The following is a 57,671-nucleotide window of genomic DNA, read 5'->3' as shown; positions in this document are numbered from 1 at the left end:
TCGATACCGTCGCCATTTATAGCGAAGCGGACCGCAATACCGGCCACGTTAATTACGCTGACGAGGCGTACAACGTCGGACCGGCACCTGCTAGTGAATCGTATCTCGACCAGGAAACAATTATCGAGACAGCACGACAGGCCGACGCCGATGCCATCCATCCCGGCTACGGGTTTCTCGCCGAGAACGCCGGGTTCGCTCGCCGAGTCGAAGAGACGGACGGTCTGACGTGGATCGGCCCACCCAGCGATGCCATGGAGCAACTCGGAGAGAAAACGAAGGCGCGTTCGATAATGACTGAAGCCGATGTCCCTGTCGTCCCTGGCACGAATGAACCGGTTGAGAGTGTCGAGGAGGTCCGCGAGCTCGGAGACAAGTACGGCTATCCAATCGCGATCAAGGCCGAGGGGGGCGGTGGCGGCCGTGGAATGAAGATTGTGCACAGTGAGGAGAACGTCGAAGATACACTTGAAAGTGCAAAGCGAGAGGGAGATGCGTACTTCGGGAATGACTCAGTGTACGTCGAAAAATACCTCGAAGCTCCGAAACACATCGAGGTACAGGTACTCGCAGACGAACACGGCAACGTCCGGCATCTCGGAGAACGCGAGTGCTCCCTCCAGCGTCGACACCAAAAGGTAATTGAGGAAGCACCGAGTCCCGCTCTGTCGGATGAACTCCGGGAACAGATTGGTGAAGCGGCACGCCGTGGCGTCAGCGAAGCAGAGTATACCAACGCTGGCACCGTTGAGTTCCTCGTCGAAGACGGCGAGTTCTTTTTTATGGAGGTTAATACTCGTATTCAGGTCGAACACACCGTCACAGAGGAAGTCACTGGACTCGACATCGTCCGCTGGCAAATTCTCGTTTCTGCTGGGGAGGAGTTGGCCTTCGACCAGGAAAGCGTCGAAATAGAAGGACACGCCATCGAGTACCGTATCAATGCAGAGAATCCGGCAAACGACTTTACACCGATGCCCGGATTACTGGAGACGTACAACCCCCCGAGTAGTATCGGTATCCGCCTAGACCACGCAATCAATCAGGGCGACGAGATCGGCGGCGACTACGATTCGATGATCGGTAAACTCATTGTTGACGCACCCGACCGCGAGCAGTGTCTCGAGCGCTCGAAGCGCGCACTCAAGCACTTCACAGTAGAAGGCGTCCACACGACGATTCCCTTCCACCGAATGATGCTTGACGACGACGTGTTTGTCGCCGGGGAGCACACGACAAAGTATCTCGACGAAGAACTCGACGAGGAAGACATCGCCGCAGCAGTCGAGCAGTGGGGCAGCGAACCCGGACCAGCAACGGGTAATACGGCGGCTGCCACCCACGAGATGACTGTCGAAGTCGATAGCAAAAAATTCGACGTGCTGGTCGAGGGCGACCTCAAGAGCACAGCAGCGGCGGGAACAGGTGCCGAGACCGGTTCTAGCGGCGATAGTGCCAGCCAACAGGCGGCTGGAGCCATCGCTGCCGAGATGCAAGGGACAATCCTTTCGGTCAAAGTGTCGGAAGGAGACGAAGTCGATCAGGGTGACGTCGTCTGCGTCCTCGAAGCGATGAAAATGGAAAACGACGTCGTTGCATCGACAAGCGGGACGGTTGCCGACATCCCGATTGCCGAAGGCGACTCCGTCGATATGGGTGACACCCTCATCGTCCTGGAGTGACTACCAATGAAAATCCGAGTTTCCACCGAGACGACCGAAGAGCAGGCACAGGCAATTGCACAGGCGCTGGCCGCACAGTTCGAAGATGACGTGACGGTCACAGACAAAGACGGGACCGAAGTTACCAGTGCCGACTACGAATCACCCCCGGAAGAAGCGAGTGCTGACACCTCACCTCCACAGGAAGATCTCGGTCCAACGGAGCGCGAGGAAGAACTCTGGAAGGAAATAGAAGAGATAGAACTCGGCGGGCACGAAAAGTACAAGGATCAGTTGCCTGACCAGGGAAAGAAGTTCGTTCGGGACCGCATGGACCTGTGGTTCGGTGACGACGGCCTGCTGTTCGAAGACGGGAAGTTCGCGGAGTTCGACGCCGAGGACAAGTTGCCCGCCGATGGTCTCATCACCGGCGCAGCGGAGTTCGACGGGCGCGACGTCCACTTCATGGCCAACGACTACACGGTCAAACGGGGGAGCATGGCCGCGAAAGGCGTCGAGAAGTTCCTCCGGATGCAACAGCGCGCGATGAAGACCGGCCAGCCAGTCATCTACCTGATGGACTCTTCCGGCGGGCGCATCGACCAGCAATCGGGCTTTTTCGCCAACCGTGAGGGCATCGGGAAGTACTACTACAACCACTCGCTGCTCTCGGGCCGGGTTCCGCAAATCTGTGTCCTCTACGGACCGAGCATCGCCGGGGCGGCGTACACACCCGTCTTCGCTGATTTCACCGTCATGGTCCGAAATATGTCTGCGATGGCCATCGCCAGTCCGCGAATGGTCAAGATGGTCACCGGCGAGGATATCGACATGCAGGACCTGGGTGGGCCGGACGTCCACGCCAAACACTCCGGGAGTGCCGATTTGGTGGCAGACGACGAGGAACACGCCCGCGAACTCGTCTCGAAGCTAACCAGCTACCTGCCGGACAACAGCGACGAAAAGCCGCCACAGACTGATGGAACGGCCCCTGCGAGTTCGCCAGAGGGTATCGACGGTGTGATTCCGCAGGCACCGAATCGCGGTTACGACATGACAGACATCATCGACCGGGTCGTCGACGCCGACTCCTGGTTCGAACTCCAGCCCGACTACGGGAAGGAGATTCTGACCGGATTTGCTCGCATCGACGGGCGGCCGGTGGGTATCGTCGCCAACCAGCCAGCCCAGCGTGCGGGCGCTATCTTCCCCGATTCCGCCGAAAAAGCAGCCCAGTTCGTCTGGAAGTGCGACGCCTACAACATTCCGTTGCTGTATCTGGCAGACACGCCCGGCTTCATGGCCGGCTCCAGCGTCGAGAAGGAGGCGATCTTGGAGAAGGGCAAGAAGATGATTTACGCCACGTCGTCGGCAACGGTCCCGAAACAGTGCGTGGTCGTCCGCAAAGCCTACGGCGCGGGCATCTACGCGATGTCCGGTCCTGCATACGATCCGGAATCTACGATTGGACTCCCCTCTGGTGAAATAGCCATCATGGGGCCCGAAGCCGCGATTAACGCCGTCTACGCCAGAAAGCTCAACGATATCGAAGACGAAGACGAACGTAAACAAAAAGAGCAGGAACTCCGCGAGGAGTACCGCGAGGATATCGACATCCACCGGATGGCCAGCGAAGTCGTCATCGACGATATCGTCCCACCCAGCACGCTCCGCAAGGAACTGGTGAATCGCTTTGCGTTCTACGAGGGCGTCGAGAAGGACCGCCCGGACAAGAAACACGGGACGGTTCTCTGAACGACCCCATCGCTTCCAATCAAACACTGAGAAAACCATGACTGGAAAATACTACGAGGAATTCGAAGTCGGAGAGACTATCGAACACGACAAACGCCGGACTGTATCCGAGGCGGACAACCAGGCGTTCTGTGATATGACGATGAACCAGCAGCCGCTTCATTTAGATGCGGCCTTCGCCGCCGAGACACAGTTCGGAGAGCGACTGGTCAACGGACTCTACACGATGAGTCTCGCTGTCGGGTTAACCGTTCCCGATACGACTGATGGGACGGCCGTTGCCAACCTTTCGTACGACAACGTCGAGCATCCGAACCCTGTGTTTCACGGCGATACGATTCGGGTGCAGTCGACAGTCACAGACAAACGCGAGACCAGCGACGGTGAGCGGGGAACCGTCACGATGCACGTCGAAGTGTTCAAAGTGGATGGTGATGCTTCGGACGAACCGCTGGTCTGTGAATTCGACCGGACCGCTCTCGTTGTCAATAACAACAGCAAGTCAGAGTCAGCGTAGAGTGGGCTAATAACGGCCGAACTCGTATCGCTGCCACCGTTGTTCACATCGCTTCGACAGTACATTTTTGCCAATTTTACACAGATGTGCGTCACGACGGTAAGTGAAGTAATCAGTAGTCTACCGTAAACTGATCGTGGTCGGACTGGCTCAGGAGGTCGGTACCGAAGTCTGTCAACCGGTAGGTTGTGCCCTCGCGCACGACTGCTCCCTGCCGTTCGAGTGCCTCGAGGTGAGCGTACGATTCGCCTGGGCCGTGCAATACGTGGATGCCCTCGAGAGACCCGAATAGTTCGAGACTCACGGTCCAGGTGTCACATGGCGCGTGCTTTTGTACTGCAGTGAGTACATTTATCGCGCGCTCGTGATGGTGTGCGATGATTTCGTCGGCGCGTCGTGTGGGCTGGGCTATCGGCTCCCGGTGGCCGGGATAGGCACACTCGTAGTCAGCGTCGGCAATCCGCTGTAGCGCCTGCAGATACTTCGGTAACGGTTGCTCGACGCGAACGTCTGCGCCGCCCACGTTCGGCGTGTATTCTGGCAAAAGAGCGTCACCAGAGAACACGACGGATTCGCCATCGAGAGTCATCTCGAAGATGCACAACCCGTCGGCGTGTCCCGACGTGTGGACGACGGTCATCTCATGGCTATTGAACGTGAACACGTCGCCGTCAGTGAACGTATCGACCGACGGCGGTGTCACTGCATGCTGTATCGTGTTTAGTATCTCTCGCAAGGAGTGGCGGTCGTCTGTGGGGATTCCCCAGTCCTCGAAGTAACCATCTTGCAGATTCTGGAGGGCTGTCACAGCGTCCTCGTCGCCGCGGACGAGTGGCGCATCCCGTTCGTGGACGTGGACACTGGCTCCGCTTTCTCCCTGAATATAGCCCGCAAGCCCCGTGTGGTCGCGGTGCCAGTGAGTGAGAAAGATCCTGTCGATGTCCGCAAAAGTGATCTGGTGGCTGTCGAGTTCCGCCCGCAGTTTGTCCTTCGTCGACTCGTCCCAATCTCCAGCGTCGATGAGGACCGTCTCCGGTCCGTCGTCGAAGAGGTAGACATTGTTATTACCCTCGAAGGCAGTGTTAGTAAGCGATAACCGTTCCATACTCCATCCACACCGGCGACTCAGAAAGGTGTTACTCTGATAGGACGCGCTGCCGGCATACCGGACCTGGTTGAGCTGTTCCTGACTGTATGAATATAAGAGTGATACTAGTTCGGATATGCCGAATATATATGGTTTCGATATCATTCAAAGGCCCTGGAGAGACTAGTAGACGAAGAGAGCTGAGAGTAGAAATTCAATACTGGAGGACATGCTGCGACAATTCAAATTTAATTACAGCCATATGTCCGTAATGGTCGGGAAAATGTAACACACAATAATACCAGGCAGTTCAAAATAGGCGATTTTCTCCTTGAAGCCTCGTATACATGTTCGGAATAGCCGAATTTAAGAGTTATATGGTTGAATGCTGCACTGTCACGCCTCTAAGCACGGCATGTGGGCGCCTCCGTTCAGACTTTTCAAGATCGGTGACAGCCAGTGGCACAAAAACTACCAACGAAATCAGGGCTGGGTGAAATCCGTTCGGCAATGCCAAACATTCTCAAGAATAGCTCGTGCCGACGTCTTTCGCGTTCCTGCGTCGCTCTATAGGATGGCAGTTGCTACAGTATTCCCCGCTTCCGGGCAGTCTCTCGCAGACGATCTCTTTCGTTCGGTGGTGCGAGCGAAATAAGTTTGTCAGTTCGACTGGAGACGGTCTCGCCAAACAGTATTGCGGTGTCGTGTTCGGTGACGACGTGGTCGGCATCGACCCGTGGCGTCGTCACCACTCCAGCGTCAGAAATGGACGAAACGATTTTTGACGAGCCATCAGGGACCGTACTCGTCAGAGCTACGATAGACGTTCCGCCGTCACTCCGGCGTGCGGCCCGGAGATATGCTGGTTGGCCGCCGGGAATGCTCACCTGTCGCGTTCCGATTCGCTCTGCGTTGACTTGGCCCTCAATATCGACCTGTAACGCACCGTTGATGGGCGTAAATTTCGGGTTCGTGCCGACCAGTGCCGGGTCAGACGTTCGCCGCATCGTGTCGACCGCCACGACGTGTGAGCGCTCCAGCCACTCGTAGAACGAGGAATTAGTTCCCAGTATTGCTGTGGCAAGCAATGGTCGACCGAGCGGACAGTCAGGGTCAGGTTCTGCAACCGAACTGCCACGCGTTACCATCCCCGACTCGACGAGCGATCGGACCGCAGAACTCACGAACCCACCGTGCAAACCCAGGCCGGTGCGGTCGTCCAGCGAACGCGCGACTGCTGCCGGAAGACGGCCGATTCCAATTTCGAGTGTCGCCCCCTCGGGAACGAGCCGTGCGACGTTCTCACCGACCCGCCGGGTCACTGCATCTATTTCGGGCGGGTCGATATACGGGAGGTCACACGTCGCCTCGAGATGCAGGTCGAACTGCTCCGCTCGAAACGACATTCCCGGCAACCGTGGTGCGTTCTGGTTAATCTCAGCGATGGTAATATCGGTCTTTTCCACCATCGTCGGAACGAGCAGTCCACAGGCACCAGGCGTGAGGGACCCATCACGCGGTGGTGACGTTTCGCAGGCACCGACAACACGGGTGGCCTGGTCGAGTATCATGCGGACGATATCCGTCTGGTCGGGCGAGCGCGATGGGATGTAAGCTGCTTCCCCGTCGTTCACGAGTGACCGCGCACTACCCTGTGGAGCCAGCATCTTGACCTCCGCAGTCGGCGTCGTTCGAGTGAATTGCTCGATACTTACTCCCGCATATTCGCGATCGAAGGTAGGACCTGCAACGAGTACCGTCACCGCAGCATCGCTCGCTGCGACCGCTTCGAGGGTTCGACCACAGGTATAGCCGGCCAGAAGCACCACGTCACCGTCTTGAAATTGAAGATCGTTCATGCGTTTCCTATCTGCTGCGTGACAGTCTACTCAGACTCACAGCAGTTTCCCTTGATCAATCTCGAGTATCTCCCCAGAGATGCTGGTGGTCTTTGTGAGAAACACGACTGCCTCTGCGACTTCTTCGGGCTGAATCAGTCGCCCGAGGGGATATCCCTTCTCGACGCCCTCGACCCACTCCTCCGGAAACATTTCTGTTTCCACTGCTCCGGGCGCGACGGCGTTAGTGAAAACGTTTTCTTTCGTGTAAACGCTAGCCAGCGAGCGAGTAAACGCAACCTGTCCGCCCTTCGAGGCACCGTACACTGGGTCACCGTGGCTGCCGTGCGTGCCGGCTGTCGACGATACGTTGATGATATGGCCCCGGTCGCTCTCCAGTATGACCGGGAGTGCCTCGCGGGTACACAGAATAGTCCCGACGAGATTTATCGAAATCGTCTGCTTGATGTCGCCTGGAGAGAGATCGTCGAGTCCCTGTCCCTTCATGATTCCTGCACTGTTGACGAGAATGTCGAGAGAGCCGAGTTCGTCTTCGACTGTCGAGACCATCTCCGTGACGTCGTCTTCGTCAGTGATGTTTGCCTGCACGGGCAGGACGTCAGTATCACCATCGTCGCCGAGTTCGTTGACCAGTTCCTCTGCCGCTTCCTCGTTCGAGTAGTACTGGAACGCGACGTTGTGGTCCGTGGAGAGTTCTCGAACGCATTCAGAGCCAATTCCGCCACTGCCGCCCGTTACCAGTGCTGTTCTGACCATACTCCTACTGATTCGGGGTATCATGATAAATGTGGTGCCACCGGACACACAACCGATACCTGTTTTGCTTTAGTCGATCGACACCGGCGCGGAGCCACTCGCGACGAGGATGCAAATGATCCCTCCACCGCCACCAAGAATTGCGATGAGAAGCCCAGCGAGTTGAAGTGCGGACTCAAATCCGACCACTGGCGATGCGATAGTGACGACAGCCCCAATAAACGGCGGCGTGAGCGTGGCTGTCACCCGTCCACCAGCTTCGGAGAGGCTCACTAGACCAGCCCGGAGTGATACTGGTGCCAGACCAGTGATAATGCTCCGATAGAGCGCACCGACGATACCGAAGCCGAGACCTAATATCGCGGTGCCCACAGTCGCTAAAACAATCCCGGGAGCGAATAGGACGATGACAAACCCGAAGCCCAGGCAAACGTTCGCACCAAGAAGAGGATACAGTCGGCTGTCGAAGGCTGCTGAAATACGACCGGCCTGGCTCGCCGAAAGGGCAAACGAAAAGTACACGACTGCAGTCAGAACTCCTGCCTGTATGGGAGTTCCTCCCAGGAGGCGGACGACGATGAGTGAGTTGTAGGTGATGAACCCGATGAAAACCGGTATCATCAGCGCCCGGGCAGCGACCATCGCAAGCACTCGGCGCTGCCGACTCAGTCGCCACAGTGCACGGGTGTACGATTCTGATCCGTCACCCCCAACACCACCATCCGTACTGAGAGACGAATCAGCAGTTGTCGGTTCGTCGAACCACAGAAACATGCCGATCGCAATCGGGAAGGCCACAGCGTATAGCAGGAACGGATATTGCCACGCGAAGACGACTAACAGTCCGGCAAACAACGGAAATAGCCCACCGCTGAGACCGGATGTCAACAGTCGAATCCCTTGCGCAGTCTCTTCCGTTCCACTCGTGTACAGATCACCGAGAATCGTAATAATAATAGGATTGATGCCAGCAAACCCGACTCCCTGGAGGAGACGCAAGACCAACACGAGACGAAAATCAGTCGTGAACGCGATGCCGACCCCGCTCAGTCCAAAGAGGGTTATCGAGGGCACGAGAATTGCTTTCCGATCGTACCGATCAGCAAGTATCCCTGCCAATGGAATCATCACGATCGCTGGCGCAGTAAAGACCGAAATCATCCACCCGATTGTGGCGGTGGACGCCCCAAGCGGGCCGATCAACGAGTCGAGAACTGGAGACACTAACGCTGTGCCGAGCACTGGAAGCAGCGTCGCCAATAATAAAAACTGGAAATTCGTCTCCCGGAGTATTGGCGCTTCGTCACCGAAGAGTAATGTGAGTGAAAACACTCTCTCTCCCGCTCTACTGCACCTCGCGGCGAGTAGTTATATAGGCAGATTCGACTCGCTGTATCATCAAAGAAGGGTCCTCTGCTACTCAGATATCCCCGAACTGTCCGAGGACTCGTTCGGCGTTTTCGTGGAACACTTTGTCCCGCACGTCGTCGCTGATGTCCATCTCTTCCCAGTCTTCGCGCAGTGTCTCGTAGTCGATGAGCGGGTAGTCACCCCCGAACATCACTTTTCCTTGCAGGCGGCGGCCGATGTCGTACTGGAGTTCGTCAGGATAGTACTTCGGCCGCCAGCCGTGGAGTTCGTTGCCGGCGATGTTCGATTTGTGAAGCAGTGACGCGATTGCCTCGCCCTGCCAGGGCCATCCGGGACGCCCGGCGATAATCTGCAGTTCTGGGTACTCCGAAGCCACTCTGTCGACGTATTTCGGGTGACAGTACTCGACCAGATGACCGCCGCCGCCGGGCTGGCCGGCACCGAGTCCCGAGTAGCCGATGTTGATGAGCACCGGCGCATTGTGTTCGAGGCAGAGTTCGTATATCGGGTCGTAGCGCTCGTCGTCTGCGGGCACGTTCGTCGTCGAGCCGTTGATGGTGAACCCAGTAATTCCCATGTCGAGGCTCGTGAGACACCGCTCGAACTCTTCGACGGTGTCCTCGCCCTGCCGCGGGTCGAGTTGAGCCCAGAGCCCGAGGAAGGCGTCCGGGTTCTCCTGGTACATGTCCGCGAAGTAGTCATGTTTCTCTGCCGCTTCGTCCACCGGCACGTCTGCGGTAAAGCCGAAATCGAGCATCGGCTTGACGTTCGCTTCCTGCAGGTCTTCAACCATCTCTGCTTCCGTCCGCATCTCGAAGTCCTCTCCGAACGTATCGGAGTCATCGGGATCCTGAAACACGAACCCCTCTTCGGTCGAGAAGTGCGAATGCACGTCTAGTATCTGGGTGTCTCTATCTGTCATAACTCACTCGTCTGGTTTGTCCCCCCTGCAATTATAGATTTGGGTGGCCGGAGCGACGCCCGGAACACAACGACTGCTTCGTGCGAGCCACCCAAAGATTTATTCTCGACACTGGAGTTCTTCAAAAGGCATGACACGAATAGGATTCATTGGGCTCGGTAACTTCGGGAAACCGATTGCCGAGCACCTGCTTGCCGACGGCTACGAGATGACGGTCTACGATATTCAAACAGAAGCGATGGATTCACTCGTCGAAGACGGTGCAGAGGCGGCCGACTCGCCAGCGGCTGTCGGTCGCGAGTCAGACGTTGTTTTCACCGTTCTGGTCGGTCCAGAACAGGTCGAAGCGGTCGTCACAGCGACTGACGGCCTGCTGGAAACGCTCGACCCGGGAGACACGATTATCGACGTGACGACGGGATTGCCGGATAAGACGGACGAACTCGCGGAGACGCTGGCCGACCACGACATCAATTTCCTGGGAGCCCCCGCCAGCGGCGACCAGCGGGCTGGGGAGCTGACATCCATGGTCGGCGGCCCCAGCGAAGTATTCGAGGAACACGAATCGCTCTTCGAACCGTTCAGCAGCGAAATTTTCCACGTCGGCGAGCGGCCCAGCGACGGGGTCGTCGTGAAACTCCTGAACAACTATCTGACGTACAACAATCTGTACGCGGCGTGTGAAGCGGTCGTCGCCGGCCACCAGGCAGGTCTCGACCGGGAGAAGATACTCGAAGTAATCAACCACGGTGCCGGCAGCAGCACGGCGACGCGATATATTATTCCGGTCCACGTCCTCGAAGAAGAGTACGACATCCAGGGCAGCATCGGTATCGCCGACAAGGACCTCCGCCTTGTCGACCAATTCTTTGAGGATAACAGCACGCCGGGAATGCTCGCCTCTGACGTCAGACATCTGTATCACTTTGTCGAGTCCGATTACGGCGGCCCGACAGACCTGAGTCGGGTCTACGACTTCGTCGAGGAAAAGATGGTTGACGAGGAGTAGTGCAGTCGCCTAGTCGAGGACGCCGTACTGTTTCGCTCGTTCGAGCTTCTGTTTTGCAGTCCTGAAGTGGGCCGGGTCGACCATCTCGTCGTTCCACCTGATGACACTGTTCCCCTCGTCGAACGCGTCCTCGAGTTCATCGACCATCTCCTGTAGCTCGCGCATCTCATCTTCGTCGGGCGTGAAAACATCGTTCACGATTTCGGCGTGGTCGGGGTGGATGATTTCGTATCCCGTGAATCCGAGCTGGCGGCCGAACTCCGCGTGCTCCCTGAGCCCCTCCTTGTCTTTCACATCTGTCCACACACCTGAAAGCACCTGGTCGAGACCCGCTGCCTTCGCTCCCGCGAGCACGTTCGACCTGGCGTACAGCGACTCCAGCCCCTCCTTGGTGAACTCGTAGTCGAGTGCGCGGTTGAAATCGCCATCCCTCGTAGTCGCACCGGTGATAGATTCGACGCGGTCGCTGGCTGCGCAGAGTTCGTAGGGGTTGTACAGGCCGTACGCAGACTCCGGCAGGAGAAACATGTCGATTTCGTCGTCGATGCCCTGGCGCCGTTCGACGTACGTCAGCACGTTGTCTGCGTACTCGACGTACTCCTCGGAGTCGACCTTCGGCAGAACGATGGCGTCCAGATTCGGATGGGCCACTTCCGCGACATCGTCTTCGAAGAATCCTGTCTCCGGGGAGTTCACTCTGACAGTGAGAACAGTGTCGATGTCCTCGGCATTGTCGAGAAACTCTCTGACGAGTGTCCGCGCCTCGTCTTTTTTCGACGTGTGGGTCCCATCTTCCAGGTCGAAGATGACGCCATCGGCATCCGTCTCGTAGGGTGTGTTCTGAACCCAGTCGCTATTCGCTGCTGGTAGGTACAGCATCGACCGTGCCATGTACATACTCAGACAGTCCGATTCGACCAAGTTATATTTATGGGTCAGCTGTTGGCTTGCGCCACGGTTTCATCTCGCTGGCCGAACGTTTTTTTCTGGAGCCAGTCCACTAGGTGGTATGTCACTGAACTCAGGCGACTCCGCACCGTCGATAACAGCGTCAAATCAACACGGAACCGAGCGAACCATCACGTTCAACGAACCAACAGTCGTCTATTTTTACCCAGCGGACGATACACCGGGCTGTACGACCGAAGCAGTAGAGTTCGGGAAAGAACTGCAGACCTATCGTGACGCAGGTGTGTCAGTATACGGTGTCTCCGTCGACGATGTCGACTCACACTGGGCGTTCGCGGACAAACACGACATCGAGTTCGATTTGCTCGCGGATCCGGACGGAGAGGTTGCGGAAGTGTTCGACGTCGAACGGCGCGGAAGTGGAGTGACCACGCGGACGACGTTCGTCGTCGTCAACGGAAAAATATACGATGTCTATACTGACGTGGACCCGAAAGGCCACGCCAGAGACGTACTCAGTGCGCTCCTCGAATATGGTGTCGTCAACCTGTCCGAGTGAGGTGACATGAGTTGATTCCCAGAGACGGATAGTCCGACGCAACAGTCCGGTTGTAATTACGAGTAACCTCCGTTGACGCTGATGACCTGGCCGGTAATCCACTCGGCGGCGTCGCTGGCGAGGAAGACGGCGGCGTTCGCGGAATCGGTCGGTTTTCCCAGCCTGTTTAGCGCGTACTTTTGCAGCATCTTGTCGCCGTACTTGTCAATCAACTCTTCCGTTGCGGGGGTTCGCGTGGCTGCAGGTGAGATACCGTTGACCCTGATGTCGAACTCGCCGACTTCCTTCGATAGTGCCTTCGTGAACCCGGCGACGCCGGCCTTCGAGGCGGCGTAGAGTTTGTTGTCACCGCGCTCCTGCCCCTTGTGGGCCTCGGAAATGAAGTTGACAATCGCGCCACTTTCCTGGTCCATCATGTGCTGGACTGCGACGTGAGAGGTATTGACCGGACCGCCGAAAGTCACGTCGTACTGAATCTGCCAGTCCTCGGGAGTCGTCTCGTGGAACGCCTTATTGTCGTCGTGGTCTCGCAGGCCACCAGCGGCGACGTTCACCAGGATGTCGATGCTGCCGAACTCCTCGACTACCCCATCGATTGTCTCCTCACAGTCGGCGTAATCACTCACGTCAAGTTGTCTGAAGACAGTTGTCGCCTCGTACTCGTCGTCCAGACGTTCCGCGACGTCCGTCCCGTGTTCCGTCGAGATGTCTGTGACGACAGTCGTCGCTCCCTCTTTGGCCAGTTCCTCGGCAACCGCACTTCCGATACCGCCCGCCGCTCCCGTGACGAGAGCGACATCGCTACTGAGGTCGATTTTCTCTTTCATCCTGCCAAAAGATTCGCTCCAACCGATAAATAACTTTCCCCCGTCACGTCTGAGGACCGTCGCGTCACCGACTGAAAACGCTGGAAACCGGCTGTTTAGTGGCTGACGTAGTCGCGACCAAACGTCTCCCGGGCGATGATGTGTTTCAGAATCTGAGGCGTCCCATCGGCAATGACGTTGCCCATGATGTCGGAGAACCGCTGGCCGATACCGGAGTCAGTCGAGTAACCGTAGTGGCCGTGGAGGACAGTGCACTCCTTGACGGTCTCGAAACTCACTTCGGCGGCGTACCACTTGGACATGGCGGCATGTTTTGTCTCTTCCATGTCATTTTCAATCCGCCAGGAAACCTCGTCGCACTTCAAGCGGGCGAGATCGAGTTTCGTCTCCATCTCCGCAATCTGGAACTGCGGGCCTTGCCGGGTCGCGACGGGTTCGCCGAACGTTTCCCGGTCTTTCAGGTAGTCGACTGTCTGGTCGACCGTCTTCTGTGCACAGCCGATACAGAGGTACCCAATCCACGGGCGCGTGTAGTCGAACGTTTCCATCGCAATCCTGAATGCGTTCTTCTCCGAAACCAGGTTCTCCTCGGGAACACGTACGTCGTCGTAGAACACCTGGCCCCAGCCGTCGATTGCCGTGCCGATTGCGTGGTATGGCAACACTTCGACACCATCCGCGTCGAGTGGGACGAGAATCGCTCTGAAGTCGTCCGAATCGCCCAGGCGACAGAACGCGATGTTGTAGTCGGCGTACTGTGAACACGTAATAGCGATTTTCTCCCCGTTGATAACCCACTCGTCACCGTCTTTCTCTGCGTATGTCTCGATACCCTGCGCGTCGGACCCGTGGTCTGGTTCCGTGAGTCCGAAGGAGAGCATGGTTTCACCGCGTGCGTTCTCTGCGGCGATTTCCTTGTGTTTCTCGTTTCCGTGCTCGCTCAGTGTGACGTTTCCGAGAATCTGGTTGTGGACCACGTTCGCCAGCCCGACGTCACCACGACCGAGTTCTTCCATGATGATGCCGCCGGTGTGAATACCGAATCCTTGTCCGTCAAGTTCCTCGGGAAGCAGCGTCCCGATGATTCCCATGTCGACCAGGTCCTGGTAGACATCTTCGGGGAAGTTCTCGTCCGAGTCCCAGTCCTCGGTTTCCCCGACGACATTGTCCTCGATATATTCACGGAGCTGTTCACTGACCATTTCCTGCGTTGGTGATTTGCTGAAATCCATTGTTATCGTGGGTCTACCCGAATTTTGCATCCAGAAAGACAGAATTAGCTCTGTCCTGGAATATAGTAGAAGACTCGGCTGAGACGTAATAAATATTTGGTTGAACGAGTGGTGTTCTGCCGCTGGCTCTCGATACGACTCCCCGATTCAATCGCCGACACTACTATGATGGTCTACACGGTTGCATTCAACAATGCCATCAGTCCCAGACATAGAGGCGTACACGTTCTACCAGCAGGAATGGGAGAGTTACGAGGAACTGGTCGAGTCCTTCGAACACGAGGTGCCTGAGCAGTTCAACCTCGCGACGTACCTGTGTGACCGGTGGGCCGAAGACAAGAGCAGGGTTGCACTCTTCGGCGACGGGACGGACTCCGAACCAGAGACGTACACCTACTGGCAGTTGCGCAACATCACGAACCGACTGGCGAATTACTTCCGACAGCAAGGTATCGAGCGAGGCGACCGCATCGGTATCAACATTCCTCAAAAGCCCGAGACAGCGATGGCTCACCTCGCCGCCTGGAAGCTCGGTGCGATTTCAATTCCGCTCAGTTCGCTGTTCGGGCCAGATGCGCTCGGCTACCGACTGGAAGACGGCGGTGCGAAAGCCTGTCTCGTCGACAGCGAGAACGTCGATACCCTCAGAGAAGTCAAAGACGACATCGACGACCTCGATACCATCCTGACGGTCGGGGATGTAGACCACGAAGTGAACGAAGCTGATTTCTGGGACGTTCAGGAGACTGTCTCCCGGGAGTTCGAAACCGTTGCAACAGACGCCGACGAAACTGCCTCGATAATCTACACGAGCGGGACGACAGGCGACCCGAAGGGGACTGTCCACGCCCATCGGCTGGTGCTAGGGTTGCTCCCAGACTACATCGCCAGCTACTGTGATTTCGATATCAAAGACTCCGACGTCGTCTGGTCACCCGCCGCCTGGGCCTGGGTCGCCGGACTCTTTTCGACGATGGCGACAACACTCTATCACGGCCGTCCGCTCGTCGCCTACAATTCGACCGGCCAGTTCGACCCTCTCGAAACGTTCGACCTCATCGAGACGTACGGTATCTCGGTGTCCTTTATCCCACCGACGGCGCTCCGAATGATGATGCAGGAGACCGAGCGGGCCGCTGAGTTCGACCTGACCTCCGTTCGGAGCATCTGGTCGGGTGGCGAATCACTGGGTGACGACATCACCGAGTGGGCCGAGGACATCTTCGATGGGGCTGTCGTGCAAGAAGTCTACGGCCAGACCGAGGCGGTCAACATCGTCAACGAGATATCGGAGTTGTATCCGAAACGCGAGGGGTCGCTCGGCAAGCCGTCGTTGGGTCGCATCGACGTCGACCTCTTCGACCCGAGCGACCGCGAGACGCGCGTCGGCGTCGACGAAGTAGGCGAAATTGCTGTCGAATACGAGGGCGACCCGGAGTGTTTCAAAGAGTACTGGAACAAACCCGAGAAGACGGCGGAGGTGTTCCACGACGGCTGGCTGTTCACGAACGACCTCGCGAAGCGCGACGAGGACGGCTACTACTACTTCGTCGGGCGAAAAGACGACGTCATCATCTCGTCGGGGTACCGCATCGGTCCGAAAGAAGTCGAGGATACCCTCGCCGAGCACCCGGCCGTCGTCAACGTCGGCGTCATCGGCGTTCCCGACGACGTCCGCGGTGAAATCCCGAAGGCGTTCGTGGAACTCGCCGACGACCACAAACCGTCCAGCGAGCTGGCTGAAGAGCTTAAACAGCATGCGAAGGACCAACTGGCGAAGTACGAGTATCCGCGCGAAATCGAGTTCGTCGACGAACTCCCGCTGACCGTCACCGGCAAAGTTCGGCGGACGAAGCTACAGGACTGGGACGAATCGAACTGACAGTACCGTCGGAATCTCGTTCGTCTCTTCTAGTCGCGGTCCATGAACTCTGCAAGACCCTCCTGTACGGCATTCGACATCAGGTGGACGTTCGCCGTCTCCTGTTCGAGTTTGAGGCCAGCCGCCAGGGAAGATTCTAAACTCTGGTTCGCGAGCTGTTTCTGCCGCTTGAGCGCGAGCGGGTGATGTTTGGCGATATCTGCCACGTAATCCATCACCGCATCGGTCAGTGATTCATCCTCGTCGGTGACCTGATTCACGAGCCCCCACTCGCGTGCGGTTTCTGCGGAAATCGTCTTGTCGCTGAGGAGGAGTTCCTTCGCCCGGCGCGGACCGACGATGCGGGGCAGCCGCTGGGTCGACCCGCCACCACCAATCAGGTTGTACTTGACGTGGTGGTCCCCGAAGCGAGCTTCGGGTGTCGCGACCACCTGGTCACAGACGAGCACGAGCTCGAATCCACCTGCGAGCGCCTGCCCAGAGACCGCAGCGATAATCGGGAGGTCTGACTGCTCGATGCGACGGTACGCCGCGTGCCAGTTCGCGTTGAATTCGCTGACTCCATCCGAGTCGCCCTCTTCTATCAGCGGCAAGACGCTGTTCAGGTCTGCACCCGTCGAGAAGAATCGGTCACCCTCCGACCGAATCACCAGCGCCCCGATGTCATCGGCGTCCTCTGCGTGCTCTCGTGCGGAATCGATTTCGTCAATCGTCTCCGGCCGGAGCGTGTTCCCCTTCTCGGCCCGTTCGATGAGGACTTCGGCGACGTTTCCTTCTGTACGGTACGCTATGTCGGTGTATCCCCCGTCGGGGGTTTCACTAGCCATGGTTCGTTCTAACGTGGCCCGCAGTTCGTATAAAAGTTCCGTGACTGCCACCGATTGCGGTCAGTTGGCGTCAGCAAGAGAGTCGGGGAGTGCATCCCGCTTCTCGGCTTCCTCGAGCAGCAGGGGCATTCCTTCGGCAACGCTCTGAATACCAGTGGCACTCGCTAGCTGGAACACTTCCATGATTTCCTCAGGGGTTGCACCGAGCAATAGTGCGTTCCGGATGTGTACCCGGAGACCGCTGGTGTAGAGGTGGGACGTCCCGACGTCGATACCAATGTAGATGAACTCCATCACCTTTGGATCGAGAATCTGGTCGTGGTACGGATGCCGGAGGAACCCGTAGAGATAGCGCCAGTAGTCGGGTTCGTTCTCGACGATTGTCACAATGTCGTCCCACACCGCCGAGAAGAACTCCTTGTTCTTTTCGAGTTCCGCCAGTATCTGCTCTATTTCCTCTGTTTTCGCATCGTCACCGTCAAGTTCTGCTTCCTCCGCCAGGATAGGATAGCCCGTCGTCGCCGAGTGCATCCCGAGGATGCTCGTGAGTTCGAGCACTTCGAGCACCTCCTCGAATGTGGCTCCACGGTCGAGTGCACGCCCGATGTGTTCGCGTGTCGAGGTCGTATCCAGGGCCGTAGTCGCACTACTCAGTGCAACGTTGACGAACTCCTTCACCTTGGGGTCAAGCGGTCCGTCCTCCCACGGATGCTCTGCGAGGTCAAGATATGCTTCGAGAAACTCCGGGTCCGCTTCTTGTAGTTCCGTCAGGTGATTGCCGAGGTATGCTCTGTTCTCGAGGTCGTACTCCTGAAAACGGGATTCTCCCTGCTTGTCGTGTGTTCCCATACCATCAGCAATCCGTGCAATCCAAATAAGGATTCCGCAGCGACTGCCACGCCGGTCATAGCTCTCCCCCTCACTCAGGAATCATCGAAGCGACGGCCTGGTGGGCCTTGTCCATCTGTGCCCGTTCCTGTTCGGAGAGATCCCATTCGATTATTTCGACGATACCGGTACTGTCGAGCGTTACGGGAACGCTGAGAGACACACCCTCGAATCCGTACGCTGAATCGAGCGGCGTCGACAGTCCGACAGGCTCTGTCACACCACCGTCTCGGAGCGTCTGGACGAGCAGCGCGATACCTCGGCTCGTAACCCACCGCGACGAGTCGGCTGCGCCGCGAAGCTCGATAACGTCGTATGGAACGTCCCGGACGTAGTCGAGGAGCTGCTGGCGTTTCGTCTTGCCGATGTCTATCGGCTCGCCTGCAATGGTTGCCCGGGAGAATATCGGAACCATATGTTCGCCGTGCATCCCGAGAACGGGACAGTACACGTCGTCGTGTGAGACCTCGTATTCGCGTGCCAGTGCATCGGCGAGACGGGCAGTCTCCGAGAGGGAGTACCCCATGAAATAGCTGGACGGCCAGCCGGACTGACGGTAGAGCTCGTACGTAATCGGGTCCAACGGGTTCGACACCACGATGACGGGGCAGGGGTCGTTCGGCTGTAGCCACTCTCCGACCGTCTCGACGATTTCGAGATTGTCTTCGAGCCACGCTTCACGCCCGTCAGGCTGGTTGGCACCCGTCGGCCGTGGCGCGCTGGCTGTCATGACAATACAGTCCGCACCGTCTACCGCACCGGGTCCCGGGGAGACGTGCTCGACAACGCTGTTGCTGCTCTGATCTGTCTCTCCTCTGTTCCCGACTGAATGTGCCACGTGTGCTTTCGAGTGCCTGACATCGATGGTGTGTCCTCGACTCTTTTCCTCGTCGACATCAGTGAGTCGAACAGACATTGATGGCATCTCCGTTGCCAGGGTGTACGCGACTGTCGACCCTATCGTTCCCGTGCCGAGGATTGTTACAGTCATTGTGTCCACGGACGGAGGTTATTCTGATAAATATTGGTCCCACAGGCCAGTGTGCTGACCGATTTCTAAATCCTCGATGATACCATTCGAGAGGAGTACGACTCTTCCAATACAGCTTCCGGACGCACCAAACGAGGACATGCAGGGCTTAAACTTGCCGGATTGCTTCGACAGGTACGCAGAGGACCAGGATTGTTAACCCTGAAATCCTGCTCGAGAGCATCGAGGGGTACAAGCCCCGCGCGGAGGCAGTCAGGGAACACCTCCCCGATTCACTAACCATCGACTACGACGAAATCTTCACCGACAGAGCGGAGGACTACGTAAGTCGTCTTCGGACGAATATGATAATAATACTATATATGCGGGGATTTATATCATTTCAACTTAATCAGTTATGTTATGACGTACCAAGATAACCTGGTCGTCGATGCAGTATCGCACGCGTACAACTTCTCGGAAGAAAATCCGATAAACGAAGGCGGGCGGGGCTTTCGTCAGGCCGCATTCCAGTTGTCTCGTATCCTTCAAACTGAGGAGTACTTTATGTCCGAGAAGCAGTACCTCAAAGACCACGAAGTAGAGGAAATCGAACGGGTACTCTTCCTAGAGAGCGATGTCGACTTTACGATTCACCACTCGTTACCGCTGACCGATTACTTCGAAGACGGACTCTTGGGGACCGACAAAAGTATCGAACTGCGGGAGCGAAATCCGAATCGGGTCGCGATATACGAGGCGATCAATCCTCTTTCCGACGACGTACTCAACCGGATGGAATACATCGCGAATGAACTGCAGGCCGACGGTATCAAGATATATCCGGCCCGCTACGAAGATGGCGAAGGTCTCCGTGTGGCTCTCAACGACACCAACGGACGTGAGATACTCGATAAAGCTGTGGAACTCGGTATCGAGAACGTCGGCGTCCACAAGTCCGTTCCCGTCGGTCCGACACCGAACGACTTCTACAAGATCGACGATGTCGACGAGGTTGCTGGCCAGTATCCCGAGCTCAACTTCGAAATCGTCCATGCTGGCCTGGCCTTCCTGGAAGACACCATCTGGATGTTGGCGAAGTATCCAAACGTGTACGCCAACCTGGAGATGACGAGTGCACTCGCCATATCGGCACCGCGGCAGTTCGCCTGGGTGCTGGGTGAGATGCTGAAGTGGACCGGCCCCGACCATATTAACCTCGCCACAGGCTGTATCTTCACCCATCCCCAGCCGATAATCGAGGCAATCTGGGATTTCGAGTTCCCTGAAGACATGCGTGAAGGATACGGATATCCACCACTGACGGACGAAATAAAGCGCAAGATTCTCGGCGAGAACGCCCTCCGGATGCTTGGAAAAGATCCGGACCAGCTCCGAGAAGATATCGAGGGCGACAAGTGGGAAAAGGAGCGAGAAGAGCGAGATCAGCGCCCCGAGCCGTGGTCATCGATTTCGCCGACCGGTGGGACCCTATGATGCAGGAGTACGCCGAAGCCCAAGTCCGAAACCAACTTACGAAGGTTCTGGACCCGTGCAGTTGCTTCACCGATGACCCAGTGAACATCGTCGATCTCGGACTCGTCGAAGATGTGACGGTCACTGACGAGACAGTCCACGTCAAGCTCTTGCTCACGTCCCCAGGGTGTACGTACGCTCCGGACATCGAGCGCGACGTAAAACAGAAGGTGGGTTCCCTCGAAGGAATTACATCGGTCGAGGTGGCCCAGGTAACCGACCAACTGTGGACTCGGGACCGAATGGACAACACAGTCCGGGAGACCCGTCGAGAACGGATTCACTCCCGGATGGAGGCTGCTGGTATCACACCCTATTACGACTAACCGGCCGGATGCCAGTTGCTTTCCGGGTGTTCGTAGAACCAACTCAGTGGAGTTGAGGGTCGTTGAGGTAACTACTTCTGTCCGATTGGGAACGACTAGATCACCCCATACGTCTGAGAGTGGTATCTTCTGCAAGAAAATATCCTCGACTCGAAGAATTACGAATTCTACGGTTTCACGAGAATCTTTACGTCGGTTTTCTCTTCGCCCAGGGCCTGGAACCCCTGATCGATGTCGTCGAGTCCGATTCGAGAGGTGACGAGAGGGTCGGGGTCTATCTTCCCGCTGGCGATCATATTGAGTACGCGCTCGAAGTGCTCGCTCCTGCCCGATTGTGGGGCGACCGGATAGCCCCAGACTCCTTTGAGCGATATCTCCTGCATAGTCAACGGATTCGGTAGTATCGAGTACTCCTCTTCCGCGAGTGCGACGTGGGTCAGTGTGCCTCGCTTTTTCGTCACCGCGAGTGCGGCTTCGAATGCCGCCTCGACACCTGCGACTTCGAACGTTACGTCGCCACCGCCGTCCGTGAATTCGTTTATTCGTTCGACCGGATCGGTCTCGGTCGGGTCGACCATCAGATCGACACCGATATCGGCAGCAATCTCACGTCGGGCTTCGAGGGGTTCGACCAGCACCACCGTTGCCCCAGCAGCGTTCAAACAGAGAATGATGCTCTGGCCGATTGGCCCCGCCCCGAACACCACTGCGGTATCACCCGCTCCGACTTCACCGACCGTGGTTGCATAGTAGCCGTTGGCCAGCGGTTCGATCAGACTGGCATACTTGACGGGAACCTCATCGGGCATTTTGTGAGCCGCTCCAGCCGCAACCGCGATTCGTTCCGCAAATCCCCCGACGGACGAAGTAAATCCGATGTACACAGGTCGGTCACACAGGTTTCCCAGCCCCTGTTCACAGTATGTACACTCGTTGCACGGTCGAATCGGATTCACCGACACGTTGTCACCCGCTTCAAGCGCTGACACCTCCGCTCCGACCTCTATTATCGTCCCACCGAACTCGTGTCCAAATCGAACCGGAGTCTCCGGAATCATGATTGGACCGGCTGCATACTCGTGGAGGTCGGTACCACAGATACCACACGCCTCTACTTCGATTCGCACGTCGTTCGGACCCATGTCGTCTTCTTCGACTTCCTCGATTCGAAGGTCTTCTTTGCCGTAGTATTTTGCTGCTTTCATTGCTCCGTCAAGAAGACTTTCTGACAGGATATTAAATCTTGTTACCACCCCACACGCAGAATAGAGCAGGGCCACATCGTGGCGTCTCTAAAATAAGCTCACGCCGTATCTCAGGGCCGTCTACCTCCACCGACGAATCGACTGTAAATCCCATCAAGAAGGGTATTCGAAGCGGTGAATCTCACTGTTCACTTACTTTGAGTCGTCAAACGACTACTGAGGGGACAGGCTGAGACGCCGTCACCACCGATCAGGTTCCAGCGGTTCGTACGGCTCCTCCAGATACTCGATGTCGCTGTCGGACAGCGACACCTCCAGCGCCTCGACGGCCTCTTCGAGGTGTTCGACACTCGTCGTCCCGACGACCGGTGCGTCGACAACGTCCTTGTGCAACAGCCACGACAGCGAGAGTTGCGCCATCGAAATCCCCTTCTCCGCCGCGAGTTCCTCGACCCGCTCGTTTATCTCTCGGCCGCCACCCACGTCGTAGGGGTTCTCCTTGACCCACCAGTCGTTTTCCGGGCGGGAACTCGCGTCGAACTCCTCGTGCGGTCGGGTTAGATACCCGCGCGCGAGGGGGGACCAGGGAATCACACCGATATTCTCTTTCTCACAGAGCGGGAGCATCTCCCGCTCTTCCTCCCGATAGACGAGATTGTAGTGGTTCTGCATCGTCTGGAACCGGTCGAGTCCGAAGCGGTCGCTGGTGTGTAGCGCCTCCGCGAACTGATGCGCATACATCGACGAGGTGCCGATATGACGGACCTTCCCGCGACGGACCGCATCGTCGAGCGCACGTAACGTCTCCTCAATAGGCGTGTGCTCGTCCCAGCGGTGGGTCTGATAGAGGTCGAGCGTCTCCATTCCCAGCCGGTCCAGCGTCGCGTCTAGTTCTTGCTCGATGGTCTTCCGTGAGAGTCCACCCGAGTTGGGGTCGGCGTCGTCCATCTGGAAGTAGACTTTCGAGGCGACGACCATCTCGTCTTTCATACCTTCGAGGGTATTTCCGAGAATGCGTTCGGACTCGCCTTTCGAATACATGTTCGCCGTATCGAAGAAGTTGATTCCCAGGTCGATAGCGCGCTCGATAATTGGACGCGATTGCTCCTCGTCGAGCACCCAGCCGCGCCAGGCAGGCGTCCCGAAGCTCATACAGCCGAGACAGATGCGAGACACCTCGATACCCGTCGATCCGAGTGTCGTGTACTCCATACGGCACGATGACGGATGCGACGGTGATAAATCTCACCGGTCGTCGGAAGCGTCCAAACGAGCTACGGCTCGCGACGCTCGGTGACCACCTCGTCGGCTTCGAGACTGTCGAGGTCCCCACTGCCGTAACCGGCGCGTTCCAGCGTTCCGTCGAGAGACTCGTCAGACGTATCCGGTTCCATATCGCTGAACGCGACCGGGAGACCGAACGAACGCGCGGTTTCGCCCGTCTGCTCGTCGACGGCCACGAGGTGGTCGCGGGCAGCGACCTGCGGGTCGTGAATGGCTTCACTCGTCGTCTGGACGGCCGACAGCGGGAGTTGCTCGCCCAGTTCTTCGACCCACTCGTCGAGCGGGCGCGTCTCGAACACGTCCTGGAGTTGCTGGTAGGCATCACTTTCCTGGCCACCGGTCGCGAACTGTTCGTCGACCAGTTCGGGCACGTCGAGCGCCTCGCACAGCCCGGTCCAGAAGCGCCGTTCCATCGCACCCAGCGTCAAATACCGTCCGTCACTCGTCTCGTACGTGTTGTAACAGGGGTACTCCCCACCGATAACGGGATCGTAGTCAGTCGGCTGGTCCTCGCTCTGCGTCCACGGAACGTGGACGCTGTTCCAAGAGGCGATGACGTCGAACATGGCGAGGTCGATGTACTGGCCGCCGCCACCACGGTCGCGCCCCCAGAGTGCGATGAGCGCCGCCAGTGCGAGCATCGTCGCACCTGCGTAGTCGGCCACTGGAGTCTTCGGTGGGGTCGGGTCTTCGGAGTCGAGAAATCCTGCCACTGCCTGGTAATTGAGGTCGTGACCAGGCTCGTTTCGTCGTGGTCCGCTCTGTCCATACCCCGACAACGAGCAGTAGATGAGGTCCTCGTTGTGTTGCTGGAGTGTTTCAGGGTCTACCCCGAGTTTCTCTGCAGTCCCGGGGGCGAACCCTTCCACGACGACATCCGCTTCGGCAGCGACATCCTGAACGAATGCCTGACCGCGCTCGTTTTTCAGGTCGACCATCACCGACCGCTTGCCTTCGTTCAGCGCGGCGTAAGTTTGCGTGTACTCTTCTGACTCCGGGTCGCCAAGGTAGTCGCCTCCCGGAGGTTCGACACTCAGCACCTCTGCGCCAGCATCGGCGAGGAGCTTCGTCGCATACGGACCGGGCAGTTTCAGCGAGAGGTCGACGATTGTCACGTCACCGAGCGGGTTCATACTGAGCCTCCGTCTCAGGTGAGACACGATACTTCTGCGTTCGAGCGAGCAGCAACGAATCATGGACGGGGCAGCTAGTGGTGTGGATTGGTGTCATTGGTCGTATCGTACAGAAGTTGTCGCGCTGCAACCATCGTAAATGTTGGGTTCGGACTGCACGATTGTCCGGTGCATTCGGTCCACTACAACGCAAGTAACTGGACAGAGGGTCGGCGGGACCGTTCAGACAGTACGGGTCGTCGAATAGTATCATACCCTCCAGACGGCCTCTGGCGGCACTGTCAGGCAGTACCCCGTCAGTACTTCCCAAACGTTTATATCCGGACCCATTGAACGTGTTTCTAATGGTGGTTACACAAACGACGCTGACAATTGCTTTGCTCCTCAGTGCATTGTACGCGTTGATATCGGTCGGATTCACGATGATATTCGGTGTCGGTGGTGTCCTGAACGTTGCTCACGCGGCGTACCTCACACTCGGCGCCTATCTCATGCTGTACTCGACCCAATTGCTCGGAATCGGGCCGTGGCCTGCAACCATCCTCGCTGTCCTGTTGACGGGCATTTTCAGTGCCCTCATTTACATCGGACCCGTGCGACTCATCGAAGACGACCCGATTATTGTCGTGATAGTAACACTACTTATATTCCTCGTCGTTGAGGAGGTGTTTTACGTTCTCGAGGGAACCTCCCCCAAGTCACTGCCAGTGTTACTCGCTGGACGGGTCTCACTCGCAGGAACATCGATTCAGACCAATCAGATACTCATGTTCGTCCTCTCGTGGCTGACGATTCTGGGTCTACTCGTGTTCGTCAACCGGACCAGTCTGGGAAAGGCAATCCAGGCCGTGAGCATGACAAAACGCGGCGCGACACTTGTCGGCATCGACAAGTTCCGTATCTCGGTCGTCACGTGGCTCGTCGCCGGTGCGCTGGCTGGCCTCGGAGGCGTGTTCATTGGAACGTTCCAGACTGCCGTCTACAACATGGGACTGAATCCGCTCATCATCGCGTTTTCGGTGGTTATCCTTGGCGGCCTCGGTTCAATCAAGGGTAGCATCATCGCCGCCCACATTATCGGCTTTCTGGAAACGCTCACCACCTCGCTGATTAGCCCACGGTTGACCGGACTCGCACCACTGCTCATGCTCGTGGTGGTTCTCATCGTGAGACCGAGAGGACTGTTTGGCAGGGAGCAAACGGAGTGATCAAACATGACTACAGAATCTGAATCCACGACGAAGCAGGGTACTATCGGCTCGATTGTTCGCAGCGTTTCGCTCAGTCCACGACACTACGTGGGCCTTCTTGCGGCCCTCGGGTTAGTGGCTGCCCCGTCCTATCTCGATACGCTTACTCTCCTGAACATGATGTCGGCGCTGTATTTCGTCATGTTCGTCATCAGCTGGGATTTCGTCTCTGGCTACACCGACCAGGTGAGCTTCGGCCACACATTCTTCTTCGCGATTGGGGGGTATACCTCGGTCCTACTCAATCTGGAGATGGGGATTTCACCAGCAATCGGTATCGTTGTTGCTATCCTGCTTACGTCCCTGTCAGGGCTGCTGTACGCCCTGCCGGCGCTTCGTATCGAGGGACACACGCTGGCCCTGTTCACGTTGATGCCACCGCTCATCCTCAGCCAACTGTTCATCATGTACTCGGATGTGTTTGGCGGGTCGCGCGGTCTTCCGTCACCTGAGTTGCTCCTCCGGATGGGTGACTTCGCCACGACCGCGCTGTGGAACTACTATCTGGCTGTCGGTGCGCTGTTCGTCATCTTTGCCGTCTCGTACGTCATCACGCGCTCTGACACCGGCCGTATCTTCAAGGCAATTCGCGAGGACAAGACGGCAGTCGCAGCGAGCGGCCTCAATCCTGCGAAGTTCAAAATCTTCGCGATGATGTTCAGCGCGGGTCTCGCTGGACTCGCTGGCGCAATGTTCGCTCACTCACCTGTCGGCAGTGCAACGCCCGGTCAACTGCTCGAACTAACGATTATTATCGACATCCTGCTCGCTGCTATCCTGGGTGGTGTCGGTACGATTATCGGCCCAACCGTCGGGGGCTTCCTCTTCTGGTGGGCGCGACAAATAAGTTCAAACCTCGAGTGGACAATCCCAGTACTGGAGATACCGTTCTCGCGAATCGACCTGGTGGTCTTCTACCTAGTGACGCTCGGGATTCTACTCTATATTCCACGGGGTATTTTCCCGGTGGTGATGGACCTCGGCCGGTCTTTCTGGAGACGGCTCACAAATAGAGTAAGGGGCGACGCAGCGAGCTGAAAGTCGCGTTCTATCTCCCCAATTTCGCTGCTGCCCGCTATCGCCAAATTTATTTTGTGTCTTGTGGTACCTTTTCACACAGTGACTTGCTCAACAACCGGACACGGTGCGCACCGACAGCCCATCCGCCTACCCTCTGGAGGTGACTGACCGATGGCAGAGGACCCACCACGCCCGGCACATCTGGAGGCAGGCTACGACGAAGAGGACCCCTACGAGGATGAAGACCTTGCGACGTACCCCGAGTGGTGGCGTGAGAACATCGAAGAGTTCCGGCACCACGAGATGCGACCATATCGACCACCACGATTCGCTGACGGGGAGTTAGTCCCGCCGACTATCACCGAACTCCAGGATGAACTCGATGTCGAGGTTCGACTTCGGGCACTCAATCCCGAAGTTGGAACGAACTGGGAGTTGTTCGTCGACGGGTCCCGCGTGACAGAGATCGGACGCAGTCGAGAAGGAGAAGGCTTCACGGAATACGATATCGATTCAGCATCGTTCGAGGCAACCGTCCGAGATGCAGTCGAATAATCGTCGACGACCGAACGCCGTCTCTCAAGCCACGACGTATATTTCTCCGTCGTCGACTTCGACGTCGTAGGTCGGCACGGAGTAGCGGTCGTCGTCGATACAGTCCCCACCCTGAATGTCGAACTTCCAGGAGTGCCAGGGACAAGAGATTATCTCATCGTCTCGGGCAGAAACCCACGTCCAGCCATCGTCTCCAATCTGTGTGTCACCAACAACTCGGCCTTCACAGAGTGGCCCTGCCTGGTGGGGACAGTAGTTCAAGACACCGTGATACTCGTCGTCAATCTCGAATACGGCGATCTCCTTGCCCCGAATCTCAGTAATAATTCTGGAGCGCTCTTCTGCGGCGAACTCTTCTTCACTCGCGACGTGGTATCTTTCAGGCATGTTAGAGGTCGAACAGGTCGACGGCAGTTTCACCCATGATGTTTCGGACAGTCTGTCCGTCGAAGTGGGAGTAGATTCTGTCGAACAGTTCACCCGGGAGATCGAAGTCGGGGTGCGGGTGGTCCGAGGAGAACAGGATGTTGTCGGGCCCAGCCATCTCGACGGCGTAAGCCATATGTTCAGGGTGCTTTGCGGTGTGCCCGAGTGGCTGTGTCGTAAAGTAATAGTCGTCGTCGATGTACTCACTCGGCAACTTTTCGAGGTGAGGGAGCTCGTGTGAAGATTCGAGGTAGTGGTCGTCGAGTCGCCACTTCATGTACGGTACCCACGCGATACCAGCCTCCTGCATCACGATATCGATGTCGAACCGTTCGGTCACACCCCGGAACATCATCGTCGTCATGTTCCACATATGTGAGAACGGATGAGCGATGGCGTGGTCCTCGGTAAACGTTTCTGCCCACGCGCGTTGCTTGGGGAATTCGAAGTGGTTGCTGTTCGACAGACTGTGCATCAACACTGGTAGGTCGTGGTCCTCTGCGGCCTGGTATATCGGGTCGTACCACTCGTGACCTGCTGGGAGCGGAAGCCCAGTCGCAAGAAGTTGAATGCCCACGATATCATCTTCGTGGGCGTGCCGGTCAATCTCTTCAGCGGCTTTGTCCGGTTTTTGCGGGGCGACAGTGAGGGTCCCCTGCAGACCGTCGTTATCGTCGAGGAACGTATCGATCAGCCACGAGTTGTACGCCTGGGCGATTGCCACTGCATACCGGTCGTTGTTCACTGTACCGAGGGCAGAACACAGCGTCGGGTCGAGGATGGCTTCGTCGATGCCGTACTCTTCCATCGACTCGTATTTGTGTTCCGGTTTGGTACACTGTGGAATTCCCAACCCCCCGTCGTCCGCAACGAGCAGGTCCGGAAACGGAGGAGAAGCCAGTGTAGTCGAAAAGACGTTGTTGTTCGGCAACAACGAGTCATCGATTTGCTCGCGAGCGACATCGTTTTCCATATACTCGATGATTTCATCGAACATCACAGACCCGTCTGTGACATGTGAGTCACAGTCGACCACCACGTCTAGCTGGTCCAGTGATCTTACCTTGTCTGATTCACTTGCTTGTGCCATAGTACGTGTGTGAGAATGAATCACAGTCTCTTAAACGTTAGGGAGGTGGGATATCGGCGTACCACTAGCAACACAGACGAACAATCAAAAATCGTCACAACGATGTCGGGCGGCTTGGGGAGACGTACCTGTCAGCAGGGGCCAGTGAACGTCTGTTATCGGTCAATCCAGCTCGGCCACTGGTAACTGCCGTCCGCTTCACCTTCGGGATAGGTGATGACTTGCGTCGGTTCGCCATCTACAGTCTGCCACTGATATCCCGGCGGGACGACATATCCTTCCCCGTCTCTGGGATCGTGGGGGAACTGTGGATCATCCATATCAGCGTCTTCATCCGTACCGAGGTAGTCGATCGTGCCCTGCACCCCGTCGAATTCCTGCTCTTCTAGCACCGATATGACGTCGTCTTCATTGGTGGTTCCTGCCTCCCGAACAGCCTCTATCCACGTGTATATCGCGTCGTAGGTAGTGTATCCGGTGTAGAATGGGGGAAGTTCGTCGAACATCTCCATGTGCTGTTCCTGGAACTGTGTCGTCGTTTCCGTCGGTGTATACGTGGCGACGTTACCCGGAGTCATCCCAAGGAAGGATTCCGCACCTTCAACGTCGTTTCCAAAGTTCGGATCGGACGCAGCAATCACGATTCCGCCAAGGCCGAAATCAGGCTCCTGCCGTGACCACTGGTTGATGAGCGTCGCCCCGGTCTGTGAAGTCCACGTCCAGACGAAGTCGACACCCGCGTTTTCCGCCTCGTTGAGGAGCGGTCGGTAGTCCTCCGTCCCGGCAGAGAATTTCTGGTCCACGTCGACAGAGACGCCATCCGGGATGTTGTCCCGGAAGACCTCACCGTTTGCCGCGTAGCCACTAATGTCTTCTTGAAGGAGCCCCACCGAACTGATGTCCTCGGCTTCGGCCAGGTTTGCATGCATCTGTGCGAGGTTCAGTCCCTGTGTCACACCGGCCTGGTGAGAGCGGAAAATATACTTATATCTATCTGGATCTTCGTTGATTCGTTGGGAAAACTCCACGTCACCAGTCCCACTGGTAATAAATATCTGCTGGTTGTCCGCAATCTCGTCGAAAATTACCTGCATCGACTCGGAACCAATAATACCGAAAGCTGCGTCCACTTCCTCACGGAGCACTAACTCGCGGTATTTTTCACGAGCGACCGACGCCGTATACTCGGGATCCTCAATTGCCAATTCGAGATCGTTCCCAAGTAGACCACCGTCGTCGTTGACTTGCTGTTGTAGCAACTTACCAGCTTGTTCGTACGACCGACCCATTGCAATGTTCCGCAGCGGTGCGAGCAGACCGATTTTGATCGAATCGGAAGAGCCACCGCCGTTACCGCCGCCACAGCCCGCAAGCGACGCAGCAAAAGCGCTCGCTCCGGCCGCCTGTAGGAAATTTCGCCGCCCTATCATGCCTGCTGAATCTGACCCCGAAGAGTCCTCGTTCGAGTTCCTCATGTATGAGTCCGTGTCAAACGTAATCACATGGCGTATTAATTCTTGTGGTTAGTTTTATATACACAAATTCGATTTCCAAACACACAGACGACAATAGTCCAGGTGACGATTGTTCAATTATAAGTAGGAGACCAGTATTCAGTCCGATATGGGAGAAAAGCACGATGTGATTCGAGAGGTTGCTAACTCGTTTGGTATCAACCTCGACGACGATGACATCGACGCGTATGCCGCAGATACCGCCAGCATCTGCGAGCGATTACAGCGTCTCGACCCGCCAGTTCGGCCTGACCCGCGACCAGAGTCAGTCAGTGAGTCTCCCGGTCCCGGGGCATTTCGCTATCGCTGCCGATTACCCGGTGGCCAGGGACATCTATCCGATCTTGAGGTTGCGGTCAAAGACTGTATCGCGGTCGCAGGCGTCCCGATGACGTGTGGCTCGACCGGGGTTTTAGTTACACCCAGAACCAGCGCGACAGTTACTCGCCGACTCGTCGAGGCCGGGGCCGACATCGTCGGGACGACTAATATGGACGCGTTCGCGCTGTCCCCGACCGGGCAGACGTGCGCACACGGACGAATCGAAAATCCGGCCGCTGCCGGTTGTATCCCCGGTGGGTCCTCCAGCGGGTCTGCAGCAGCGGTGGCAGTCGGAGACGTCGATGCTGCGCTCGGGAGCGATACGGGAGGGTCCATTCGAATTCCAGCAGCACTCTGCGGCGTCGTCGGTTTCAAACCGACCCACGCTACAGTACCCAGGTCAGGGTTCGTCGACCTCGCGCCGTCGCTGGACCACGTCGGACCGCTGGCGCGTGACGTTGCGACTGCCACCCGAACGCTCGATGCGATTGCTGGACCGTCTCCAGAGGACCCGTCGTCACTCGGCCGACAGACACTCAGCGGCCTCTGCACGGCCATCGGGGAGAGTGTTGAGGACCTCCGCGTCGGTGTCATCGACGAAGCGATGGTGCGTTCGGAGGACGCGGTGGCCGAAACAGTTCGAGACGGTGTCACCGCCCTGTCCGAAGCCGGTGTTACTGTCGAATCAGTCTCGATTCAAGATTATCAGATGACGTCGACCGTCCTGCTCGGGACACTCTCGCCGGAGTTCTCGACGCTGGTCAGAGCAGGCGGACAGATCTACGGAACCGGGACGGGCGACAGCAGTCTCTGCCAGAGTGCCATGACTGGTGCGACGGCCCACGGTGAGTACGGCGACGTCGTTCGTGATTCGCTGCTCCTCGGGGCAGCAGTGACCGAACTCACCCACGGAGAACGCTACGCTGCTGCCCAGAACGCGCGACAAGAGCTAACCGCCACCATCGAAAGTCTCTTCGAGCGCTTCGACGCACTCGTCGGACCAACGACCCCGATACCAGCACCGCCGTTCGGCGCAGTCGGCGATTCCCTCGCCCTCGTCGAACACACCGCGTTGTTCAATTTGACTGGACATCCGGCCCTATCGGTCCCGGTCGGACACGTCGACGGCAAGCCCGTCGGAATACAAATCGCGACGCGTCGCTACGGAGAGGCGGCAGCCGTTCGTCTCGGGACGACCATCGAATCGGGAGTGGTCGGCTGACTCGGCGTGGTAACCCCTACAGTAGATTCTGAACGTCAGTGTTCACTCGACCAAGGGATCGTACTCGGTCGATGTGTACACCGTCTCAAAATTGACTATCGGTGCCTCGTCGGCTCTCGCGAGCAGTTGTCTGGCTTATTCGCCACTGGACTGAACGAGCACCTTGTGGTCGTATACGAGAACCGTCTCGTCGTCCTGGTTACGTACGTCGATTTCGAGCGTGACGAGTCCACCGTCGAGACTGTCTCTTGGTTCAGTGTCTCCAACCGTACAGACCGCAGTCAGCGTGTCGTCAATGAACACCGGACCCGGAAACCGAACACTGTCGAGGCCGTAGAGACCGATTCCAGTTTCTTCGGTGAGGCCAAGCGTGCCCAGCAATCCGAGCGCCATCGAAAGCGTCAGTCCTGCCGGGGCGATGCGCTCACCGAAGTTCGTCTCGGCCGCGAACTCGGCATCCATGTGTAGTGGATGAAACTCGTTACCCACACCAGCGAAGTTCACGATATCGGCCTCCGTGACTGTTCTGCCCTGGGATTCGTACGTCTCACCGTGTAACTCCTCGAACTCTTCGTAGTACTTCGACTCCATGTACTATGGTCCCACGACACCCGGGTATAAATATGTCACCACGTTTCTTCTGGACACCGCTGTTTCGACGAGAGCGTAGCGGGTGGATTTTGAATCCGAGGGAACTGGCCAGTATATCACTAGCTTTGTATATCAGGACCTCTATGTGATGTCTGTACACATGAGACATAGCGCCGGTCCGGTACAGAGCGAGTCAGGAGCCGCTGCCACAGCAGCGAAGTCGGGACAGACGGCAGCGCCATGATTATCGGCGTTCCAGGCGAGACGGCGAGCGACGAAGAACGGGTCGCCCTCGTCCCACCAGTCGCCGCGGAACTCATCGCAGACGGACACGACATCTACGTTGGTGCCGGCGTCGGTGAGACTGCTGACTGGTCAGATGAGGCGTACGAATCGGTGGGCTGTACGGTACTCGGCAACCGAGAGGACGTGTTCGAACAGGCCGACATTATCCTCCAGGTCCGGGCACTGGGAGCGACCGACGACGCGAGTCTCGACACGTACCGAGAGAATCAGCTCGTTGTCGGGCTGTTAGGGCCGTACGATATCGACGATGCGACACTGGCAGAGTTGGCCGAACGAAACGTGAGTGCCTTCGCACTGGAACTAATCCCGAGAATCAGTCGCGCACAGAGTATGGACGCACTCTCATCGATGGCCAGTCTTGGTGGTTACAAAGCGACACTGGTGGCTGCAACGGAACTGCCGAAGATGTTCCCACTGGAGATGACAGCCGCTGGGACCATCCGGCCAGCAGAAGTCTTCATCATCGGTGCCGGCGTCGCGGGTCTCAAAGCAATCTCCACAGCCGAACGACTCGGTGCTTCGGTTCGTGCCTACGATATCCGACTAGAAGTGAAACAAGAGGTCGAGAGCCTCGGTGCAGACTTCGTCGAGCTCGACCTTGAAACAGAAGGAGCAGGTGACGAGGAGGGGTACGCAATCGAGATGGGCGAGGAGTTCCTCGAACAACAGCGAAAGAAACTGACGCGTGTCGTCGCTGACTCCGATGTCGTGATTACGACAGCAGCGATTCCCGGACGGCCCGCCCCCGAACTCGTGACGACGGAGATGATAGAAAACATGGACGCAGGGTCCGTGATTATCGACCTTTCAGCAGAGAGTGGTGGAAACTGTGAACCAACTGTCGCGGATGAGCGCATCGACCACGATGGAGTGACGATACTCGGACCGACAGACTTGCCCTCGACGGTCACACACACAGCGAGCGAGCAATTCGCAAACAACATGAAAAACTTCCTGCAGAACATGGTAGTGGACGGAACATTCACAATCGATACGACGGACGAAATTGTCGACTCCACCCTGCTAACGCACGATGGCGAGATACGAAACCCACACATCCAGGATGAACCGCCGAACACTGACGATTCTGGAGACAAAGCCGACAAAGAAGCCAGCGAGACGGAGGGAACAGATGCCGAATAACGGATTGGAGGTGCCAACATGACGTTCATCGAGAACCTGACGTTGTTCGTGTTGTCGGCGTTCGTCGGATACGAAATCATCACTAAGATTCCGACAAACCTACACACGCCGCTCATGTCCGGCGCGAACGCAATTTCGGGAATCACCCTGCTTGGGTCTGTCGTGGTCGCAGGCTCCGGGTCGACGACACTGGCGACTGCGCTCGGGTTTTTGGCAGTCGTCATGGCCACAATCAACGTTGTCGGGGGCTATCTAGTCAGTCACTTCATGCTGGCACAGTTCAGCCAGCGGGGGCGCTAACCCATGGCTGGCATTCTCAGTGGCGCACCCGAATCGCTCCTAGCGTTCGTGTATCTGGTCGCCGGGATACTGTTCATTCAGGGGTTGCGGGACATGACCCATCCTCGGACAGCGACCAGAGGGAACCAGATTTCGTCGGTCGGGATGTTTCTCGCTGTCGGCATCACAGTCTTGTGGTTCGAAATCCTCTCACCAGTTGTCCTGGCTGCTGCGTTGCTCGTCGGTGGTGCTATCGGCGCGTGGCTGGCAGTCACAGTCGAGACGACGGAGATGCCACAACTCGTCGGGTTGTTCAACGGATTCGGTGGCGGAGCGTCTGCGCTGGTCGCTGGCGCAGAACTTGTCGACCAGTTCAACCTGCTCGGCGCATCGGTCACCCTTCCACTCGGCCTGACGGCGACAGCAGCCATCGCGGGCATCATCGGATCCGTGACGTTCTGGGGGAGCCTGGTCGCTGCTGGTAAGTTACACGGTCTCGTCGGTGACTCACCAGTCAGTGCGAACACTGGCCACGGCCTCAAGATAGTGTCGCTGCTCGTCGCGGTACTTGCTGGACTCTTTCTGATACTCCAGCCAGAGTTCCTCGGGACAGCACCACTGGCGTCGTGGATTCCATCGTACTGGGCGCTAGTCGTAGCAGCATCGCTGTTGGGTGTATTCCTTGTCGTCCCTATCGGCGGTGCAGATATGCCCGTCGTCATCGCCCTGTTGAACTCCTATTCGGGGTTGGCCGCTGCCACGACGGGCTTCGTGCTGAACAACTCCGTCCTCATCATCGCAGGGACGCTCGTCGGTGCCTCCGGGCTCATCCTAACAGTCATCATGTGTGAGTCGATGAATCGGTCGCTGACGAACGTCCTCTTCGGCGGGTTCGGCGAGAGCGGTGAAACCGAAGATATGGAGGATATCTATGAGGGGAACATCACCGAGACATCGCCTGAAGAGGTCGTGATGTTGCTAGAGATAGCCCAACGGGTCGTTCTCGTCCCGGGCTACGGGATGGCCGTCGCACAGGCCCAGCACGCCTTCGCTGAGCTCGCAGAACTACTCGAAGAGAACGATGTCGACGTCGAGTTCGGTATCCACCCCGTTGCCGGCCGGATGCCAGGACACATGAACGCACTGTTAGCCGAAGCCGACGTGAGTTACGAGAAGATGCGGGAGCTAGAAGAGGTTAATCCAACCTTCTCGAAAACGGATGTCGTTATCATCTCGGGTGCCAACGACGTCGTGAATCCGCTGGCGAACACCGACGAATCGAGCCCAATCGCAGGTATGCCGGTGTTGAACGTCTCGGAGGCACAGAACGTTATCGTCAACAAGCGGAGCCTTAGCCCCGGTTTCTCCGGTGTTCCAAATCCACTGTTCGCGAACGACAACACGAGTATGCTCTTTGGTGACGCCAAACAGTCTATACAGGACCTGGTAGGTGAATACAAGGAACGAACGTCCTGACACACTCAGATATCTCGCTTACGAACGTGCCAGTAGCACTAAAATCAGTGCTCACTTGCCCGAGATAGGATTCAGCCGAGGTGTAACCGTTTCAAACGCTGCGAGAGCTCACTCGTAGTTGTAGTTCACCTCGATGATGTTCGCAGCTTCTTGCACCCGGTGTGGGAGTTCTGCGGTGAGCCGGGTATTGTCGAGTCGTCTAGTCGGGCCAAACACCGAGACTGCACCTATGACCTCGTCATTGATGTCCTTCAGTGCTGCGCCCACTGCCTTCATCCCTTTGAGCGCCTCGCTCTGATTGGTCGCGTAGCCCCGTTCCCTGATTCGGTCAAGTTCCTCGAACAGCGCGTCCCGGTCGGTGATGGTTTCGTTCGTCTGCTCTGGTAGTCCGTGTTCCTCGATAATTTGTTCGATCTGTTCCCGACTCATCTCCGCGAGCATGGCTTTCCCGCAACTATTAGTGTGCATGTACGTTCGGACCCCGGCACTCGTAATTAGTTTCGTCGGGTGGTCTCCCTCGACAATGCTATAAATGACACCCCGACCGCCCTCTTCGATGATGAGCGTCGCGTGTTCGCCAGTGTCTTGCGAAAGCTGGTTCAGCTCCGTTCTCGCTACCTGATAGAGTTGGTTGTTGTTTCGAATCCGAGCGCCGTACTGTAAGAACTGCAGTGTGAGTCGATAAGTGCCCCTGTCGTTGTTCACGAACCCGAGGTCAACGAGTGTCTTCAGATGACCGTGAAGTGTCCCCTTCGGCATCTCTAATGCGGTCGTCAGTTCGTCGAGTGTCGCCTCGTGTTGCTCGATTAACTCGTCGACGACCTCGAACGATTTTTGTGTCGTCTGAACCGGGACTGTTTCGTTCATGTGATACGCATTGGTACCAACCCACATAATTCATTCGGTTATTCCAAACCCCGAGTTCGAATCGTTCACCGGTTACTACCACCTCGTATCAGTGGATTACGAAGAATAGTCACAGTCGAAGAGATACTAAAATAAATCGTTCTGGCCAGAAATAGCGCCACGCGACGACCCCACGCCGTCAACGACGGTCGATCTATATAGTCGGCATCACCGAATGCCACGTAACGAGCCTGTAACCGACCTTCAGTGGAGGTTTGTACATATATCCGGAGTCACCGGCGTAATTTCAGTGTGCCACGTTCGGATATACAGACAAATTCGTGCGTGAGATTCACAATGATGGCCCCGGTACGAACTATGGTACCAAATGGAAAAAAACAGTCTATACTTCGCGCTCTCTGAATCGTGTCAACACCCATCACAGAAACTGAAAAGTCGCCCTATCGAACCAGTTACGCCGTAACTCCCCAGAGTTAGCTAACCATTACAATCGTATAGCTGTAATAATAGGGGCCTGAGGTCAAGGAAACGTCCTACTTTGCCGGAGATACGATTGCGTATCTGTACAAAATATTCGTAAATGCCGAATGTACCTGTGTCTGGGGATTCGGACGTTCAACTCATCCAGAGACCAGTATGCAACAAGATAGTTACAGTGAGACTGCAGGCACTCGCCGAGGCAGGTTTCGAATCAGCACTCGTCTACCGAGTACAAGAACACGTTGCGAGCAGACTTGACACAGAAGTGCGGCCGGAAGAAAATACAGGTTATGCGCCGAGATAGGCTTCTCGAATGTACTCGTCGTCACGGAGCGTGTCGGGTGACCCTTCGCGAACCACCTCACCGTTTTCTATGAGGTAGATGCGGTCTGCGTGTCGTATTGTGAACTGGACGTTCTGTTCGCACAGCAGCATCGTCAAACCCTGTTCTTGCAGGCGGTCGATACCCTCGCTGATGTTCTCGAGGATGACCGGTGCGAGACCGAGTGTGGGTTCGTCCAGGACCAGAAAATCAGGGTTCCCCATCAGGGAACGTCCGATAGCGAGCATCTGCTGTTCACCACCGCTCATCGTCCGGGCTTTCTGTTTTTTCCGGTCTTCGAGCGCCGGAAACAGGTCGTAGACGAACGAGAGTCTGTCGGCAGTGTCCGCCTTGTTCCGGTACGCACCGAGTCGAAGGTTGTTGTCGACGGACATGTGACCGAAGAGGTCTCGTGACTCGGTACAGTGGATGATACCCTTCTCAACGAGGTCCGGTGCCGTGTAGTCGGATACTTCCATCCCATCGTAGCGAACAGACCCCGTATAGTCGAGTAATCCCGTGACAGTCTCCGAGAGAGTGGTCTTACCCGCCCCGTTTGGCCCGATGACACCGACAATCTCACCCTCCTCGACCGAGATGTCGACACCTTTGAGTGCGGTGATTTTCCCATAGGAGACCGAAAGGCCCTCACAGGACAGGATTGCTTCGCCCGCATCCGAGCCCGCTGTCTGGCCCCCGGATTCTGCATCGAGGCTCATAGCTCACCTCCGAGATATGCCTCTTGAACCTCTTCGTTCTCACGGATTTCTTCAGGAGTTCCCTCAGCCAGTAGACTGCCAAAGTTGATGACGATAGCACGATCAATGAGAGAGAGTAATCCCCGCATGTTGTGGTCGACGACAATCATAGTCAGTCCCTTGTCCCGCTCTTCGAGCAACAGGTCCGAGATTTTTTGCACTTCGAGTTCTGTAAGTCCGGCGAACGGTTCGTCGATGAGAAGGAGATTTGGGTCCGTCGCGAGCGCACGGGCCAGTTCCAGACGGAGAAGTCCGGCGTGTGGGAGTTCGTCCGGCATCTGCTCTAACCGGTCCCCAAGACCGACACGTTCACACAACGCTGTCGCCTCGTCGAGGGTTTCGCCACGCAGCCCGTGCAACGAGAGGAGGCGGCCCGGCATAAGCGCGAGCGCGACGTTCTGGACGACGTTCCGGTCTTCGAGCGGTCGGAACTCCTGAAACGTGCGGGCGATACCGCGCTTGACCAGTTTGTGTGCTGTAATGCCAGTGATATCTTCGCCCTCGTAGAACACCGTTCCAGAAGTCGGGGGAAACGTTCCGGTGACGCAGTTGAACGTCGTCGATTTCCCGGCCCCGTTCGGGCCAATAAAACCGACTATCTCCCCCTTTTCTATCGAGAAGGAAAGGTCGTCGACAGCAGTGAGTCCACCAAACCGTTTGGTGAGTCCGTCGACGACGAGCATCGCGTCTTCTGACTCGGCCGTCCCAGTGGTCGACTGCGTCGGACCTGTCGACTCAGCAGCAGCATCACTCACCGTTTCTCACCTCGCACGATATCGATACCCGTCACAGCGTTATTGTGCGCTCTGGGAACGCCTGTCATGTGTTTCATTTTCGTACTATTAAGCGGTGAGCCGAGAGGCAATAAATGTGACGGGGAGTCAGCAGCAGAAGTGTTTACCACAGATAACCGAGGTACTGACATCCGAGCGGTACCGGGAGAGAAACGTGGTATGCCAGCAGTCGATCCGGGCGAAATCATTTTAACCTGGTGACGTAATTGCTGACACAGAACGACTATGACAACCGTTTACGTATCCAACGACCTGCGAGTACCGGAGCGAGATTACGACATGGGACTCGACAGCCTCTACGAGGCAGACGACATCGACGTGACGTTCCTCACGACACAGAATCACGACGAACTTCGGCCGGAGGACCTGCCCGGTGCGGCCGCGGTAATCGCGATTCAGCAACACGTCACCGAAGAAACGCTCGAAGGACTGGACGAGTTGAAAGTCGTCTCCGCGTTCGGGGCTGGACTCGACCACATCGACATCGAAGCGTGTACTGAACACGGCGTCGCCGTGACGAACGCACCCCAGCCTGTTCGTCGTGCCGTCGCACAGTCGACACTTGGAATGGTAATAGTCTGTGCGAGCAACTCCATGGAGTACGACAACCACATACGCGAGCGCGGATTCGAGAATCGCATTCCGAAGATGGGTCACACCCTCTACGAGAAGACACTCGGAACAATCGGAATGGGAATGATCGGCTCGAAGGTGGTCGAACTGATTCAGCCCTTCGACGTGGACATCATCACGTACGACCCGTATCTCCCGGAAGAGCGTGCGGAGGAACTCGGCGTCGAGCTCGTCGAGCTCGATACGCTGCTCGGAGAATCGGATTTCGTCTCAATGCACTGCCCGCTAACCGACGAAACGAGGGGAATGCTCGGGACCGAGCAGTTCCAGCAGATGAAAGAGAGTGCGTACCTAATCAACACAACTCGGGGCGGCCTCTACTCCGACGCAGAACTAGCTGAAGCCATCGAGGAAGAGTGGATTGCCGGCGCGGCCATCGACGTGTTCGAGGACGAACCCAGCGTCGAGGGGAACCCGCTGCTCGAACTGGAGGACTGTCTGATGACGCCACACATCTCGGGAGTCCTCATCGAGTCGATGACCGAACAGGGAAATCTCGTAAGCGATTCGATACGGAGTTGTCTCGACGGTGACGTGCCGAATAACCTGCTCAATCCGGACGTGTACGACCAGACTGTCGACGACGACCTACTCTCGCCCTCGCACCACTGAGTTCGAAGGCTCCGACCGTTTCAATTCATGTGGTCAGAGTCGTAGAACCGATGTTTGACGTCTCGGTCGACCTTGCAGTCGAGAACGACCGGTCCAGTCGGTCGGGTCGACAATGTCTCGTCGAGTTCGCCGAGGTCATCAGCCGATTCGACGGTGTGTGCTTCGACCCCGAAGTCGCGAGCGAGTGCTGCCAGATTCGGTGCCTCTGCGACGGCAGCGTCGGGTGAGATACCACGGTTTTTGAGCTGCTGGTACTCGGACCCCAGTGCGTCGTCGTTGACGACGACCACGATAGATGGAATGTCGTATCGAGCCATCGTATCTAGCGTCTGCAACGACATCAGGAAGCCAGCATCGCCCACGAACGTGACCGGCGTGCGCTCGTCTTCCTGCCAGGCCGCACCGATACCCATCGGGAAGCCGACGCCGATTGCACCAAAATCGAGCGTCCACATGTAGTCGTCGGGATGGGGAATCGTGATCCCATCGATAGCCCAGTTGAGGAAGTGTCCAGCGTCAGTGATGACGAGCCGGTCTTCGGGCAACACGGCGTCGAGTACGTCCATCAGTTCACGCGGGTCCATCCGTCCGGGCTCGTCCACAAACTCTGTATCGTCCCATGGTGACGCATCAGCAATCCGACGCTCGGTACTCTCTGTCCAGAACTTTCCGGAGAAGTCCATATCCAGGTCGGCGAGTTCGCGCTCCATCTCCGCGACAGTTTCGCGGGCATCGCCGACGATACCGAGGTCAACGGGCGTATCCCGCTCGATGTGTGCGGGGTCGTTATTTATATGAACGACCGTCGCTTCGTCGACGAGCCGACCCATATCAGTCGTGTGGTTGTTCAGGCTGCAACCGACCGCGAGGACGAAATCGCTCTGCGTGATGGATTCGTTGGCGATGTTCGAGCCAAACGTTCCCGGAAACCCGAGTGAGAAGGGGTGGTTCGAAAAGTAGCCCTGCGCCTGCAGCGTCGTCGCCAGTAGCGCGCTCGTTCGTTCGGCGAGGTCCTCGATTGCCTCCTTGGCGTCTGACTCGACGGCACCCCTCCCTGCCAGAATCAGCGGTGGAACGGTCGCGTCCGAGTCGAGGTACAAATCGACCGCTTCACGCACGCTCGCTTCGTTTGGATGAGCACGTGCGGCATTCGGATCGATCGCTTCGGTGCCGAAGTTGTCGGTTTCCCACTCTACCGAGAGGTCTGTTTCGGAATCCATCAGGTCCCACGGTACCTGGACGACAATTGGCCCGCGTTCGCGACGAAGTCGTCGAAAGGCGTCTCTGAACGTTGGGAGCAGCGCTTCTTCGTCACGGACCGACATGACGTCTTCCGTAAGTGGGCCGAGGAACGTCTCTTGCTCGAAGTATTTGAGGCCGCCGAGCGACGACATCGGTGTCTCGCCTGTGATAACCAGCAGCTGAGACCCGTTAACGTTCGCCGTTCCGAGTGCAGTCCCAGTTTGAGCGATTGCCGGGCCGCGACCGACAACACAGACACCGATATCGTCGGTGCTTCTGGCGTACCCGTCCGCCATCGCCATCGCCATCTGCTCGTGGCGCGTTTCAACGACGCTGAGGTCGTCACTCCACTCCTCCTGTGCCGTCGCGGTGATTCCCATGACGTCCTCGGCCATGAGTGAAAATAGCGTCTCAACTTCCTCTTCGACGAGATATCGGATGATTACGTCTGATATGAGCATCTGTTTTTTGCGTCCCGCTATCTAGTCACAGGGCACCACGTGATTATTATACTTGCCCCTGGTCCGGTCACCACTCCCCTGTTGCTACCGGCGGCTGAACAGCTATGACGAGATTCGCCGCCTGGAGACGACGAATACTGTTACGGGCGTACAGCCAACAGCACGAGCAACACAATGACTCGAGCGTCGGACTAGTACAAACATATATGAGGTGTCTTCGAGAAACACGAGATAGACAGATAATGACGCTCAAGAGAGAGATATTTCAATATCAAGCACCAGACGAGCCACCGAACAAGATTCAGGTGCTCGACGACGATGGCGACGTAGTCGACGAGGACCTCCTGCCCGACCTGACTGACGAGGAGTTCGTCGAACTCTACTACTACATGAAACTAACGCGCGCAGTCGACCAGCGTGGTGTGAGTCTCCAGCGGCAGGGTCGCTCCGGGACGATGGCCTCGGGGTACGGACAGGAAGCGAACTGTGCGACCGCGTACGCACTGGCGGATGAAGATTGGCTCATACCGTGTTACCGGGAGTTCGGTTCGATGCTCACACGCGGGCTTGACCCGAAGTACATGTTTCTCTACTGGATGGGGAAAGAACCGGGCCACGAGCTCCCTGAAGAGCTCAACACGCTCACTATCCCAACACCGATCGCGACACACCTCCCCCACGCTGCTGGACTCGGCATGGCCTCGCAGATTCTGGATATGGACGACCGGGCGTTTCTGGCTCACTTCGGAGATGGTGCGACCTCAGAGGGAGACTTCCACGAGGCGCTCAACTTCGCCGGGTCGTTCGATACGCCGAACGTCTTCGTCTGCGACAACAATCAGTACGCGATTTCCGTGCCCATCGAGCGACAGACAGGGAGCGCGACTATCGCACAAAAGGCCACTGCCTACGGCTTCGACGGCGTCTATGTCGACGGGATGGACCCACTGGCGGTGTACACAGTAACCAAAGAGGCACTTCGGCGTGCGAAGTCCCCAGACGAGGGGGAGAGTCGACAGTCGCTCATCGAGATGTTCCTCTATCGACTCGGCGGTCACAGCACCTCTGACGACCCGTCGAAGTACCGCAGCGAGGAGGAACTCGAACGCTGGGAGCAAAAGGACCCGATCGCCAGGCTAGAGACGTTCCTCGAGGAGACGGATCGGCTGGACGAACAGTCGAAAACGGACATCGAAGAGAGAGTCGAGGCGGAGGTCGACACCGCCGTCGAGGAGGCAGAAGCGAGACACCAGGATCCGAAAACGATGTTCGAGAACGTCTACCACGAGATGACGCCGGAACTGCAACGGCAGTACGAAGAGCTATCCGCACTCCGCGAAGAGTACGGCGACGACGCCTTCAGCGTGGAGTGGGGGTTCTAACATGAGCGAGACAACCACAGAGACGGAAACGGAACGACTGACACTGGTCGAATCTGTCAGCCAGGCGCTCCACGACGAGATGGAAAGCGACGAGAAGGTCGTCGTCATGGGCGAAGATGTCGGTCAGAACGAGGGAGTCTTCCGCGCGACAGAGGGCCTCTACGACGAGTTCGGCGAGCAGCGGGTCATAGACACACCGCTCGCGGAGAGTGGGATTGTCGGCACCGCAATCGGCATGAGTTTCCTCGGCGTCCGACCGGTGGCTGAAATCCAGTTCATGGGGTTCATTTACCCGGCCGTCGACCAACTACTCAGCCACGCAGCGCGCTTCCGCTCGCGGACTCGCGGTCGATTCGTGCCGAATATTGTCGTCCGAGCCCCGTACGGTGGTGGGATTCACTCGCCTGAAAGTCACTCGGAGTCGACGGAAGCCCTGTTTACCCACTACCCCGGACTCAAGGTCGTCGTCCCAAGTACGCCATACGATACCAAAGGGTTGCTCATCTCGGCCATCCGGGAACCGGACCCCGTGCTGTTTCTGGAGCCCAAGAAAATCTACCGGTCGTTCCGCGAGGAGGTCCCGACCGGCACCTACGAGATACCGCTTGGCGATGCGGCAGTCCGACGGGAGGGCTCCGACGTCTCGGTCTTTACGTGGGGCGCGATGACGAAACCCGTCAGCCACGTCGCGGAGACTCTCGAAGGCGACGTTGACATGGAAGTCGTCGATCTCCGTTCGCTGGCCCCGATGGACCGTGAGACAATCATCGAGTCCGTCAAGAAGACCGGTCGGGCGGTCGTGGTCCACGAAGCCCACCAGACGGGCGGACTAGCTGGTGAAGTCGTCTCGACGATTCAGGAGAACGCGCTGTTGCACCTAGAAGCGCCGATAGAACGCGTGACGGGGTGGGACGTGCCCTACCCGCTGCCAGAACTAGAGGACTACTATCTCGTGAACGCGGCACGAATCACTGACGCCGTCGAGGAGGTAGTGAATTTCCCATGACAAAACGCGAATACGAGTTTCCGGACGTCGGCGAGGGTGTCGCCGAAGGTGACCTCCTAGAGTGGTACGTCACCGAAGGCGAGCAGGTCGAAGAAGACCAGTTACTCGCAGAAGTTGAGACAGACAAAGCGGTCGTCGACATCCCATCACCGGTCGACGGCACGATTTCGGAACTTCTGTACGAGGAGGGGGACACCATTCCCGTCGGGGAGACGTTCGTCGTCTTCGACGTGAGCAACGGTGAAGCCGTCACAGATGAGACACCAGCGGCGGAACCGGCGGACAAACCAGCAGCAGACTCGGATGGTGACACAGCCCGCAACCAGCAGCCTGCCGCCGAAAAGACTGCGAGCGACGTAGCAGACACGACCCCGAGTGATGTTGCGACGCTGCAAACAACTGGAACGGGACAGCGGTCGTTCGCATCACCGAGCGTCCGTCGATTGGCCAGAGAACACGGGGTTGACATCGAGCGTCTAGAAGGGTCTGGGACTGGTGGCCGCGTCACAGAGACCGATGTGAAGACGGCTATCGGTGCCACAGACGACCGTGTTCCGGGTCAGTTACCCACTGGTGCGACCGCCGAACAAACGCAGGAACAGCCCTCAGATAGTTCAGCCAGCAAGACTGGTGGTCGGAGACAGGCCGTAAGCCAGAAATCCAGTGGCTCGGTCGAACAACGACAGGCAGCGGGTCGCGACAAGACGTTGGCGACGCCGGCAACGCGACGTGTCGCCCACGACCTCGGGGTGAACATCGACGACGTGCCTGCAGTGACACAGCGCGAGGGCGAAGCGTTCGTCACCGCTGATGCCGTCCAAGCGTTCGCCGAGGGCGACACGACACAGTCGGATGCGGTCGGAGCCGAGGTCGACACAGTCGCAGACGCAGAACCGGTCTCGGCAACAGTCGAGGAGCGCGTTCCCTACCGGGGTGTCCGCCGGACTATCGGCGAGCAGATGGAGCGCTCGAAGTTCACAATTCCACACGTCTCGACGGTCGACGAAGCGGACGTGACTGAACTGGTCGAGGTGAGAGAGGAATTAGGTGAGGCAGCTGCCGAACACGATGTCAACCTCACGTATCTCGCGTTCGTCATCATGGCCGTGGGAAAGGCGTTACAGGAGTATCCGTACGTGAATGCGACGCTCGACAGCGATGCTGAGGAGATCGTCCTGAAGAACTACTACAACGTCGGCATCGCGACCGAAGCCGAGGACGGACTCCGCGTGCCGGTCGTCAAAAACGTCGACGAGAAGGGGCTTCTCGGAATCGCGTCGGGCGTCGAGGAGGTGGTCCAGCGTGCACGCGACGGCTCTATCAGCCGCGGAGAGATGCAAGATAGCACGTTTACCGTGACGAACATCGGCCCCTACGGGGGGCAACACGGGACACCGATTATCAACTACCCCGAAGTCGCAATTCTCGCCATGGGGGAAATTACTGAAAAGCCTCGCGTGGTCGATGGTGAAATCGTCCCCCGACACGTAATGAACCTCTCAATGTCGTTCGACCACCGCGTACTGGACGGCGCGACAGCCCAGCAGTTCCTGAACACCGTTGAGAAGTACCTCGAAAAACCGGAATTGCTACTGTTGGAGTAGTCCGTTTTGACCGGGTGCTTTTTTATTCGAAGTTGCTGTGTGCGTACTTACGATACCCAGTCTGGTTGTTGGTAGTCCCCCGACGAATCTGACTCGGGCCAGAGTAGGACTTGCTCGCCGTCTCCTTCACCTTCCATCCACTGTACAACCGGAGGGACGACGTACCCCTCGCCATACCGTACGTCGTGAGCCCACTCGTGATCTGGTGGATAGTACTCGACAGTGCCCATTGTTCCAGTGTAGCTTTGCTCCTCGAGCGCCGGGATAACGTCATCTTCGTCTGTCGTCTCAGTTTCTTGGACTGCAGTAACCCAGGCCTTTACCGCGTCGTACGTCGTATACGCTGGGTAGTCTGGAGGGAGTTTATCGAAGTTCTCTCGGTAGGCGTCAATAAATTCCGTCGTCACATCGGTAGGCCGATACGCCGGTGTTCCCCCTACGATTGCTGTCGCAGTGTAGCGAGCGCCGTCGACATTCCGGTAGAAGTTCGGATTTGATGCAGCAACGAGAACACCACCGAGACCGAAATCAAATTGGTCTCGAGACCACTGGTTGACTGCGGCCGCACCGGTGACTGAAGCGTATATCCAGACTGCATCGACATCTTGGTTTTCGGCCTCGCGGAGGAGGGGTCTATAGTCTTCGGTCCCAGCACTGAAATTCTCGTCCATCTGTATCGTCACTTCGTCAGGAAGATTCTCGCGAAAGCCACTAGCGTACGATTTGTAGCCTTCAATATCTTCGACCAGGAGCGCGATATCTTCCCAACCCATCTCGGGGAACCGCTCCTGGGCGAATCTCCCCTGATTCAAACCTTGTTGCTCTCCATTCTGGAGATTCCGGAACCAGTATTTGTAAGACTCGTAGTCGTCCAGCACGCGCTGGTTCAACTGTGTTGTCCCTGTTCCACCGGCGATGTGGACAGTTTGTTGCTCGGCGATTTCGTCGATGATAGCAAGGTGGCTCTCACTGCTGAACACACCGAACGTTGCATCCACGTTTTCCTGGAGAATCAATTCGCGGTACGCTTGCCGTGTGACGCTCGGTGTGAATTCCGTATCCTTTACGACAACGTCGACATCAGTACCCAGCAGCCCGCCATCCTCGTTAAGTTGTGCCGCCATCACGTTGACCGCTCCGGCCATTGCCTCGCCCGACGCGTTGTTGTCCGGCGAAGGAGCCAGCACACCGAGTTTGATTACCTCCGAATCTGCCCCGCTGCTATTGTTGCTACAGCCAGCCAGTAACATGGCAGCACCCCCACCACCAGTTGCACGCAAGAACGTCCGCCTGTTCGTCTGTAGATTCGAGTCCGAACTCTCTGTCTGGCCGCCTCCGTCCATCATTATAGTTCATTATCTTCAACAGCAGTCACGCTTATAAGTGTTTTTGCCAGCAGGAATTGCGGACTAGGCAAAACTATCGCTATCGATGTAGCTGGAGACAATTTCAAACAGTAATGGACTACTCTATATCTTCCCGGTCACGCAGTTCCGTCCGTCGGACTTTCCCCGTCACCGTCAGTGGAAGGGAGTCGACGAATTCTATTTCCCGCGGGTACTCGTGTTTCGCGAGCCGATCTTTCGTATATTGCTGGAGTTCTTCTGCAAGTGCGTCCGAGGAGTCGTATCCCTGCGCCAGTTCGACGTACGCTTTCGGAATTTTGCCGCGCTCCTGGTCCGGTACGCCGATGATGCCGACGTTGACGACCGCGTCGTGGGAAGCGATGGTGTTCTCCAGTTCGTCGGGTCCGATGCGGTGGCCGGCGGAGATAATCACATCGTCTTTCCGACCCACGAAGTAGTAGTAGCCATCGGCGTCCCGCTTGCCCGTATCGCCCGTGTAGTGCCAGCCGTCGTTCCGGACTTCGGCCGTTTTTTCTGGTTCCTGCCAGTACTCTTTGAACACAATCGGGTCGTTCTGGTACTTAATTGCAATCTCACCGACTTCGTCAATTCCAACTGTCGGTTCGCCAGTTTCGAGGTCCATCAGTGCGACCTCATCACGACCGATTCCAGGTTTGCCCATCGACTCCTCGCGTCTCGGGAACAACTTCTGAACCTCCTGGGCGATGTACATCGATTCGGTCTGTCCGTACACCTCCTGGACGACAGCTCCTTCAAAGACGTCTTCAGCCCACTCACTGACGTCTGAACCGAGTGACTCACCGCCCGATGAGATACTCCGCAGACTGGAGAGGTCGTAGTTTCTGGCTTCGTCAGTCTCCTGCATCATCATTCGGAGTGCCGTCGGCGGGAGGAAGGAAGCCGAGATTCCGTACTGCTCGATGAGTTCAAAGGTCTCCACAGCATCGAACGGACCGTTCCTGTGGTACGCGAGGAGCGGCTTTCCGTGATAGAGCGTCGGTGCCATCGTGACAAACAGTCCTGCAATCCAGGCCCAATCGGCCGGCGTCCAGAAGACATCTGAGTCGTGGAGTTCGAGATTACAGTATCCGGCCAGAAAATTGGGGAGAGAGCCGAGCAAGAAGCGATGGGCGTGAACGACCCCTTTCGGGTCGCCGGTCGTGCCACTCGTATACAAGATTGTCGCAGCATCTTCGGCATCGGTTTTGACAGTCTCGAACTCCCGTGAGACGGTCTCCAGAACGTTCCAGAAATCGCGTTCGTCGGCTTCTGGGTCGTCCTCGTCGACCGTGAGAATCGTTTCGAGGTCGTCGAGGTCCTCTTTGACCGCCCGTAATGTGTCGAGTTTCTCCTGGTCAACGATACAGGCTTTCGCACTGCTATCGTCGAGCCGGTATTCCAGACCTTCGGTTCCGAAGAGGGGACTCAACGGCACCGAGATAGCTCCGAGTTTCCAGGCGGCGAGGTGAGCCATCGCTGTCTCCGGCTTCTGGGGGATGTATATTCCGACGCGGTCCCCTTTTTCAACTCCCCGCTGGCGGAGATAGTTCGCCAGCTTGTTCGTGATATTGCGCAACTGCCAGTAGGTGTACGTCTCCGGCTCGAGTCCATCCCCGTCGCCAAAGAGCGCAACCTTGCTTTTGTCTTCAGCCCAGCGGTCACACAGGTACGTGGCGAGATTGAACCGCTCTGGTACCTCGTGTTCGAACGACTCGACCAGTTCCTCGTAGCTCCCCCATTCCTTCTCGTAAAACGTGTATGCCTCTATATTGGGCACTGTCGGGACGCCTGACATTAGTCTACTGGTGGATTCAGGCTATTTGAGTATAACTCTTTTTGTCCAGGTACTGACTGATAAAAAAGACGGCTGGCCAGCAGACAGAGTGGTCTGCTATTCTTCCCCCTTACGGCTGCTGAAGGAAACCACCGTCCACCGGGAGAGTGATACCCGTGATTCGGGAGGCGAGGTCCGACCCCAAAAAGAGCACGGCGTCCGCAATGTCTCCCGGACGCTCTATGCCTTCCATTGCCTCTGAGAGCTTGTATCGGTCGAGTCTCTCAGTCGATTGCTGGTCGGCAGACCGTTGCTGCATTGGTGTTCTAACAAAGCCAGGGAGAACAGCGTTGACCCGGATGTCGTCTTCAGCGTATTCGACTGCTGCCACCCGTGTCAGTCCATTTATCCCCGCTTTCGAGGCGGTGTAGGCGCTTCGCCCGAGGATACCGGATTCGGACGCGATGGACGACGTGTTAATAATTGTTCCGCCGCCGTCTGTCAGCATCGCCTGGACGCCGTATTTGATACCGAGAAAGACCCCCTTCAGATTGACAGCGATGACGCGTTCGAATGCGTCCTCGTCGTAGTTTGCGACCTCGGCCAACGGCCCTTCGATACCCGCGTTGTTGAACAGGACGTCGATACCGCCATATTCCTCGACTGCTGTCTCTATCATTCGTTGCACGTCATCGGGCTGTGTGACGTCGGTCTGAACGAAGGTCGCTTCGCCGTCCCTTTCGCCAATTTCTCGGACTGTCTCACGTCCACCCTCTTCGTCGATGTCTGCGACGACCACGTTGGCACCGTTTTCAGCGTATCTCTCCACTGTCGCTTTTCCAATCCCCGATGCTCCACCGCTAATCACCGCTATCGTATTTTCAACTAACATCGTTTCGTATCTCCACTACGCTGTTTGTGACCGTTATAGCTTGGTGTGTGATTGAGCAACTATACGACCCGCACGAACGACAGACCGACGAGCACACCAAGCATTTGAGTCAGTTACCGAGAACGAACGGAGACTGCGCCGTCTCGCTTGCCGAGAGTCTCCTATCAGTGGCGATATATTTCTCAGAACGGAGTATCCGGGCCAAATGAACGACACATTTAATAAAAGACTCTCCCAACCAAGACACCAGCACATGAAAATCTTAGTCGCAGTCAAAGAGGTGGCTGCCGTCGACGACGAATTCGAAATCGACGAGCAGTCTGTCCCATCCCAGTATCTCACATACGAGTTTAACGAGTGGGACGACTATGCAGTCGAAGAAGCAGTCCAGATAAGCGAAGAGCACGACGACGTAGAAGTGGTCACGGTTACCATCGGACCAGAACGTGCCGAGGAGACCATCCGGCAGGCGCTCGCGAAGGGCGCGGACCGAGCTATTCGTATGTGGGACGATACTCTTGCCGAGCGAGACATCCTCGGCTCAGGTCTCAAATCCCGTCTGCTGGCCGCCGTCGTCGAATCGGAACAGCCAGATCTGGTTCTGACCGGCGTCCAGAGCGGCGACGACGCCTTCGGTGCGACTGGCGTCGCGCTCGCCAGGTCTATCGACTACGAGTGGGCTGCCGTCGTCAACACGCTCGATATCGCAGACGATTTCCAGTCGGCGTCCGTTCACCGCGAACTAGAGGGTGGTCTCGAAGAACTGACCGACATCGAGTTGCCCGCTGTCCTCTCGATTCAGTCCGGAATCAACGACCCCCGGTACGCCAGTCTCCGGGGTATTCGACAGGCACAGTCGAAACCACTCGACGTTACTTCTCCAGAAGATTACGGGCTGGAGACAGCAGACCTGGACGACTCGCTTGCACTCCAGTCACTGTACGAGCCCGTCTCGGAGAGCGACGCGACGCTGTTCGAAGGTGATGCTGAAGAGACAGCCAGCCGACTCGGTGATCTGCTGCAGGACAAGGGGGTTATCGAAGCATGAGTGACATTCTTACTGTCGCAGAGCACCGACGAGGTGGACTACGGGACGTGAGCTTCGAACTGATTAGCGCCGGCCGAGAACTGGCCAACGAGACTGGTGGGTCGCTCCACGTCGCGGTCATCGGAGGGTCAGTCGACGACTTCGCTGACACGCTCAACCGCGAGGGCGTCGATACCATTCACACTGTCGACGAGGGCGACGAGTTTAATCACAACGTGTACACACAGGCCGTCGAGCAACTTTACGCAGAACTCTCACCCCAGTATCTGGTAACCCCACAGACGGTCAACGCCATGGACTACGTCCCGGCAGTTGCAACAGAGCTCGACGTTCCCTTCACGACTGATGTGACCGACTTCGAGTACGATGATGGTCTCACAATCACTCGCGAGTTCTACGGCGGGAAAACCGAAGGCACTGTCGAGATGCTGGGCGACGACGGCGTTATTACTATCCGGCCGGCTGAGTGGCCACAGACAGAAGCCGCTGGGAGCGCGACCGTCGAGGCCGCCGACGTAGACATCGACGAGAGTGCCATCCGCTCGACTGTCAACGGCTTCGAGGAGGTCGCTGGCGGTGACGTAGATATCAGCGAAGCCGAGTTCATCGTCGCCATCGGCCGAGGTATAGACGAAAAAGAGAACCTCGACCTCATCGAGGAACTCGCAGAGACCCTCGATGCGACGCTCGCGGCTTCGCGACCGCTCGTCGACAGCGGCTGGCTCCCAAAGAACCGCCAGGTCGGGCAGTCTGGGAAAGTCGTGACGCCCGAGGTCTACATCGCAATCGGCATCTCCGGGGCCGTCCAGCACGTTGCCGGAATGAAAGGCTCCGATACAATCATCGCAATCAACGACGATCCCTCCGCACCTATTTTCGACATCGCGGACTACGGTATCGTCGACGACCTGTTTGAGGTGGTCCCCGAACTCACAGAGCAGTTCAGCTAATATGGCGGCAGAAACTATTACTCGGCCAACATTTTGGCAGATTGGGTACGTTGGGAAGGCGGTCTTTTACTATCTGGCAGCCGTGGCAATTCTGGTGTTTCTCGTCGGTATCTACCAGCGGGTCACGCGCTATACGCAGGGCACAGACGACCCGTTCGCCCGACTCGACAACCTCGGGGGCCGCATCCGCTCGAGTGCGCGGCTGGCCCTCTCTAACGAGAAGCAACTCGACCGCGACATCGTCGCCGGACTGATGCACGCCGCGATTCTCTGGGGCTTTCTCACCCTCCTCATCGGAACCACAATCCTGGGCATCGATATGGACCTCTACCGCCCGCTGACCGGCGAGTCGTTCTTCGTCGGTGACTTCTACCTCTCGTACTCGCTGGTGATGGACGCGATGGGGCTCTTTTTCGTCGTCGGCATCGCTGTCGCTATCTACCGGCGCTATATCGCCCGCTCGGAGCGACTCTGGGGGAAACACACTGGCCGCGAAGACGACCTGTTTCTCTGGTCGCTCTTTCTGCTCGGCGTCGGCGGCTACCTCACCGAGGCGGTCCGTATCCTCGGCCAGAACTTCCCCGCCCACGAGACGGTGAGCTTCGTCGGCTACTTCCTCGCCGCCGTCGGTGCCGGGGTCGGCATCTCCCCAGAGACGGCCGTCGCTGCCTACCCGGCCGTCTGGTGGAGTCACTCGCTGCTCGCACTCTGGTTCGTCGCCTGGGTGCCCTACGCGAAACCGCTGCACATGCTCTCGTCGTTCGCCAACCTCGTCACCCGCGACGAGAAAGCCGGCAGTCGCCTCCCCGGCGTCCCGCTGGACCCGTCAGCGGATACGGAACTCGAAGATGTCGACGACTTCACCTGGAAGCAACTCCTCGACCAGGACGCCTGCACGAAGTGTGGCCGGTGTTCCTCGGTCTGTCCCGCGAAGGAGGCGGGGCGACCGCTGGACCCGCGTGACGTTATCTTGGACCTCAAAAACTATCGCGAACAGCACGACGCCGGCAGCGAGGATATGCCTATCATCGCCGACGGCGGCACGAGCGTCATCGCTTCGGAGACGATGGAATCGTGTCTCTCCTGTATGGCCTGCATGGATGCTTGCCCGGTCGATATCGAGCACCTCACGCACTTTACGGACATGAATCGCCAGCTCGTCGAGCAAGGCGACGTGGACGGCCACATTCAGGACGTCTTCCAGAACCTGATGCAACAGGGCAACACATTCGGAGACTCAGCCCGCTCCCGTCCTGACTGGACCGAAGAGTTAGAGTTCGAGGTGCCAGACGCCCGCGAGCAGTCAGTCGAGTACCTCTGGTACGTTGGCGACTACCCCAGCTACGACGAGCGCAATCGGAACGTGGCACGCGCACTCGCTCGCATCTTCGAACACGCCGGGGTTGACTACGGTATCCTCTACGAGGACGAGGTCTACGACGGCAACGATATCCGCCGGCTCGGCGAAGAGTTACTGTACGTCGAACAGGCGTCGACGCTCATCGGCGCGCTCGAAGACTGCGAGTTCGAGACCATCGTCTGTACGGACCCACACTCCTACAACACCATCGAAAACGAGTACTCGGAGATTGACTTCGCCGAATTCGCCGACGACCCGATGCTCGAAGCCCCCGTCGAGGGCTACTGGAACGCCAACGACGAAATCGAAGTGGCTCACTACACCCAAGTGGTCGAAGGGCTGGTCAACGCCGGCAAACTCGACCTGGGAAGCGTGGACCGGACGGTCACCTATCACGACCCCTGTCACCTTGGTCGTTATAACGACGAGTACGAAGCGCCACGGGAACTCGTGCGCGCGACCGGTGCAACACTGGTCGAGATGCCACGCAACCGCAACAACTCATTCTGTTGTGGCGGCGGTGGCGGTGGCCTCTGGATGGACCACGACGAAGACCACAAACCCAGCGAGGAACGCCTTCGCGAGGCGGTCGAAGACACCGACGCCAGCGATGTCGAGCAGTTCGTCGTCGCCTGCCCGATGTGTGTGACGATGTTCGAGGACGGCCGCAAAACCGGCGGCTTCGAGGACGACCTCGAAATCGTCGACCTTACCGAACTCCTCGCCGAAGCGCTGCAGGCCTGACTAAACTGAATCTACCGGCTCTCTGGTCAGGCTGGCGACACCTATTTATAAAATCTCGATGATTGTTCTTGTATGTCAGAGGTGTTACTGGGAATCGACCGAAACGTAGACCGTGCAGTCACGCAAGCAGAGACGATTCTTGACCTCTTCGACGTCGACAGCATCAACGCCTAGTTCCTCCACGATTTTGTCGACAACCCGGCGGGCGCATCGGTCACCCAAATCGAGTCCCTCAGGCGGGCACAGCAGATTTTCGAGGACGCCGGTGTCTCGGTTGAACTCCGAGAAGGCAGCCGCGACCCAGCGGTGTCGATTATCGAGACGGCAGACAAAATCGATGCTGATACGATCTGCATCGCGGGCCGAAAACGTTCCCCTGCCGGCAATGTTCTCTTCGGGAGCGTCTCGCAGTCGGTCATCCTGAACACGGATCGACCAGTGCTGACCTGTGACCCGGTCGAGACGTAAATCGCCAGTCGCTATCGATCGTACTCGGGGTCGCGGCCCTCTTGCATCGCTGCTACTGCTTCCTCGTGTTCCTGGTCGTTCACGCACTCCAACTGATAATCGATCACGCGCTCGCAGTGATCCTCAAAAGAAGCACCAGAACCGACGAAAGGGTTCGTCCGTTGCACCGCGACCGCTGGTTTCTCGTCACCTCCTCGGCAAACTCCCGTGCTGCTCCGACAACATCGTCTGTCACACCACTTACCAGCCCTAGCGTCTCCGCCTCGTCGGGTGTTATCTTTTTGCCGGTGAGAAGATATTCGCGGGCTTTTGACTCGCCAATAAGTTTCGGGAGAAGCCAGGCACCGCCGTCACCGGGGACGAGACCGACGTCGACAAACCCTTCGGTGAGGTAGGCATCCGGAGAGATGTAGCGAACGTCACAGGCGAGTGCGAAGTCACAACCAGCACCGACCGACGGGCCATTGACTGCGGCCGCACTCGGCTTGCCAAAGGAGAGGATTTGCCGAACGACGTCCTGTACATTCTCTAAAAACGCGCCGTACTTGTCTTTGGATTGGGATGCCTAGTCTGGCATCGTCGATACGTCAGCGCCAGTGCAAAACCCGTCACCTTCCCCCGTCAAGACGAACGAGTAAACATCACTGTCCGTTTTGATGCGAACGAGCGCGTCGTTCAGTTCCTCAATCATCTCTTCGTTAAACGCATGGTACACATCCGGTCGAGATAATATCAAATATCCAATAACGTTGTCAACCGAGTAGGTAATATGCTCGTACACACGTACTGTAACACCACCTGCACTCTTTGGAATTACGGATAACTGGTGAAGATAGAGAGGGAGATTCCATGGGAATCGCGCCAAAGACCCTGGGAGGAAAAGTACGTCATGTAGTTATCCTCGGTGTCCAATAGTGATTACTGCGAGCTTTTACCGCTGCTGTCATCCAAATCAGAGATGGGAGTCGCTGAACCTGCATCTCTCCGCGTCGCCAGTGATCGCGTTCTGATCGTCAACTTCAGCGGCTATCTCATCCCAGTCGGCGTTAACCGAGACATCAAGCACTTACCGAGATTCCTCATCATCGTCCTCTGCGAGTGTGATCTGGACTTCGTGCTGGCTACGGTCGTCATCCTGACTGTGGCACTTCATCCTATCAGGAATTACAGTATTAATTTCCGTTCCTGGATATTGTTAGAAAGGAACGCTGGGACTTTCTGGCGGTACCCTTTGACTCACCGCTGGATGGTGTCGGATGACGGTGTCTTCTCGAAGCCGTCGTCCGCCGACGCAGCATCCCGAAACGATAGCGTTGTGGCGAGATCAGCTAATTTGAGGGAGATTTTCTCCTAACAGCGTTTCTTCCCGTCGGATCGGATGAAGTTCTCGACAGGGCAGAAGTGAGACTAGTTATCTTTGTTGGCAGCAGTGTCTTCGACGTAGTTCAACGTGAACGTGTGCTCGCCGGCGGTAGTCACTGCCGAGTGAGTACACGTCGCGGAGAGTTGGAATCTCTGAAGTCCGTTGTTGTGGCGTGTTCTTCGCGCAGAAGGCCTTGACTGGGCGCTCGTTGAGGCACTCATGAACTGGAACACACCCTCTCCGCCGAGTGCGTAAAACCCGGCCGCTGGTGTCTCGATTTTCACCAGCGACCGGCCAATTGTCGGATTATTTACTGTTAGAGTCGCTGTGAATTGTCCCACGGTTGCGGATGTGAGATATCGAAAATCCGATCGTTGTTCCTAATCTGTCCGCATATCCTCGTCAACTGTCCACTCTACGTCGCTGTCGTCTCCGGGTTGTTTATTGTGTGGGTCGTCCGTTTCATCCTCGTCGAACCCGTCTGGCCCCGCGGTTTCGTGGCTTCCTTCGCCGGGAGGTGAGCGCATTGCTGTGAAATCTGTTCCGTGCTTGCCCTTCGTGATAGATGTCACTATTCAAAACGGATGATTTCCGGCGTTTCGTCCGCTCAGTCTCTACTCAACCGTGGCTAATCGCAGTAGCGTCGGCTCAACTACCGCCGATCTGCGCTTAGTTCCGCGATTAACGTGATTCTCGTAAGCAGATTCACCGGTATTCGCACACCAGATAGAGGGGAAGAACCTCAACGTCATGGAATAGACTATTGAACGCCACGACGGTATCGAACGGACGGAAGTCGGCAAAGTCCAGCGCGTCTACGACCACCGCGGGTGACGGAATCAGCCCGACAACGGTCGGGACATCAACATTTATTTGTCTGGCTATGAAACGGGAGGGACGAGCATGGATGTCAAGGAATTCTTCGAGAACATGCCGTTTGCCGACTTGCTCGGTATCGAAGTGACCACTGCCGAGGACGGACACGCCGAAGGATACATCGAAATGCACGAGAACCTCTCTTGGAATAGTGACCGGGTGGTGGCTCACGGTGGGGTCACGTTCACACTCGCAGACACTGTCGGCGGTGCTGCGCTCGTCTCGATGGTCGACCAGCCGGTCCCAACAATCGACATGCGTATCAACTACCTCGAATCCGGGACCGGTGACCTCCGCGCGGAGGCTGACGTGATCCGGGAGGGAAGCGGTGTCGGCGTCGTCAACGTGGAAGTGTATGCCGAAGACCGGACGCGGGTAGCGGACGCACGCGGCGTCTATAAGACTGAGTAGTACAAAACTATTCGGTCGCGCTGCCATTGGCGGTGCTATAGTCTAGTCACTTGACTTCGCACCTTATGCTGATGTAGCGCGTAGAGAGACGTGAAGATCGGATGCTCCCACTCACGTCGTTTCTATCTTGTACCGCTCCAATCTCACGTCGTTTCTATCTTGTACCGCTCCAATCGACGAGTTAGAGTGCTTCTCGACCCGGCAAAAGCACCATGCCAAGACCTACGTCACCGGTCTTGTTGCGGCCAGCAACAAGACCGTGGACGGCATCTCAACACACGTGCTTCCAGCCAAGAGCGAACGCGCTCTCAACAAGTTTCTTACCGAGTACGACTGGGATGAAGATCAACTGAACAAAGAGCGACTTGAGCTTCTCCAACAAACCGATGACACTCGCTGGTCCAATGAAGGTGTCGTCATCATCGACGACACCTTCACGCACAAAACAGGCGAGAAAATCCCCAACGTGGGGAAATTCTACGACCACACTGTTCCCGGCTACATCTGGGGACAGAACCTCATCTACGCACTCTACGCCGACGAGAAAAC

Annotated in this window: 50 protein-coding genes and 3 pseudogenes (1 of these 53 running past the window's edge); 25 read left to right on the top strand and 28 right to left on the bottom strand. The window is 57.1% G+C overall.

Features of this window, described 5'->3' with window-relative positions; translation table 11 throughout:
- The 3 genes in view from WDJ60_RS11025 to WDJ60_RS11015 are tightly spaced (at most 37 nt apart) and all read left to right on the top strand, a layout consistent with a single transcriptional unit that may run on beyond the window.
- Positions 1-1,682: the 3' portion of an acetyl-CoA carboxylase biotin carboxylase subunit gene (locus tag WDJ60_RS11025; protein WP_340100487.1), read on the top strand. The gene continues 76 nt to the left of window position 1, outside the view; only the last 1,682 of its 1,758 coding nucleotides appear in the window; its start codon lies off the left edge, out of view; its stop codon occupies positions 1,680-1,682.
- 6 nt (positions 1,683-1,688) lie between these two features.
- Positions 1,689-3,416, top strand: coding sequence for an acyl-CoA carboxylase subunit beta (locus tag WDJ60_RS11020; protein ID WP_340100486.1), 1,728 nt, complete (start codon positions 1,689-1,691; stop codon positions 3,414-3,416).
- A gap of 37 nt (positions 3,417-3,453) precedes the next feature.
- A complete protein-coding gene (locus tag WDJ60_RS11015; protein ID WP_340100485.1) occupies positions 3,454-3,933 on the top strand; it encodes a MaoC family dehydratase in 480 nt (159 codons plus the stop codon).
- 112 nt (positions 3,934-4,045) lie between these two features.
- Here WDJ60_RS11015 and WDJ60_RS11010 read toward each other — a convergent pair whose 3' ends face one another.
- The 5 genes from WDJ60_RS11010 to WDJ60_RS10990 all read right to left on the bottom strand — a co-directional run bounded on the left by WDJ60_RS11010 (position 4,046) and on the right by WDJ60_RS10990 (position 9,928).
- Positions 4,046-5,038, bottom strand: coding sequence for an MBL fold metallo-hydrolase (locus WDJ60_RS11010; protein ID WP_340100484.1), 993 nt, complete (start codon positions 5,036-5,038; stop codon positions 4,046-4,048).
- A gap of 566 nt (positions 5,039-5,604) precedes the next feature.
- Positions 5,605-6,879, bottom strand: a complete 1,275-nt coding sequence (locus WDJ60_RS11005) for an acetyl-CoA hydrolase/transferase C-terminal domain-containing protein (protein ID WP_340100483.1) — start codon at positions 6,877-6,879, stop codon at positions 5,605-5,607.
- 36 nt (positions 6,880-6,915) lie between these two features.
- The gene (locus tag WDJ60_RS11000) at positions 6,916-7,635 is read right to left on the bottom strand and encodes an SDR family NAD(P)-dependent oxidoreductase (protein ID WP_340100482.1); all 720 of its coding nucleotides are present in this window, start codon (positions 7,633-7,635) and stop codon (positions 6,916-6,918) included.
- 69 nt (positions 7,636-7,704) lie between these two features.
- Positions 7,705-8,967, bottom strand: coding sequence for an MFS transporter (locus tag WDJ60_RS10995; RefSeq protein WP_340100481.1), 1,263 nt, complete (start codon positions 8,965-8,967; stop codon positions 7,705-7,707).
- An 88-nt stretch (positions 8,968-9,055) separates the two neighbouring features.
- Entirely contained in the window at positions 9,056-9,928 is an 873-nt protein-coding gene (locus WDJ60_RS10990; RefSeq protein ID WP_340100480.1) for an amidohydrolase family protein, read from the bottom strand.
- Positions 9,929-10,058: 130 nt separating this feature from the next.
- Between WDJ60_RS10990 and WDJ60_RS10985 the strand changes: the two genes are divergently transcribed.
- Positions 10,059-10,937: an NAD(P)-dependent oxidoreductase gene (locus WDJ60_RS10985; RefSeq protein WP_340100479.1), complete on the top strand. Its 879-nt coding sequence runs from the start codon at positions 10,059-10,061 to the stop codon at positions 10,935-10,937.
- Positions 10,938-10,946: 9 nt separating this feature from the next.
- On the opposite strand, the gene WDJ60_RS10980 is transcribed toward WDJ60_RS10985, so the two are convergent.
- Positions 10,947-11,834: an HpcH/HpaI aldolase/citrate lyase family protein gene (locus WDJ60_RS10980; RefSeq protein WP_340100478.1), complete on the bottom strand. Its 888-nt coding sequence runs from the start codon at positions 11,832-11,834 to the stop codon at positions 10,947-10,949.
- A 112-nt stretch (positions 11,835-11,946) separates the two neighbouring features.
- On the opposite strand from WDJ60_RS10980, the gene WDJ60_RS10975 reads away from it, so the two are divergent.
- Positions 11,947-12,405 (top strand): peroxiredoxin, encoded by a 459-nt coding sequence (locus WDJ60_RS10975; RefSeq protein ID WP_340100477.1) that lies wholly within the window; start codon positions 11,947-11,949, stop codon positions 12,403-12,405.
- A 56-nt stretch (positions 12,406-12,461) separates the two neighbouring features.
- Here WDJ60_RS10975 and WDJ60_RS10970 read toward each other — a convergent pair whose 3' ends face one another.
- Entirely contained in the window at positions 12,462-13,232 is a 771-nt protein-coding gene (locus WDJ60_RS10970) for an SDR family NAD(P)-dependent oxidoreductase (protein ID WP_340100476.1), read from the bottom strand.
- A 95-nt stretch (positions 13,233-13,327) separates the two neighbouring features.
- Positions 13,328-14,464, bottom strand: a complete 1,137-nt coding sequence (locus WDJ60_RS10965; protein ID WP_340100475.1) for an acyl-CoA dehydrogenase family protein — start codon at positions 14,462-14,464, stop codon at positions 13,328-13,330.
- Between the two features lie 193 nt (positions 14,465-14,657).
- Here WDJ60_RS10965 and WDJ60_RS10960 point away from each other — a divergent pair, with 193 nt between their 5' ends.
- Positions 14,658-16,346: an acyl-CoA synthetase gene (locus tag WDJ60_RS10960; protein WP_340100474.1), complete on the top strand. Its 1,689-nt coding sequence runs from the start codon at positions 14,658-14,660 to the stop codon at positions 16,344-16,346.
- Between the two features lie 29 nt (positions 16,347-16,375).
- Here the strand turns inward: WDJ60_RS10960 and WDJ60_RS10955 are convergent, their stop codons facing one another.
- The 3 genes from WDJ60_RS10955 to WDJ60_RS10945 form a co-directional block, all read right to left on the bottom strand.
- Positions 16,376-17,173 (bottom strand): enoyl-CoA hydratase/isomerase family protein, encoded by a 798-nt coding sequence (locus WDJ60_RS10955; RefSeq protein ID WP_340100473.1) that lies wholly within the window; start codon positions 17,171-17,173, stop codon positions 16,376-16,378.
- 60 nt (positions 17,174-17,233) lie between these two features.
- The gene (locus WDJ60_RS10950) at positions 17,234-18,022 is read right to left on the bottom strand and encodes a carboxymuconolactone decarboxylase family protein (RefSeq protein WP_340100472.1); all 789 of its coding nucleotides are present in this window, start codon (positions 18,020-18,022) and stop codon (positions 17,234-17,236) included.
- 70 nt (positions 18,023-18,092) lie between these two features.
- Positions 18,093-19,052, bottom strand: coding sequence for a malate dehydrogenase (locus tag WDJ60_RS10945; RefSeq protein WP_340100471.1), 960 nt, complete (start codon positions 19,050-19,052; stop codon positions 18,093-18,095).
- Between the two features lie 402 nt (positions 19,053-19,454).
- On the opposite strand from WDJ60_RS10945, the gene WDJ60_RS10940 reads away from it, so the two are divergent.
- Together WDJ60_RS10940 and WDJ60_RS10935 are read left to right on the top strand one after the other, a co-directional pair.
- Positions 19,455-20,528 (top strand): amidohydrolase family protein, encoded by a 1,074-nt coding sequence (locus WDJ60_RS10940; protein ID WP_340100470.1) that lies wholly within the window; start codon positions 19,455-19,457, stop codon positions 20,526-20,528.
- Positions 20,525-20,893, top strand: a complete 369-nt coding sequence (locus WDJ60_RS10935) for a metal-sulfur cluster assembly factor (protein ID WP_340100468.1) — start codon at positions 20,525-20,527, stop codon at positions 20,891-20,893. Before WDJ60_RS10940 ends, WDJ60_RS10935 begins: the two co-directional genes overlap by 4 nt.
- Before the next feature lie 167 nt (positions 20,894-21,060).
- Here WDJ60_RS10935 and WDJ60_RS10930 read toward each other — a convergent pair whose 3' ends face one another.
- The 3 genes from WDJ60_RS10930 to WDJ60_RS10920 form a co-directional block, all read right to left on the bottom strand.
- Positions 21,061-22,098, bottom strand: coding sequence for a 2,3-butanediol dehydrogenase (locus tag WDJ60_RS10930; RefSeq protein ID WP_340100467.1), 1,038 nt, complete (start codon positions 22,096-22,098; stop codon positions 21,061-21,063).
- 240 nt (positions 22,099-22,338) lie between these two features.
- Positions 22,339-23,310: an aldo/keto reductase gene (locus tag WDJ60_RS10925; protein ID WP_340100466.1), complete on the bottom strand. Its 972-nt coding sequence runs from the start codon at positions 23,308-23,310 to the stop codon at positions 22,339-22,341.
- Positions 23,311-23,372: 62 nt separating this feature from the next.
- A complete protein-coding gene (locus tag WDJ60_RS10920; protein WP_340100465.1) occupies positions 23,373-24,515 on the bottom strand; it encodes a CaiB/BaiF CoA transferase family protein in 1,143 nt (380 codons plus the stop codon).
- 344 nt (positions 24,516-24,859) lie between these two features.
- On the opposite strand from WDJ60_RS10920, the gene WDJ60_RS10915 reads away from it, so the two are divergent.
- The 3 genes from WDJ60_RS10915 (at position 24,860) to WDJ60_RS10905 (ending at position 27,340) form a co-directional block, all read left to right on the top strand.
- Complete coding sequence (locus tag WDJ60_RS10915; RefSeq protein ID WP_340100464.1) at positions 24,860-25,723, top strand: branched-chain amino acid ABC transporter permease; 864 nt, start codon at positions 24,860-24,862, stop codon at positions 25,721-25,723.
- A gap of 6 nt (positions 25,724-25,729) precedes the next feature.
- Complete coding sequence (locus tag WDJ60_RS10910; protein ID WP_340100463.1) at positions 25,730-26,803, top strand: branched-chain amino acid ABC transporter permease; 1,074 nt, start codon at positions 25,730-25,732, stop codon at positions 26,801-26,803.
- Positions 26,804-26,956: 153 nt separating this feature from the next.
- The gene (locus tag WDJ60_RS10905; protein ID WP_340100462.1) at positions 26,957-27,340 is read left to right on the top strand and encodes a hypothetical protein; all 384 of its coding nucleotides are present in this window, start codon (positions 26,957-26,959) and stop codon (positions 27,338-27,340) included.
- Positions 27,341-27,364: 24 nt separating this feature from the next.
- Here WDJ60_RS10905 and WDJ60_RS10900 read toward each other — a convergent pair whose 3' ends face one another.
- The 3 genes from WDJ60_RS10900 to WDJ60_RS10890 all read right to left on the bottom strand — a co-directional run bounded on the left by WDJ60_RS10900 (position 27,365) and on the right by WDJ60_RS10890 (position 30,286).
- Positions 27,365-27,727 (bottom strand): Rieske (2Fe-2S) protein, encoded by a 363-nt coding sequence (locus WDJ60_RS10900; RefSeq protein WP_340100461.1) that lies wholly within the window; start codon positions 27,725-27,727, stop codon positions 27,365-27,367.
- A 1-nt stretch (position 27,728) separates the two neighbouring features.
- On the bottom strand, positions 27,729-28,856 hold the full coding sequence (locus tag WDJ60_RS10895) for an amidohydrolase family protein (RefSeq protein WP_340100460.1): 1,128 nt from the start codon (positions 28,854-28,856) through the stop codon (positions 27,729-27,731).
- A gap of 155 nt (positions 28,857-29,011) precedes the next feature.
- Positions 29,012-30,286: an ABC transporter substrate-binding protein gene (locus tag WDJ60_RS10890; protein WP_340100459.1), complete on the bottom strand. Its 1,275-nt coding sequence runs from the start codon at positions 30,284-30,286 to the stop codon at positions 29,012-29,014.
- A gap of 193 nt (positions 30,287-30,479) precedes the next feature.
- On the opposite strand from WDJ60_RS10890, the gene WDJ60_RS10885 reads away from it, so the two are divergent.
- Positions 30,480-31,913 (top strand): amidase, encoded by a 1,434-nt coding sequence (locus WDJ60_RS10885; RefSeq protein ID WP_340100458.1) that lies wholly within the window; start codon positions 30,480-30,482, stop codon positions 31,911-31,913.
- A 135-nt stretch (positions 31,914-32,048) separates the two neighbouring features.
- On the opposite strand, the gene WDJ60_RS10880 is transcribed toward WDJ60_RS10885, so the two are convergent.
- A complete protein-coding gene (locus WDJ60_RS10880) occupies positions 32,049-32,504 on the bottom strand; it encodes a MaoC/PaaZ C-terminal domain-containing protein (protein ID WP_340100457.1) in 456 nt (151 codons plus the stop codon).
- Positions 32,505-32,744: 240 nt separating this feature from the next.
- Here WDJ60_RS10880 and WDJ60_RS10875 point away from each other — a divergent pair, with 240 nt between their 5' ends.
- Genes WDJ60_RS10875 through WDJ60_RS10865 form a run of 3 tightly spaced genes read left to right on the top strand, consistent with a single transcriptional unit; the run spans position 32,745 to position 35,708 of the window.
- Positions 32,745-33,953, top strand: a complete 1,209-nt coding sequence (locus tag WDJ60_RS10875; RefSeq protein WP_340100456.1) for a Re/Si-specific NAD(P)(+) transhydrogenase subunit alpha — start codon at positions 32,745-32,747, stop codon at positions 33,951-33,953.
- Positions 33,954-33,971: 18 nt separating this feature from the next.
- The gene (locus WDJ60_RS10870; RefSeq protein WP_340100455.1) at positions 33,972-34,253 is read left to right on the top strand and encodes an NAD(P) transhydrogenase subunit alpha part 2; all 282 of its coding nucleotides are present in this window, start codon (positions 33,972-33,974) and stop codon (positions 34,251-34,253) included.
- Between the two features lie 3 nt (positions 34,254-34,256).
- Positions 34,257-35,708, top strand: a complete 1,452-nt coding sequence (locus tag WDJ60_RS10865; protein ID WP_340100454.1) for an NAD(P)(+) transhydrogenase (Re/Si-specific) subunit beta — start codon at positions 34,257-34,259, stop codon at positions 35,706-35,708.
- A 108-nt stretch (positions 35,709-35,816) separates the two neighbouring features.
- Here WDJ60_RS10865 and WDJ60_RS10860 read toward each other — a convergent pair whose 3' ends face one another.
- The 3 genes from WDJ60_RS10860 to WDJ60_RS10850 form a co-directional block, all read right to left on the bottom strand.
- A complete protein-coding gene (locus WDJ60_RS10860; RefSeq protein WP_340100453.1) occupies positions 35,817-36,575 on the bottom strand; it encodes an IclR family transcriptional regulator in 759 nt (252 codons plus the stop codon).
- A gap of 768 nt (positions 36,576-37,343) precedes the next feature.
- The gene (locus tag WDJ60_RS10855; protein WP_340100452.1) at positions 37,344-38,096 is read right to left on the bottom strand and encodes an ABC transporter ATP-binding protein; all 753 of its coding nucleotides are present in this window, start codon (positions 38,094-38,096) and stop codon (positions 37,344-37,346) included.
- Complete coding sequence (locus tag WDJ60_RS10850) at positions 38,093-38,890, bottom strand: ABC transporter ATP-binding protein (RefSeq protein ID WP_340100451.1); 798 nt, start codon at positions 38,888-38,890, stop codon at positions 38,093-38,095. Before WDJ60_RS10850 ends, WDJ60_RS10855 begins: the two co-directional genes overlap by 4 nt.
- Before the next feature lie 318 nt (positions 38,891-39,208).
- Here WDJ60_RS10850 and WDJ60_RS10845 point away from each other — a divergent pair, with 318 nt between their 5' ends.
- Entirely contained in the window at positions 39,209-40,174 is a 966-nt protein-coding gene (locus WDJ60_RS10845) for an NAD(P)-dependent oxidoreductase (protein ID WP_340100450.1), read from the top strand.
- Between the two features lie 20 nt (positions 40,175-40,194).
- Here WDJ60_RS10845 and WDJ60_RS10840 read toward each other — a convergent pair whose 3' ends face one another.
- Positions 40,195-41,877: a thiamine pyrophosphate-binding protein gene (locus WDJ60_RS10840; protein WP_340100449.1), complete on the bottom strand. Its 1,683-nt coding sequence runs from the start codon at positions 41,875-41,877 to the stop codon at positions 40,195-40,197.
- Between the two features lie 242 nt (positions 41,878-42,119).
- Between WDJ60_RS10840 and WDJ60_RS10835 the strand changes: the two genes are divergently transcribed.
- The 3 genes from WDJ60_RS10835 to WDJ60_RS10825 are packed head-to-tail and all read left to right on the top strand — an operon-like array spanning position 42,120 to position 45,869.
- Entirely contained in the window at positions 42,120-43,259 is a 1,140-nt protein-coding gene (locus WDJ60_RS10835) for a thiamine pyrophosphate-dependent enzyme (protein WP_340100448.1), read from the top strand.
- Between the two features lies 1 nt (position 43,260).
- The gene (locus tag WDJ60_RS10830; RefSeq protein ID WP_340100447.1) at positions 43,261-44,265 is read left to right on the top strand and encodes an alpha-ketoacid dehydrogenase subunit beta; all 1,005 of its coding nucleotides are present in this window, start codon (positions 43,261-43,263) and stop codon (positions 44,263-44,265) included.
- The gene (locus tag WDJ60_RS10825) at positions 44,262-45,869 is read left to right on the top strand and encodes a dihydrolipoamide acetyltransferase family protein (RefSeq protein ID WP_340100446.1); all 1,608 of its coding nucleotides are present in this window, start codon (positions 44,262-44,264) and stop codon (positions 45,867-45,869) included. Before WDJ60_RS10830 ends, WDJ60_RS10825 begins: the two co-directional genes overlap by 4 nt.
- Before the next feature lie 47 nt (positions 45,870-45,916).
- On the opposite strand, the gene WDJ60_RS10820 is transcribed toward WDJ60_RS10825, so the two are convergent.
- The 3 genes from WDJ60_RS10820 to WDJ60_RS10810 form a co-directional block, all read right to left on the bottom strand.
- On the bottom strand, positions 45,917-47,215 hold the full coding sequence (locus tag WDJ60_RS10820; RefSeq protein WP_340100445.1) for an ABC transporter substrate-binding protein: 1,299 nt from the start codon (positions 47,213-47,215) through the stop codon (positions 45,917-45,919).
- 118 nt (positions 47,216-47,333) lie between these two features.
- On the bottom strand, positions 47,334-49,031 hold the full coding sequence (locus WDJ60_RS10815) for an acyl-CoA synthetase (protein WP_340100444.1): 1,698 nt from the start codon (positions 49,029-49,031) through the stop codon (positions 47,334-47,336).
- A gap of 109 nt (positions 49,032-49,140) precedes the next feature.
- Entirely contained in the window at positions 49,141-49,902 is a 762-nt protein-coding gene (locus WDJ60_RS10810) for an SDR family NAD(P)-dependent oxidoreductase (protein WP_340100443.1), read from the bottom strand.
- Between the two features lie 253 nt (positions 49,903-50,155).
- Between WDJ60_RS10810 and WDJ60_RS10805 the strand changes: the two genes are divergently transcribed.
- The 4 genes from WDJ60_RS10805 to WDJ60_RS10790 all read left to right on the top strand — a co-directional run bounded on the left by WDJ60_RS10805 (position 50,156) and on the right by WDJ60_RS10790 (position 54,472).
- A complete protein-coding gene (locus tag WDJ60_RS10805; protein WP_340100442.1) occupies positions 50,156-50,950 on the top strand; it encodes an electron transfer flavoprotein subunit beta/FixA family protein in 795 nt (264 codons plus the stop codon).
- On the top strand, positions 50,947-51,900 hold the full coding sequence (locus tag WDJ60_RS10800; protein WP_340100441.1) for an electron transfer flavoprotein subunit alpha/FixB family protein: 954 nt from the start codon (positions 50,947-50,949) through the stop codon (positions 51,898-51,900). Before WDJ60_RS10805 ends, WDJ60_RS10800 begins: the two co-directional genes overlap by 4 nt.
- Position 51,901: 1 nt before the next feature.
- Positions 51,902-54,004, top strand: coding sequence for a 4Fe-4S dicluster domain-containing protein (locus tag WDJ60_RS10795; RefSeq protein ID WP_340100440.1), 2,103 nt, complete (start codon positions 51,902-51,904; stop codon positions 54,002-54,004).
- Positions 54,005-54,226: 222 nt separating this feature from the next.
- Complete coding sequence (locus WDJ60_RS10790; RefSeq protein ID WP_340100507.1) at positions 54,227-54,472, top strand: universal stress protein; 246 nt, start codon at positions 54,227-54,229, stop codon at positions 54,470-54,472.
- A 103-nt stretch (positions 54,473-54,575) separates the two neighbouring features.
- Here WDJ60_RS10790 and WDJ60_RS10785 read toward each other — a convergent pair.
- The 3 pseudogenes from WDJ60_RS10785 to WDJ60_RS10775 form a co-directional block, all read right to left on the bottom strand.
- A pseudogene (locus WDJ60_RS10785) lies at positions 54,576-55,163 on the bottom strand (enoyl-CoA hydratase/isomerase family protein).
- A gap of 264 nt (positions 55,164-55,427) precedes the next feature.
- A pseudogene (locus WDJ60_RS18915) lies at positions 55,428-56,054 on the bottom strand (ISH6 family transposase); the annotation flags it as partial.
- 7 nt (positions 56,055-56,061) lie between these two features.
- Positions 56,062-56,311: pseudogene (locus WDJ60_RS10775) on the bottom strand (IS630 family transposase); the annotation flags it as partial.
- Positions 56,312-56,738: 427 nt separating this feature from the next.
- Here WDJ60_RS10775 and WDJ60_RS10770 point away from each other — a divergent pair.
- Both WDJ60_RS10770 and WDJ60_RS10765 read left to right on the top strand, forming a co-directional pair.
- Positions 56,739-57,122, top strand: a complete 384-nt coding sequence (locus WDJ60_RS10770) for a PaaI family thioesterase (RefSeq protein ID WP_340100438.1) — start codon at positions 56,739-56,741, stop codon at positions 57,120-57,122.
- 127 nt (positions 57,123-57,249) lie between these two features.
- A partial coding sequence (locus tag WDJ60_RS10765) for a transposase (RefSeq protein ID WP_340100437.1) occupies positions 57,250-57,671 on the top strand: 422 nt, incomplete at its 3' end.

Source organism: Salinibaculum salinum (genome assembly GCF_037645885.1).
GTDB lineage: Archaea > Halobacteriota > Halobacteria > Halobacteriales > Haloarculaceae > Salinibaculum > Salinibaculum salinum.
The sequence above is the reverse complement of the archived record's forward strand: the minus strand, read 5'-3'. Positions and strand labels throughout refer to the sequence as shown.

Bases quoted from the DNA above. Each gene is read 5' to 3' on its own strand.
- WDJ60_RS10835 (WP_340100448.1), top strand. From the start codon at position 42,120: ATGACGCTCAAGAGAGAGATATTTCAATATCAAGCACCAGACGAGCCA.
- WDJ60_RS10950 (WP_340100472.1), bottom strand. From the start codon at position 18,022: ATGGGAACACACGACAAGCAGGGAGAATCCCGTTTTCAGGAGTACGAC.
- WDJ60_RS10920 (WP_340100465.1), bottom strand. From the start codon at position 24,515: ATGAACCCGCTCGGTGACGTGACAATCGTCGACCTCTCGCTGAAACTG.
- WDJ60_RS10820 (WP_340100445.1), bottom strand. From the start codon at position 47,215: ATGATGGACGGAGGCGGCCAGACAGAGAGTTCGGACTCGAATCTACAG.
- WDJ60_RS10840 (WP_340100449.1), bottom strand. From the start codon at position 41,877: ATGCTCATATCAGACGTAATCATCCGATATCTCGTCGAAGAGGAAGTT.
- WDJ60_RS10800 (WP_340100441.1), top strand. From the start codon at position 50,947: ATGAGTGACATTCTTACTGTCGCAGAGCACCGACGAGGTGGACTACGG.
- WDJ60_RS11000 (WP_340100482.1), bottom strand. From the start codon at position 7,635: ATGGTCAGAACAGCACTGGTAACGGGCGGCAGTGGCGGAATTGGCTCT.
- WDJ60_RS10885 (WP_340100458.1), top strand. From the start codon at position 30,480: ATGGGAGAAAAGCACGATGTGATTCGAGAGGTTGCTAACTCGTTTGGT.
- WDJ60_RS11005 (WP_340100483.1), bottom strand. From the start codon at position 6,879: ATGAACGATCTTCAATTTCAAGACGGTGACGTGGTGCTTCTGGCCGGC.
- WDJ60_RS10890 (WP_340100459.1), bottom strand. From the start codon at position 30,286: ATGATAGGGCGGCGAAATTTCCTACAGGCGGCCGGAGCGAGCGCTTTT.
- WDJ60_RS10875 (WP_340100456.1), top strand. From the start codon at position 32,745: ATGATTATCGGCGTTCCAGGCGAGACGGCGAGCGACGAAGAACGGGTC.
- WDJ60_RS11015 (WP_340100485.1), top strand. From the start codon at position 3,454: ATGACTGGAAAATACTACGAGGAATTCGAAGTCGGAGAGACTATCGAA.
- WDJ60_RS10825 (WP_340100446.1), top strand. From the start codon at position 44,262: ATGACAAAACGCGAATACGAGTTTCCGGACGTCGGCGAGGGTGTCGCC.
- WDJ60_RS10895 (WP_340100460.1), bottom strand. From the start codon at position 28,856: ATGGCACAAGCAAGTGAATCAGACAAGGTAAGATCACTGGACCAGCTA.
- WDJ60_RS10910 (WP_340100463.1), top strand. From the start codon at position 25,730: ATGACTACAGAATCTGAATCCACGACGAAGCAGGGTACTATCGGCTCG.
- WDJ60_RS10805 (WP_340100442.1), top strand. From the start codon at position 50,156: ATGAAAATCTTAGTCGCAGTCAAAGAGGTGGCTGCCGTCGACGACGAA.
- WDJ60_RS10915 (WP_340100464.1), top strand. From the start codon at position 24,860: ATGGTGGTTACACAAACGACGCTGACAATTGCTTTGCTCCTCAGTGCA.
- WDJ60_RS10855 (WP_340100452.1), bottom strand. From the start codon at position 38,096: ATGAGCCTCGATGCAGAATCCGGGGGCCAGACAGCGGGCTCGGATGCG.
- WDJ60_RS10935 (WP_340100468.1), top strand. From the start codon at position 20,525: ATGATGCAGGAGTACGCCGAAGCCCAAGTCCGAAACCAACTTACGAAG.
- WDJ60_RS10945 (WP_340100471.1), bottom strand. From the start codon at position 19,052: ATGACTGTAACAATCCTCGGCACGGGAACGATAGGGTCGACAGTCGCG.
- WDJ60_RS10870 (WP_340100455.1), top strand. From the start codon at position 33,972: ATGACGTTCATCGAGAACCTGACGTTGTTCGTGTTGTCGGCGTTCGTC.
- WDJ60_RS10860 (WP_340100453.1), bottom strand. From the start codon at position 36,575: ATGAACGAAACAGTCCCGGTTCAGACGACACAAAAATCGTTCGAGGTC.
- WDJ60_RS10810 (WP_340100443.1), bottom strand. From the start codon at position 49,902: ATGTTAGTTGAAAATACGATAGCGGTGATTAGCGGTGGAGCATCGGGG.
- WDJ60_RS10925 (WP_340100466.1), bottom strand. From the start codon at position 23,310: ATGGAGTACACGACACTCGGATCGACGGGTATCGAGGTGTCTCGCATC.
- WDJ60_RS10975 (WP_340100477.1), top strand. From the start codon at position 11,947: ATGTCACTGAACTCAGGCGACTCCGCACCGTCGATAACAGCGTCAAAT.
- WDJ60_RS10770 (WP_340100438.1), top strand. From the start codon at position 56,739: ATGGATGTCAAGGAATTCTTCGAGAACATGCCGTTTGCCGACTTGCTC.
- WDJ60_RS10960 (WP_340100474.1), top strand. From the start codon at position 14,658: ATGCCATCAGTCCCAGACATAGAGGCGTACACGTTCTACCAGCAGGAA.
- WDJ60_RS11020 (WP_340100486.1), top strand. From the start codon at position 1,689: ATGAAAATCCGAGTTTCCACCGAGACGACCGAAGAGCAGGCACAGGCA.
- WDJ60_RS10985 (WP_340100479.1), top strand. From the start codon at position 10,059: ATGACACGAATAGGATTCATTGGGCTCGGTAACTTCGGGAAACCGATT.
- WDJ60_RS10815 (WP_340100444.1), bottom strand. From the start codon at position 49,031: ATGTCAGGCGTCCCGACAGTGCCCAATATAGAGGCATACACGTTTTAC.
- WDJ60_RS10955 (WP_340100473.1), bottom strand. From the start codon at position 17,173: ATGGCTAGTGAAACCCCCGACGGGGGATACACCGACATAGCGTACCGT.
- WDJ60_RS10795 (WP_340100440.1), top strand. From the start codon at position 51,902: ATGGCGGCAGAAACTATTACTCGGCCAACATTTTGGCAGATTGGGTAC.
- WDJ60_RS10930 (WP_340100467.1), bottom strand. From the start codon at position 22,098: ATGAAAGCAGCAAAATACTACGGCAAAGAAGACCTTCGAATCGAGGAA.
- WDJ60_RS10970 (WP_340100476.1), bottom strand. From the start codon at position 13,232: ATGAAAGAGAAAATCGACCTCAGTAGCGATGTCGCTCTCGTCACGGGA.
- WDJ60_RS10830 (WP_340100447.1), top strand. From the start codon at position 43,261: ATGAGCGAGACAACCACAGAGACGGAAACGGAACGACTGACACTGGTC.
- WDJ60_RS10965 (WP_340100475.1), bottom strand. From the start codon at position 14,464: ATGGATTTCAGCAAATCACCAACGCAGGAAATGGTCAGTGAACAGCTC.
- WDJ60_RS10980 (WP_340100478.1), bottom strand. From the start codon at position 11,834: ATGTACATGGCACGGTCGATGCTGTACCTACCAGCAGCGAATAGCGAC.
- WDJ60_RS10880 (WP_340100457.1), bottom strand. From the start codon at position 32,504: ATGGAGTCGAAGTACTACGAAGAGTTCGAGGAGTTACACGGTGAGACG.
- WDJ60_RS10940 (WP_340100470.1), top strand. From the start codon at position 19,455: ATGACGTACCAAGATAACCTGGTCGTCGATGCAGTATCGCACGCGTAC.
- WDJ60_RS11010 (WP_340100484.1), bottom strand. From the start codon at position 5,038: ATGGAACGGTTATCGCTTACTAACACTGCCTTCGAGGGTAATAACAAT.
- WDJ60_RS10865 (WP_340100454.1), top strand. From the start codon at position 34,257: ATGGCTGGCATTCTCAGTGGCGCACCCGAATCGCTCCTAGCGTTCGTG.
- WDJ60_RS10845 (WP_340100450.1), top strand. From the start codon at position 39,209: ATGGGACTCGACAGCCTCTACGAGGCAGACGACATCGACGTGACGTTC.
- WDJ60_RS10900 (WP_340100461.1), bottom strand. From the start codon at position 27,727: ATGCCTGAAAGATACCACGTCGCGAGTGAAGAAGAGTTCGCCGCAGAA.
- WDJ60_RS10905 (WP_340100462.1), top strand. From the start codon at position 26,957: ATGGCAGAGGACCCACCACGCCCGGCACATCTGGAGGCAGGCTACGAC.
- WDJ60_RS10990 (WP_340100480.1), bottom strand. From the start codon at position 9,928: ATGACAGATAGAGACACCCAGATACTAGACGTGCATTCGCACTTCTCG.